Here is a 54,944-nt window from a genome sequence, read left to right on the forward strand (position 1 = left end):
CGGGTGGCGCTGTGCAAGCTGCTGCTCGAGGCGCCCGACCTGCTGCTGCTCGACGAGCCCACCAACCACCTCGACGCCGAGAGCGTGCAGTGGCTGGAGTCGCACCTGGAGAAGTACGCGGGCACCGTGCTGGCCGTCACCCACGACCGCTACTTCCTCGACAACGTCGCCACCTGGATCCTCGAGCTCGACCGGGGCCGGTGCTACCCCTACGAGGGCAACTACTCCACCTACCTCGACATGAAGGCTCAGCGGCTCAAGGTCGAGGGCCAGAAGGACGCCAAGCGCAAGAAGCGCCTGGAGGATGAGCTGGAGTGGGTCCGATCCAACCCGAAGGCCCGCCAGACCAAGAGCAAGGCCCGTCTCCAGCGCTACGAGGAGATGGCCGCCGAGGCCGACAAGTACCGCAAGCTCGACTTCGAAGAGATCCAGATCCCGCCGGGGCCGCGTCTGGGCACCACGGTGATCAAGGCGGAAAAGCTCACCAAGGGTTTCGGCGAGCGGCTGCTCATGGAGGGGCTGACGTTCGACCTGCCGCGTAACGGCATCGTGGGCGTCATCGGTCCCAACGGTGTCGGTAAGACGACGCTGTTCCGCATGATCACCGGTGGCGAGACGCCCGACGAGGGTTCGATCATCATCGGCGACACGGTCAAGATCTCGTACGCCGACCAGAGCCGGGGCGGCATCGACCCGAGCAAGAACGTCTGGGAGGTCGTCTCCGACGGGCTCGACCACATCAAGGTCGGCAACGTGGAGATGCCGTCGCGGGCCTACATCGCGGCGTTCGGGTTCAAGGGCCCTGACCAGCAGAAGAAGGCCGGCGTGCTGTCGGGTGGCGAGCGTAACCGGCTCAACCTGGCGCTCACCCTCAAGCAGGGCGGCAACGTGCTGCTGCTCGACGAGCCCACCAACGACCTCGACACCGAGACCCTGTCGTCGCTGGAGAACGCGCTGCTCGACTTCCCGGGCTGTGCCGTGATCACCTCCCACGACCGGTGGTTCCTCGACCGCATCGCGACCCACATCCTGGCTTGGGAGGAAGGGTCGAACTGGTTCTGGTTCGAGGGCAACTACGCCGACTACGAGAAGAACAAGATCGAGCGGCTGGGCGCCGACGCGGCCCGCCCGCACCGGGTGACCTACCGCAAGCTCCACCGCGACTGATTCACGCAGCCACGGGTTTCGCGAGGCAAGCACTCACACACACGCCGCCACCACCGTCAGGCGCTTCTCGGCAGTACGCCTGATGGCGGTGGTTTCGGCGTTTAGGGCGTCGGTGGTGCAGGTGGGGCTGGGCGGGGCGGCACCCTGACTTCTTGAACGATGCGGTGCGTTTTCCTGGTTCCGGTACGACGGGCATGAGCTTCACGGTGACAGTGGCTTGGCGTAGCAGCGGCTGAGCGGGTCGTGCTGGTAGGGCGGATAGGCCGGAATGGGCGAGTAGCCGGCGCGCGTGTACAAGGCGATGGCTTCAGGCTGGTGGATGCCGGTCTCCAGGCGGATCCGGCGGTGGCCGAGGGCGGTGGCGAGGTCTTCGGCTTCGGCCAGCAGTCGCCTGGCGACGCCGCGGCCGCGTGCCTGCGGAGTCACATACATGCGCTTGAGTTCGGCGCCGCCGGGAGCGGGCTGGATGGCGCAGCAGCCGACTGGGTGGCCGTCGTGCTCAGCGAGCAGGAAGCGAGCGGCCGGGTCGAGCCGGGCGGCGGTGATGGTGGGGTCGTCAGGGTCGTCGGGGTAGCTGGCGGCGAGGTCGGCATCGAGGGCGCGGGCCAGCCGCTGGATTCTGGGGTCGTGGTCGGCGGTGATGGTGACCGTGAGATCGGCGGTGGTCACGGGGTTGTGGTTCCTTTCGGGGTGGCGAGGATCAGGCTGAGGTGGGTCGTCAGGACGTGGCGCTGGAGTTCGGGTGGATAGGCGCCAGGGTCGGTGACGGCGTTGAGAGCCAGGCCGTCCAGGCAGGCGACCAGGCCGTGGACCCGCTCGTACAAGTCGGAGGGCTCAGGGAAGGGAAGGGCGTCGCGGACGAGTCCGGTGAGGCGGCGTATCCAGGAGGCATGCGCCGCCGCGTGTTGCTCGAGCAGTTCGGGATCGCTGCGGGCCGCAAGCTGGAAGTGGGCCCATACGACGATTTCCAGGCGGCGTTCGTCGTCGAGAGGAAGGGCCTGCTCGCATACCGAACGCAGCCTCTCCTGGGCGGCGCCCCGGGAGGCGAGTACGTCGACACGGTCTGCCATGCGCTGGTGCATGAGAGATCTGGCATGGGCCAGCAGGGCCTTCTTGTCCCGGAAGTAGTAGGTCAGCATGCCTGTGGTGCAGCCTGCGGCGGTGGCGACCGCCCGCAGTGTCAGCCCGTCCATGCCCTGCTCCGCGACGACCCGCCACACGGCCTCGGACATCGCCTGGCGTCGCTCGGTCTGGTCGACCTGTCTGGGCATCGATCCTCCGCGGAGCACAAGACTTTGCGTAACAGTTGTTATGTTACGCGGTGCGACAGTGCGAGGCCGCCTGCGGCGCTGAGTCGCAGGTTCTGTTCGTCGGTTCGACAAGGGCACCGGGTGCCTGCTGTCCGTTGGCAGGCCTGTCGGCAAGCAGGGCCGGGGGCTGCGGGCGCGTCCATGGGCGGCGCCCGAGGCCGGTGCTGGCCCGAGATGGAAGAATCACCAGATGCCTATCGATGCCCATCTGCTTGCCGTGTTCACGGTCACCACTATCGTCGCTTTGATCACTCCAGGACCCGACATGCTGTTCGTGCTCGGATGCGGGGTGCGCGGCGGCGTCCGCGCTGGGCTGCTGGCCACAGCCGGGATCATCACCGGAGACGCGCTGTACATCGTCGCGGCCGCTGCGGGGCTTGCCGTGCTGCTGACGGCGTTCCCCGTCGTTTTCACGGTGCTACGTTTCGCCGGCGCGGCGTATCTGATCTACCTTGGCGTCCAGATGATCCGCAATCGGAAGAAGGCTCCGGCCGATGAGCCGGCCGTCAGCGGGATGTCGGGCCGGCGGGCCTTTCTCAACGGCGTGGTCTCCTCCATGGCCAACCCGCAGACATTCACGTTCATGATCGCCTTTCTTCCGCAGTTCATCGACCCGGCGGCGGGGCCCGTCTGGCTGCAGTTCGCCATCCTCGGAGCCATCCTGATCGCCCTGGAGTTCGTGGCCGACGCGACAGTCGGCGTGCTGGCCGGAAAGATCGGCGGCTGGCTGCACCGCCGTCAGGCAGTGCGCCGCCGGATCGATGCGGCAACCGGGAGCGTATTCATCGGCCTGGGCGTCACTCTCGCGGTCGAACGCTGACCAGGTGAAACGGTCAATGCCGTAGCCAGGGCGTCGATCGCGGATATCACGCCGGTCACAGCCCAGTCGTCCAGGCGTTCGCCCTTGGCGGCTGTGGCCGTAGGGGCGGCTCTTCCATGTCTCGGCCGGGGCTGTGGGGGGTTCGGCGCGGCGCTGGCGCGACGCCGGGAGGTTCGGATGGTCGGTCATCCTGCGGCGGCCCAAGTCATGACTCGCACTGCCGGGTGAGGTTCTGCATCGCCGTTGTCGCGGTCGAACGGGGCGGCGCCGATGTGGCGTTCCCTGCGCGCGCCCTTTCAGCGATTAGTCGCAGGTTATCGCACGTTACCGGACTTGAGATTGTTCCTGGGACTCCAGGACGCCAGGCTTATGGGTGTCCGAAACGCTCGGATAAGCGCTGGATCCACCTGTTCTGTAACAGGACGTGGGCCGCAGAGACGATCATGGAGGAGACAGGTGATGAGCGACAGGAACGAACTGGTGGAACGCTATCTGGCGGCGTGGAACGAGATCCGCCCGGACGCGCGGCAGGCTCTCGTCGCGGATGTGTTCGCCGAGGACGCCACGTACACCGACCCGGTGGTGGCGGTTCGGGGCCGCGACGGCCTGGACGCCACCATCGCGGCGGTGCAGGAGCAGTTCGAGGGTTTGCGGTTCAGCCTGGGCGGGCCCGTCGACGCGCACCACGACCTCGCCCGCTTCACGTGGCATCTCGGTGCCGCGGGGGCCGATCCGCTCGTCATCGGCTTCGACGTCGTCGTGATCGGCGACGACGGCCGCATCAGCCAGGTGCTCGGGTTTCTCGACCGGGTGCCGGCCGGCGCCTGAGCCCACGCGGGCGGGTTCGACCGAGTGCCCTGCCCTGGGCTGCCGGGACGCCGTCCGGCGTCATGTCCGGCCGTACCCGGGGATCAGCTCGCCTGGCGCACCCGTCCCCAGAAGGAGGAATGATGACCGCTTACATGCTCGCGCATCTTCGCAAGTCCGCCGAGGTCCACCCCGAGGTGCTGGAGTACCTGGAGAGGGTCCAGTCGGCGTTGGACCCCTTCTCCGGCCGGTTCCTCGTGCACGGAGGCGCGATGGAGGTCCGGGAGGGACAGTGGCCCGGAGACGTCGTGCTGGTGGAGTTCCCGTCGATGGCACACGCGCGCGACTTCTACGACTCGGCCGCCTACCAGGAGATCAAGCCGCTCCGCACCGCCCATCTCGAAGGTGATCTGATCATCGTGGACGGCGTCGACCCCGACCACGACTCGGCCGAGATGGCCGCCGCACTGCGCTCCGCCTGACGGCGGCAAGGCGATCGGCTACCCGCCATCTACCGGGTGGTCCTCGACGCATCCGGCGACGTGGTGCAGGGACGGCGCTACTACGACCGCTACTCCTGGTTCGCGCCCGTCGCCACCGGCGAGCTGAAGCTGGACAACCTGTTCGGCGGGATCACCGACCGCACGGCCGACGCCGCGCCGGCGGCCGAGGCGCCGGCGGCCCGGCTGCGCCAGGGCCTGCTCGGCCGCGCTGCCGCCTGGGACGCCAGGAACGCCCGCGCCCTGGTCGCCGTCTCGGGCCGGGCGCCCCTGACCGGTCCGGGGCTCGATGGCCGCAAGTTGTACACGACGGCCGCCAAGCTGGCCTACCTCGACAGGCTGCTGGGCCGGTTCGACGACGACGAGCAGGGCCGCAACCCCACGAACCTGCGCCCCGGCCAGGCGATCCACACCCGCGAGGCCACCTACCAGGAGTGGTACGGCACCGTACGCAGCCAGGGCCGCGAGATCACCTACGGCATCATCGAACGCTTCGGCCACCGCAACGGCAAGGTCACCGACTGGAGTCTGACGTTCGACACCCTGCCCCTCATCGCCGACGCCGGCAAGATCACCAACCTGTACGGCCTGCTGCGCCCCGCCCCCTGAGCCGGCATCACCGTACCGACAGCCAAGGAAGACCATGACACTGGACGGACTCCGCCCCGACGAGCGGATCGCGCCCGCACGAGACCTGCGCGCGCACCTCGACCACTGGTCCCGCGTGACCGGGATCGCGGTGGAGGTGTGGGCACTCCCACGCGAACCCCTGGCTCTCCCGCTCGCGGAGCTCGTCCAGGCCACGGTCCTCGACATCCTGAACGGCTTCGAGGCCGACGGCACGGTGCGGCACGTGGGCTTCGCGCTGACCGCGGGCGCCGGCGACCTGCGCCTGACCGTCAGCGGCGACGGCATCGGGCTGCCGCCGGGCCGGCTCGCCGAACGCCTCCAGGTGGCCCAGGCGCGGTTCGCGGCATGGGGCGGCCGGTTGTCGGTGAACGCCGTCCTCGGCGGCGGGATCACCGTCAGCGCCACGCTGAAGCCCGGCGGTGCCGAGAGACGGCCAAAGCGTCACAGATGATGCCGTCGTGGAAGGACGTCGCGCCGACCGCACCGCGCACCTACCGCTGGGCCAACTGGGGCGACAACGGCGGCGACCTCGAGACCGTCTTCAGCAAGGACGACCACCTGGTCACCCTCACCGCCCAGGACACGGCGGCCACTTCACCCCGTGGGAGATCCCTCATGAGTGGGTATGACCTGCGGCGGACCTTTCAGGGGACGCCGATGAGACCCGCTTGCGACGACCAGCTCAAGGACGACGGAGGTCGTCGATGAGCGCGGTGTCGCTGACGGGCGGCCCGGCGGCCGCCACCGCGTCGTCGGTTCCGGGGGCGGCAGGCGTCCCGGCGGCAGGTGGCAGGCGGTAGGTCCGGAGGGGGGCGTTGGCCGCGGACACGACGGCGATCGCCAGAACGGCAGACAGCCCGCCGAAGACCAGGGAGAAGGAGGCGGAGGTGGCCGACGCCAGCAGGCCGCCGCGGAAGTTGCCGAGCTCGGGGCCGGCGACGCCGATGACGTGTTCCACCGAGGAGACCCGGCCCCGGTAGGCGTCCGGAGTCTCCCGTTGGACCAGGGCGCTGCGGGTGACGACGGAAACGGTGTCGGCGGCGCCCGCCACGGCCAGGCAGCCGAGCGCCAGCCACAACGGCCCGGCCAGGCCGAAACAGGCCAGCGCCAGGCCCCAGACACCCGCTGCGGACAGCTGCAGCAGGCCGGCGCGGCGCCGGCTCGTCACCGTGCCGGAGAGCAGACCGGCCGTGATCCCCCCGACCGCGACAGCCGACAGGAACAGGCCGAGAGTCTGCGGGTCTCCCCCGAAGCGGAGGTCGTTGACCAGCGGGAAGAGGGCAACGGGCATGGCGAGCAGCGTCGCGGACAGGTCGGTGGCCATCGAGCCCCACAGCGTGGGACGGCGCAGAACGATCCGCCAGCCTCCTCGCTTCGGCCGGCGCCTGCCGCCCACCGCGCCGGTGCCTTCTGGCCGCATGACGGGTAGACGGATCGCCGCGAGCATCGACCCCACCAGGGCCACGGTCTGGACCCCGTAGGCGGCAGGGAGATCCCAGCGGGCGATGATCAGCCCGGCCAGTGCGGGACCGGCCAGCATCGCCACCTGGAACGACACATTGGTCAGCGCAAGACCGGCCGCGACCTGGTCACCCGGCAACAGCCGCACCGGGAAGGCGCGCCGGGCAGGAACTCCGAGAGCGCTGCAACTGCTCGCCAAGGCGACCAGGGCGAGCAGCGACAACACGTTCCGGTTGTCCGCCAGAGCTTGGGCACACAGCCCCGCGGCAGCCAGCAAGTGGCCCGCGGTAGTGGCCCGTACCACTGCACGGCGATCGACGCTATCGGCCAGCGTGCCGCCGAGCAGCCCGAACAGCACTGCCGGCAGGCCGGTGGCGAGCCCGATGGCGCCGGTGGCCACGGGACTGCCGGTCAGGTCCCAGACCTGGGCCAGCACCGCCACGTTGGCGACTTGTCCGCCGAGTTGAGAGACCGAGGTGCCGATCCACAGGTGGCGAAACGGCTGGCTGCAACGCAGCGGGCGGGTGTCGATGAACCGGACCCGAACCCGCCTCATCGTGGTGGCTCGGCAAGGTGGTGCAGGATTCGCCGCCGCATCGACCGGCGTTCCAGCGCCCGCCGCACGTCCTCGACCACGGCGGTCATCGCATACGGCAGCTCGCTGTCCAGCTCGGCGACCGTGTCGTGGGTGGCGCGCCACTCGGCCTCCAGGAACGGCACCAGCGACCGGCCGCGCTCGGTCAGGCTGATCCGCCGGGTGCGGGCATCAGGTCCCGGCTCCGAGGTGACCAGATCCTCCTTGCGCATCGCGGCGATGGTCTGGCTGATCGCAGAGTGCGAGCGGTTCAAGGACTTGGCGAGCTCGCGGATGGTGAGCGGTCCGGTGTGGGCGAGCCGGATCAGCGGATAGGCGAACCGGGGCCGCACCCCCTTGAGGCCACGCTCGAGGTAGACCTGCTCGATCTCGGCGTCCATGGCCGCCAGGAGCTCGTGCAGGGCGTGCCAGGGATCGGGTACCAGGGTGGGATCCAGAAATGTCACAGCGCTAATATAACAGTGCTACGATATTTGGAGATCAGCATCTGGAGAACTCGCCCTCACCAAGGGAACGCGATCCCCGCCAGCGCGAAGAGGGCGCCATGGAGGGCCGCGCCTTGAAGCCGCCACCTCTTGAGAGGAGCCCCCGTTGTATCCCCCGATCGAACCGTACGAACACGGCATGCTCGACGTCGGTGACGGTAACCACATCTACTGGGAGGTCTGTGGCAACCCGGACGGCAAGGCCGCTGTGGTCGTGCACGGCGGGCCAGGGTCGGGCTGCTCGACCGGCTCGCGCCGCAGGTTCGATCCGGAGCGGTTCCGCATCGTCCTGTTCGACCAGCGCAACTGCGGGCGCAGCCGGCCGCACGCGAGCGACCCGGCCACCGACCTGAGCCGCAACACCACCCAGCACCTGATCGCCGACATGGAGCGGCTGCGCGAGCATCTCGGCATCGATCGGTGGCTGCTCTACGGCGGCTCGTGGGGCTCGACGCTGATCCTGGCCTACGCCGAGACCCACCCCCAGCGGGTCTCGGAGATCGTCATCCCCGCCGTCACCATGACCCGCCGCAGCGAGATCGCCTGGCTCTACCGGGGTGTCGGCAGGTTCTTCCCCGAGGCGCAGGAGCGGTTCGTGCGCGGGGTGCCCGAGGCCGACCGTGACGGGGACGTGTTCCAGCTGCTGGCCGCCTACGCGCGGCTGCTGTCCCACCCGGACAAGCGGATACGCCAGAAGGCCGCCCAGGACTGGATCGCCTGGGAGGACGCGGTGATCTCCCAGGAGGCCAACGGCGACCCCAACGCCTACAGCCACCAGCCGGACGACGCCGTCATGGCCATGACTCGCATCTGCGCGCACTACTTCTCCCACGGCGCCTGGCTGGAGGAGGGCCTGCTGCTGCGCGAGGCGGGACGGCTGGCCGGCATCCCCGGCGCGCTGATCCACGGCCGCCTCGACCTGGGCAGCCCGCTGCGGACGGCGTGGGAGCTGGCCAATGCCTGGCCGGACGCCCGGCTGCACGTGGTGGAGGACGCGGGGCACACGGGCAGCGAGATGCTCAGGAAGGTGCTGCACGAGGCCATCGAGGGCTTCTCTCCGGCCAGGCAGGGGTGAACGTGCCGTCCGCGGTCTTCTCAGGGCCTCGAAGGACGCCCCTGACGGCCATCTCCTCGCCGCCGGACGACCCCGCCGGACGACCCCGCCGGACGACCCCGCCGGACGACCCCGCCGGACGACCCCGCCGGACGACCCCGCCGGACGACCCCGCCGGACGTACCGCCGCCGAGACCGACCTCATCCGCGCGCTCGCACAGACCGCCAAGGAGACGACCTGCAACATTCGATGCTAAACGGTCTCCTCCCCGACGGCGACCGGCGTGGGCGCGGGCTGCGAGGGCCGCCGCCAGGGCCCGTTGAACAGCAGGATGGCGGGGATGAACAGGACGAGGCAGCCGAGCGCCACGAACAGCCACGTCTGCCAGTTGGTGGCCTCGACGACGTGCGGGATGACGAGCAGGCCGACCACCGCGATGCCCTTGCTGAGGAAGCCGAACAGCCCCCACGCGGTGCCCTGCAGGCGCGGGTCGGCGTCCTCGGCGTCCTCGGAGTAGTTGGCCATCCAGGGGGCGTAGGCGACGCCGAGCGAGCCGCCGAGCAGCGCGCCGACCACCATCAGCAGGCCGGTGGAGACGCCTTCCTGGCCGAGCGAGACGGCGAGGTAGGCGGTGACGAGGACGGCGGCGATGGTGCCGCCGAGCGAGAACGGCTTGCGCAGCTGCGTACGGTCGGACAGGCGGCCGGTGATGATGAGCGTGATGAGGTTGAGGCTCCAGAAGGCGGCCATGATCGTGGACGCCTCCGCACTGCTGATGCCGAGCGCGCCGACCAGCATGGTCTGCCCGAACAGCGAGAGCGTGATGTAGAGGACGAGCCACAGGGAGATGCCGACGACGTGGGCCCAGATGTTGCGCCGGCGGAACAGCGAGCGCAGGGCCGGCGGCTTGGAGAGGTCCACGACCTGACTGGCGGCGCGTTCCGTGTGCTGGATCCTGGCCCGCAGTTCGGGGGAGAGGTCGGCGATGTTCAGCGCGATGACGATCGAGACGACCAGCGAGAAGCAGCCCATGATGACGAACTGGGAGCGCCAGGAGTCGTTGAAGATGGGCAGCGTCCAGCCGGCGACGGCGGCGGCGAGGAAGTTGGCGCCGACCGGGCCCCACGTCCAGAAGCCGAACGCCTGGGCGCGTCCGAGGCGCGGGGAGAAGTCGCGGATCAGTGGCGCGGTGCTGGCCATGGCGACGCCGTCCACGAACGCCAGTACGATCCGGGCGATCAACAGGTCGCGCGGTGTGTGCACGAGGGTCATGGTGAAGCAGAGGACGGCCGTGAGCGCCATGAGCGGGACGAGCAGCCTGACCCGGCCCAGGCGGTCGGTGAGCCGGCCGCCGATGATGGAGGCGATGGCCCCGGTCACGGCGGCGCCGCCGGACACCGCGCCGTACGTGGCCAGCGACATGTCGAGGTCTTTGAGAAGCAGGGGCACGACGGGGGCGATCTGGCCTTCGTACGAGCCGATGAGGATGGCCAGCACGGCCATCGTGAGGATCTTCATGCGCCGGGCGCCGGTCGGGTACTCGTCGAGCTCACGGACGTAGGACAGCCTCATGGCCAACCTTTCTGGTCGAGCTTTACCCCCCGTGTAGTTCTAGAAGACAGCTCTAGAATCTATTTCTGCGATGCTGCCTCTCACCATTGGCTCCGTCAAGGGTGTGAGGCCGGGTCCGTGGCTAGAATGAAATTCTAGGATTGCCGAGAGCGAGGAGCCCCCCGCGTGAACCTGGAACTGGACGGCCTCGACGTACACTTCGACCACACCGCCGTGGCGGCGCCCCGGATCAGGGACTTGCTGCCGATCTACCGCGACCTGCTGGGCGGCCGGCATCTCGGCGGCGGCGGTGACAACCTGCGGGCCGGCTACCGCACGCTGCAGCTCACGTACGGCAACGGCGGCAAGGTCGAGCTGATGGAGCCGCTGGCCGGATCGACGTTCTTCGACAGCTTCTTCGAGCTCACCAGGGGCAGGGGCGGCGTCCACCACCTCAACTTCCACGTCGATGACCTCGGCGCGGCGGTGGCCAGGCTGACCGGGCGCGGCTACCGGCTGCACGGGCTCAACCGGTCGGATCCGCGCTGGCAGGAGGTGTTCCTGCACCCCAAGGAGGCGCACGGGGTGCTCATCCAGCTCGCCCAGCCGGGGCCGCGCGAGCCCGCCGAGGAGCGTCCGACCTTGGAGGACGTGCTGGCCGGCCGCGGCAGGAACGGCAACGGCATCCCCAGCCCCTGAGCGTCAGGGCCCTTGAGGTGTGGCAGAACTTAGATCTAGAGTGGAATTCTAGAACTAGGATTGGGGAGGCTGATGAAGCCGGCACCTAAGCCCACACCGGAGACCCAGCCCTTCTGGGACGGGACGGCCGCGGGCGAGCTGCGGATCCAGCGCTGCACCACCTGCGAGCGCCCCTACTTCTACCCCCGCCCCACCTGCCCCCGGTGCGGCGGCGACCAGGTCGAATGGGTCCGCGCCAGCGGGCGGGCGACCCTCTACTCGTACGTCATCAACCACCGTCCGGCGCCGGGCTTCGAGGAGGAGGCCCCGTACGCGATCGCCGTCGTGGAGCTGGAGGAGGGCGTGCGGATGATGACTAACATCGTGGGCGTGCCGAACGTCCCCGAGAACCTGCCCCTGGACATGGAGCTGCAGGTGGTGTTCGAGCGGCGGGGCGAGGTCACCGTGCCGCTGTTCGAGCCGGCCGGAGGTGCCCGATGACCGTGGTGATCGCCGGCGCCGCCGAGACCGACGAGGTGGGCCGCCTGCCCGGCCACTCCACGCTGCAGCTCCACCTGGAGGCCGCCAGGAACGCCCTCGCCGACGCGGGCATGACCATCCACGACGTCGACGGCATCGCCACGGTCGGCGCGCCGGGCCCGATCCAGATCGCCCATGCCCTCGGCGTCACGCCCGCCTGGCTGGACGGCACGGGCGTGGGCGGTTCGTCGTTCCTCTTCCACGTCCGGCACGCGGCCGCCGCGATCAGGGCGGGGATGTGCCACACCGTGCTCATCACGCACGGCGAGTCAGGGCGCTCGCGGGTCGGGGCCGGTCGCCACGGTATGGGGCCCGACTCGCTGCTCGGCCAGTTCGAGCTGCCGTACGGGGTGGTCGGCCCGCCCACGTCGTTCACCATCACCGCGCTGCGCTACATGAAGGAGACCGGGCTCACCCACGAGCAGCTCGCCGAGGTCGCGGTGGCGCAGCGGCGCTGGTCGCACCTCAACCCCAGGGCCATGTACCGCGACCTCATCACGGTCGAGGACGTGCTCGCCTCGCGCCTGGTCGCCTACCCCTTCCACCTGCTGGAGTGCTGCCTGGTCACCGACGGCGGCGGCGCGCTGATCGTCACCACGCCCGAGCGGGCCCGGCGCTCCCCGGTCTACCTGCTGGGCTCGGGGGAGGCGGCCGAGTCGCCGATCATCTCCCAGATGGAGGACTTCACCACCTCCAAGGGCTTCCGCCTCTCAGGCGAGGCGGCCTTCGCCGAGGCGAAGATCACCCATGCGGACGTCGACCATCTCATGGTGTACGACGCCTTCGCCCACGTGCCGCTCTACGGCCTGGAGGACCTGGGCTTCGTCGGGCGCGGCGAGGCGGGGGCGTTCATCGCCGAGGGCCACACCTCGCCGGGCGGCCGGCTGCCGCTCAACACCAACGGAGGCGGCCTGTCCTACACGCACACCGGCATGTACGGCATGTTCGCCATCCAGGAGTCGGTGCGCCAGCTGCGCGGCGAGGCGGCGGCACAGGTGCCCGGCGTGGAGGTGAGCGTGGTCCTGGGCAACGGCGGCATGTTCGCCTCGGCCGCCACCCTCGTCCTGTCCGACCGCCTGCCCTGAGCAGGGGAGGGGCGCCTGAGAGGGCGTCCCTCCCCGAACCGGGGGACCGAGGGGCCGAGGGGCCCACGAACCACGGGCGGGGTCAGCGCCAGGTGATCAGTGCGTCGAGCGCTTCGACGCGGGAGCCGGTGACGAGCAGCGGGTTGATCTCCAGGGACTCCAGCCCGTCGCCCAGCGACTCGGCGAACGAAGCGACGCGGGCCACGACGTCCGCCACCGCCTCCAGGTCCGCGGCGGGGCCGCCGCGCACGCCGTCCAGCAGGGCCGCGCCGCGCAGCTCCGCCAGCGCCGTGCGCACCTCGTCCGCGTCCACCGGCAGCACCCGCAGCGCGGTGTCGCGCAGCACCTCGACCCAGACCCCGCCGAGCCCCACGGCCAGCGTGAGCCCCCAGGCGGGGTCGCGGACGACGCCGACCAGCAGCTCGATCCCGCCGCTGCGCTGCGGCTGGACGAGCACGCCGTCGAGCGACGGCACCGCGGCCACCACCTCCCGGTACGCCCGCCGCACGTCCTCCTCGGCGGAGAGCCCGAGCCTGACCCCGCCGACGTCGCTCTTGTGCCCCAGCCCTTCTGCGGCGGCCTTGAGCACCACGGGATGACCGAACCGGCCGGCGGCGGCGACCGCCTCCTCCTCCGAGCGGGCCAGGTCCGACGGCACGACCGGCAGCCCGGAGGAGGCCAGCAGCGCGGCGGCGCGGTGCTCGGCCCACACCCCGTGCGCGCCGGGCGGGCGCAGCGTCCCCTCGGCGCGAAGGATGGGCTCGGGCCGGGACAGCACCCTGGCCCGCGTCCGCGACCACCGTACGGCGGCCCCGATGGCGTGCATGCCGTGCTCGATCCCGCCCGCCACGTACGGGAACCCGGTCTCCTGCTGCACCTGCCGCCCGAACGCGGTCACGTCGGTCAGCACGTTGCTCACCACCACGACCGGCACCCGCGAGGCCGCGATGCGCTCGGCGCTGGCGGTGTACTGGGCCAGGACGGGGGCCGGGTCGGGCGGCGCGATCTTGGGCGGCTCGGACAGCAGCATGACGAGGTCGATGTTCGGGTCGGCGGTGACCACGTCGAGCGCGCGGCCGAGCAGGGTGCGGTCGATGAGCACGTACCCGGTGACGTCGAGCGGGTTCTGCACGGTGCCGAAGGCCGGCACGATCTCCCTGAGCCGCTCGACCGTCTCCGGTGCGAACGCCGGCAGCTCCAGCCCTTCGTCCTCGGCCCGGTCGGCGATGATCTCCGACGCGCCGCCCGACGGCGTCACGACGCCCACGCGCGGCCCCGGCAGCGGCCCGCTGGAGGCCAGCAGCCCGGAGGTGATGATGAGATCTTCCAGCGAGCTCACCCGGATCACCCCGAGCCGGCGCAGCGCCACGTCGATCACGTCGTCGTCGCCCACCAGCGCGCCGGTGTGGGCCTGGGCGGTGTGCGAGGCGAGCGTGCTGCGGCCGATCTTGAGCGCCACGATCGGCTTGCCCGCCTCCAGCGCCCGCCGCGCCACCCGGGAGAACTCGGCCGGGTTCCTGATCGTCTCCAGGAACAGCGCGATGACCCGGGTGGCCGGGTCGTCCACGAGGTAGTCGATGACGTCGGTGACGCTCACGACGGCCTCGTTGCCCATGGAGGTGAGCAGGCTGATGCCGACGTTGCGGGCCTGCGCGAAGGAGAGCACCGAGCTGGCCAGCGCGCCGCTCTGCAGCACCACGCCGACCTCGCCGCGCAGCAGCGGCGGCGGGATCGGCAGCCCGTACGGGGTCACGCCCGCGGCGGCGTTGATGTAGCCGTTGCCGTTGGGCCCGAGGATGGTCAGCCCTTGCTCCACGGCGAACCCCGCGATCTCGGCCTCCAGCCGGGCCCCCTCCTCGCCCGCCTCGCCGAACCCGGCCGTGAGGATCACGTAGCAGCCGATGCCCAGCTTGGCGCCCTCACGCAGCACGCCCAGCACGGCGGTGGTGGGCACCATCACGTACGCGAGATCCACGGGTTCGGCGATCTCGGTGAGGCTCTTGTGCGCCGGCATCCCGTGCACCACGCCACCCCGGGGGTTGACCAGGTGCACGGGCCCGGGAAACCCGTGCGCGCGCAGGTTGTTCAGCGTGCTGATGGACCAGCCGGACTTGTCCGTCGCGCCGACCAGGGCGATCGAGCGCGGGTTGAACAGTTCGCGGACGGACATGCCCTTCACTCTCCGATGAGGCCGAGCCGAGCGTGCCCCTTGATCAGGTTGCGGGCGATCGTGCGCCGCTGGATCTCGTCGGTGCCCTCGAAGATGCGCAGCAGGCGCAGCTCGCGATACCACCGCTCGATCGGCAGCTCCTTGGTGTATCCCATGCCGCCGTGGATCTGCAGCACCCGGTCCACGACCTGGTTCGCCATGACGGCGCCGTTGAGCTTGGCGATGGAGGAGGCGTGCCGGGCGTCCATGCCCTGGCTCACCTGCCAGGCGGCGTACAGCGTGAGCCACTTGGCGGCCTCGATCTCCACCTGGGAGTCGGCGATCATCCACTGGATGGCCTGGTAGTTCGAGATGGTCTGGCCCATCGACTTGCGGATCTTGGCGTAGTCGACGGCCATCTGCAGCATGCGCTCGGCCGAGCCGATGGCGCGCGCGGGAATCATGTAGCGGCCCTGGCCGATCCACTGCATGGCCAGCTCGAAGCCCTTGCCCAGCTCCCCGAGGATGTTCTCCTCCGGCACCCGGACGTCCTGGAACACCAGCGAGGCGGGGCCCCACTGGCCCATGGTCGGGATCGGCTCGGACGTCCAGCCCATGTCCCTGTCCACCAGGAAGCAGGTGACGCCGTGCTCCTCGGCCAGGGCGAAGACCATGACGAAGTCGGCCTCGTTGCCGCCGGTGATGAACGTCTTCTCGCCGTTGATCACCCACTCGGCGCCGTCGCGGGTGGCGCGGGTGCGGATGTTGCGGGCGTCGGAGCCGGCGCCGGGCTCGGTGATGGCGAAACAGGAGCGGCGCTCGCCCTCGATGGTGGGGATCAGGTAGCGCTGCTTCTGCTCGTCGGTGCCGGCGTACAGGATGTTGTCGGCGCTGCCGCCGAACGAGAACGGCACGAACGTCCTGCCGATCTCCATGGCGATGATCGCGGACATGATGGGGCCGAGGGCGGCGCCGCCGTACTCCTCGGGAGTGTTGATGCCCCAGAAGCCCGACTTCCTGGCCTTGGCGCGCAGGTCGCGCAGCACGTCGGCGTCCAGGCCGGGGCGGCCCTCGCGCTCGTTGCGCAGGACCTCCGGCTCCAGCGGCATGACCTCCTTCTCGATGAAGGACCGGACGGTGTCACGGATCTGCCGTTCCTCGGGGGTGAGCGAGAAGTCCACAGCCGCCTCCCAGGGCATTTCTAGAATCGTTCTCTAGGAAGAGGTTCTAGCCTATGTCGTCCAGTGTCAAGAATCGGATTCTAGAATTCGCCGCGCTACGATAGGCGCATGGCACGCAAGTCCTCGTGGGAGTGGAGCCGTACGGCCCAGACCCGCAAGAGCATGCTGCAGGCCGCCCGTGAGGTCTTCAGCGAGCACGGCTTCGCCGACTCCAACGTCTCCGACGTCGTCGCCCGCGCCGGGTCCAGCGTGGGCAGCCTCTACCACCACTTCGGTGGCAAGACGGAGCTCTTCCTCGCCCTCTATGAGGACCACCAGGCCGCCCACGAGCAGGCGTCGGCCGCCAGCGTGGCCAAAGCCAGGAAAGAGGGGGTCACCGACCCGGTCGAGCTGCTGATCGCGGGCGCGCGGGCCTATCTCGCGGGCGCGTGGGAGCGCCGCGACCTGGTCAGGCTCTTCATCGACGGCGACGGCCCTCCTGGTTTCGAGCTGATCCGCCGCACCCGCGGGCGCGAGTGGGTACGCCAGAACGCGGTGCTGCTCGGCGCCGGCGGCGACCCGCTCGACCGGTTCACGGTGGCCGTGCTGACCAGCATCATCGGCGAGGCCGCCCGCGAGGTCGCCACCTCCGACAACGAGGAGGAGGCGCAGGAGGTGATCGAGGCGGCGGTGACGCTCATCCACCGCCTCGACCCCCTCAGAGAGCTGCGCGAGGGCTAGCCGATCGTCGCGCGGCCCCGGTCGATCACCACGGTGCCGTCGTCCTTCGCGGTCCTGAACAGCACCTCCGTGCCGTCCGCCCAGATTGAGACGGTCAGCGACTCACCGGGGAAGACCGGGCTGGAGAAGCGCCCCGACATCGCCTTGAAGCGCGCCGGGTCGGAGCCCGCCACCGCGTGCAGCAGCGCCCTGCCGGTCACCCCGTACGTGCACAGCCCGTGCAGGATCGGCCGGTCGAACCCGGCCCTGGCGGCGAACTCCGGGTCGCTGTGCAGCGGGTTGTAGTCGCCCGACAGCCGGTAGATGAGCGCCTGCTCCGGATACGTCGGGTACGTCACCTTGTGGTCGGGCGCCCGGTCCGGCGCCGCCCAGGCGTCGCGCGGCCCCCGGTCGCCCCCGAACCCGCCCTCGCCCCTGATGAACACCGAGCTGTAGGACGAGATGACCAGGTCGCCGGTGTCGAGATCGACGGCCCTGGCCTCGGAGGTGACCAGCGCGCCCGAGCCCTTGTCGTAGATGCCGGTCACCTTCGAGGTGGTCCGCACGCCACCCGCCGCGGGCAGCTCCCGGTGCAGCTCGAAGCCCTGCTCGGCGTGGACCAGCATGGCCGGGTCGAAGCCGCCGAGCCGTCGTCCGGGCGCCTGCGCGGCCAGCACCGCGAACGTCGGCAGCACCCGCTGCCCCTTCTCCGTGGTGAACTCCAGCTCGGCGGTGCCGGCGCCGACGCCGAGCGCGTACAGCATGGTGTCCTTGGCCGTCCACCTGCGCTCGTGTGGCGGGCTCTCGACGCCGATCACGCTGTGATCGAGGGCCATGTCAGTCCTCCCGCCCGGGGATGCGGCCGTTGGTCAGCGCGTTGGGCGCGGCCTTCTCGACCAGCGCGGGGATGACCGAGCCCAGCTCGGCCGGGTCCCAGCGACCGCCCTTGTCCACGCCGGGCCCCGCGTGCCAGCCCTCGGCCACGCTGATCACCCCGCCGCGCACGTTGAAGACCCGCCCGGTGATGCTCCTGGCCTCCGCGCTGGACAGCCACACGACCAGCGGCGCGATGTCGTCGGGGTCGGCGCCGGTGGCGCCCTTCGGCAGCAGGTTCTCGGTCATGCGGGTGAGCGCGGCGGGCGCGATCGCGTTGACCGTCACGCCGTAGCGCTCCAGCTCCCTGGCGGCGATGACGGTCAGACCCGCTATGCCGGCCTTCGCGGCGCCGTAGTTACCCTGTCCGGGGTTGCCGTAGATGCCCGAGGACGAGGTCGTGTTGATGATGCGGGCGTCCACCTGCTCGCCCGCCTTGGCCTTCGAGCGCCAGTAGGCGGCGGCGTGGCGCAGGGGCGCGAACGTGCCGCGCAGGTGCACCCTGATGACCGCGTCCCACTCCTCGGCGGTCATGTTCACCAGCATCCGGTCGCGCAGGATGCCCGCGTTGTTGACCAGCACGTCGAGCGTGCCGAAATGGTCGATGGCGGCGCGGACCAGCCGCTCGGCGCCGTCGAAGTCGGAGACGTCCTCGCCGTTGACGATCGCCTGGCCGCCCATGGCCTCGATCTCCGCCACCACCTCGGCCGCCGCTCCCGACGAGCCGGTGCCGTCCACCTCCGCTCCGAGGTCGTTGACCACCACCTTCGCGCCCTGCCTGGCGAACTCCAGGGCGTGTCCCCGTCCGATGCCCCTGGCCGCGCCCGTGACGATCACCACGCGGCCCTCGACTATCCCGCTCATCCGACACCTCGAATCCTTGACCGGCGAACGATGCGAATAGGATTCTAGTATTCAAATCTAGAAAGGATAAGGGCTTGTGGCGGCGACCACCCCGACCCTCGGCTACGCCTGGCGAACCCTGTCGGTCGTGAGCCTGGCCAGCGTCCTGACCGGGCTCGGTGGCAGCGCGATCAACGTCGCGCTCCCCGAGATCGCGCGGAACACCGGCGCCGACGCCACCGCGGCGAGCTGGATACTCCTCGGCTACCAGTTGACCACGACCGTCCTCATGGTGGTATTCGGCAGGCTGGCCGACTTGTTCGGCAGGCGCAGGATGTACCTGCTGGGGCTGGCCACGTACACGGGGGCCGCGCTGCTCGCCGGGCTCGCCCCCAACGCCTGGCTGGTCGTCGCCATGCGGGTGGTGCAGGCGGCGGGCGCCGCCATGCTGCTCACCAACAGCGCGGCCCTGGTCAGCGACGCCTTCCCGCGCGAGCGGCTGGGCGAGGGCATGGGCGTGTACGTCGCCTCGTTCTCCATCGCCGGGCTGATCGGCCCCACGCTGGGCGGCGTGCTGGCCGAGAGCCTGGGCTGGCGATGGGTGTTCTGGTTCAACGTGCCGATCGGGCTGCTCTGCCTGCTGTGGGGCTCGATCACGCTGCGCAGGACGGCGCCCGCCCGGCGCGACGGCGGGCTCGACGGGCCGGGCAGCCTGCTCGTGCTGCTGACGCTGGGCGGGCTGCTGCTGGCACTGTCGGAGTTCACCAGGCTCGGCTGGCAGCATCCGCTGGTGCTCGGCGGCGCGGTGGCCTTCGTCGTGGGGCTGCCGCTGTTCGTGCTCAGGGAGCGCAGGGCCGCCCACCCCGTGGTGGACATGAGCCTCTTCCGCGAGCCGTCCTTCGCCTTCGGGACGCTCGCCTCGTTCCTCAACGCCGTCGCGCGCATGGGCATGGTCTTCCTCGTCGCGCTCTACTTCCAGGCCGTCCGCGGTGACGATCCCGTACAGGCAGGGCTCAAGGTGCTGCCGCTGGCCGTGGCCGCCCTGTGCGCCTCGGTCGTCTCCGGCTTCCTGCAGCGCCGCTTCAGCGCCCGCACCCTCGCCGTGGCCGGGGCCGCGACCACCACCTGCGGCCTCGCGGTCATGATGGCGGTGATGTCCACGACGATGCCCTATCCGGCCGTCGCCACCGGGCTCGTGCTCATCGGCCTCGGCTCCGGGATCTTCCTGCCGTCCAACAACACCGCCATCCTCGACGGCCTGCCGTCGAACCGGCTCGGCATCGTCAACGCCATGCGGCTCATGCTGCAGAACACCGGCAACGTCGTCGGCACCGGCATGGTGCTGTCGATCCTCGTCGCGCCGCTGCCCGCCGCGCTGCACCAGCAGGTCTTCGCCGGCACGCTCGGCCTGCTCTCCGGCGAGGCGGTCGGGCAGCTCGTCACCGGCTACCGGTGGGCGCTCGGCACGATGGCCGCGGTGTCGGTGCTGACCGTGCTGACCTGCCTGGCCCGGCGCAAGGCCACCTGACGTGGCCCGGTACGGTGGCGGACGTGGACGAACCTTCCCCGGCCCGACGGCACATCTATCCCCGCGTGGTGAGATTCGGTGACGTCGACTCTCAAGGTCATGTGAACAACGTGCGCTTCCTCGACTACCTCGAGGACGCGCGGTTCGGCATGTTGAGCATCGACCCGTACAACGAGGGTGCGGAGCCCTTCAAGGGGCTGGTCGTGACGCGTCACGAGATCGACTACCGGCGCCCGCTCGGCTTCCGCGCGGCGCCCGTACGCGTCGAGACCTGGGTGACGGAGATCCGGGCGGTACGGTTCGCGCTGCGTTACGAGATCCGCGACGACGAGGACCTCTACGTGACCGCGACGTCGGTGCTCGCGGCTTACGACGTCGAGCGGGCCGCGCCCCGCCGCCTGACCGAGAGCGAGCTGGCCTACCTCAAGCGTTACGCCGAATGACGCGCCCCCGCCGATGACAAGGGGCGCATGAAGCGGTGGTGGATGCTGGCGCTGGGCGTCAACGCGCACGCCAGCGTCACTCTGGGGCTGTTCGGACTGCCCCTGGTCATGCCCGAAATCTTGCGACATTTCGATGTCTCGCTGCCGGTGGGTGGCCTGATAGGGAACGCCCCGGCGATCGGCATCCTCTGTGCCCTCGTCGCCACCCCGCTCGCGGGCCTGCTCATCGAGGGCGCCGGCTACTGGGCGGGCTTCGCCGCCGGCCTCGGCTGCGCGTTGGTCTCGCTGCCGGTCATCCCGCTGCGCGCCGACCGCTCATGAGGCGCGGCGCAGCCACACCGCCGTGTCCTGCGGCAGTAGGCCGCGCTTGAGCGGGCCGCTCGTCAGCAGCACCTCGGTGTGCTCGGGCAGGTGCACCGGGCCCGTGCCGCAGTTGAGTGCGCAGATCAGCGGACCCCTGGTGAAGAAAAGCACTCCCTCGGGAGAGTCGAGCCACTCCAAGGTGTAAGGAATCTCTCCCGCCAGCTCGCGGCGCAGCGCCAGGGCCCGCCGGTAGAACTCCAGCGTCGAGTCCGCCACCCCTTCCTGCTTCTCCACGCTCAGCTCCGCGAACGACTCCGGCTGGGGCAGCCACGGCTCCACCCCGCCCGGCGAGAACCCGTGGGACGGCGGATCGACCGTCCACGGGATCGGCACCCGGCACCCGTCGCGCCCCGGCAGCTCGCCCTTCGACCGGAAGAAGATGGGGTCCTGCCTGGCGACGTCCGGCAGGTCGGTCACCTCCGGCAGCCCCAGCTCCTCACCCTGGTAGAGGTAGGCGGAGCCGGGCAGCGCCAGCATCGTCAGCAGCGCCGCCCTGGCCCGTGCCAGGCCCGCGCCCGGATCGTCCGTCCCGTAGCGGGTGCGGTGGCGTACGACGTCGTGGTTGGACAGCACCCACGTCGCGTACGGCACCGCCGCCAGCGTGTCGTCGATCACCTTGCGGAACGCGGTGGCCGACCACGGCGCCTCCAGCCAGGCGAAGTTGAAGCTCTGGTGCAGCTCGTCGGGGCGTACGTAGCGGGCGAGGTCCTCGGCGTCGTCGGTCCACACCTCGCCCACCGCCATCCGCTCCCCCGGGTAGGAATCGAGCAGCCGCCGCCACTCGCGGTAGACGCCGTGCACCTCCGGCTGCCCCCACACCGGCGAGACCGAGGCGAACGACTGGTCGTCCACGTCGGGCAGCCCTTCCGCCTTGTAGAGCCCCATCGCCACGTCGATGCGGAACCCGTCCACGCCGCGCTCCAGCCAGAAGCGCAGCACGTCCAGGAACTCCTCGTGCACCTCGCGGTTGCGCCAGTTGAAGTCGGGCTGCTCGGGCGCGAACAGATGCAGGTAGTACTGCCCGTCGGGCGTCTGCGTCCAGGCGGATCCGCTGAAGGTGGACTTCCAGTTGTTGGTGTGGTCGCGGAAGATGTAGCGGTCGCGGCCCACCCCGCGCAGCGCCTCCTGGAACCAGGGATGCGCCGACGAGCTGTGGTTGGGCACGACGTCCACGAGCACCCGCAGCCCCAGCTCGTGCGCCAGCGTCACCAGTGCGTCGAAGTCGTCCAGCGAGCCGAACATCGGATCGACGCCGCGGTAGTCGGCCACGTCGTAGCCGCCGTCGGCCATGGGGGAGGGGTAGAACGGGGTCAGCCAGACGGCGTCCACGCCCAGCCGCCGCAGATAGGGCAGGCGCTCGCGGATGCCGGCGAGATCGCCGACGCCGTCTCCCGAGGCGTCGGCGAAGCTGCGGACATAGATCTCGTAGACGACTGCGTCACGCCACCAGGGGATATCCATGTGGCGTGTCATGCCCCGTTATGTGGGGGAATTCACCAAGCTGTGGGCCGCGTAGACCAGATAGTCCCAGAGCCGCTTGTCCTGCTCCTCCGGCAGGTCGAGCGAGTCGACCGCGTCACGCATGTGCCGCAGCCAGGCATTGCGCTCGGGCTCGCCGATGACGAACGGCATGTGCCGCATGCGCAGCCGGGGGTGGCCGCGCTGCTCGCTGTAGGTCTTGGGACCGCCCCAGTATTGGACCAGGAATCCGCGCAGCCGCTCTTCCGCGCCCGTGAGATCGGGCTCCGGATAGAGCGGCCGCAGCAGCGGGTCTTCCGCGACCCCCTCGTAGAAGCGATGTACGAGGCGCCGGAACGTCTCCTCGCCCCCGACGGCGTCGTAAAAGGAGGTCTCTGTCACGATCCCTAGCTTAGGCGCTGCCCACCATCTGAACGCCCGCGGTGTCGAGCGCCGACTTGACCCGCAGCCGCATCTCGCGCGCCACCTCGGGCTGCGCCGACGGCAGCGTCTTGGTGGTGATGCGGAACACCAGCGAGCTGTCGGACAGCTGCTCGACGCCGTAGACCTGCGGCTCCTCGACGATCTTGCTCTCGCGCAGCTCGGAGTCGGCCCACATCTCCTCGGCCACCTGCTCAAGCAGCACCTTGACGCCCACCACGTCGGCGTCGTACGCCACGGGAACGTCCATGTACGCCCGCGACCACCCCTGCGACTCGTTGCCGACCCGGGTGATCGTGCCGTTGCGGATGTACCACACGCGGCCGTCGGCGTCGCGCAGCCGGGTGATGCGCAGCGTGACCGCCTCGACGGTGCCCACGGCGGCGCCCGTGTCGATCACGTCGCCGACGCCGTACTGGTCCTCCAGCAGCATGAACATGCCGGCGATGAAGTCCTTCACCAGCTCCTGCGCGCCGAAGCCGACCGCGACGCCGAGGATGCCGACGCTGGTCAGCAGGGGCGCGATCGGGATGGTCAGCCGGTCGAGCACGGTCAGCGCCGCGGTGCCGAGCACCACGATCGAGGCGACGTGCTTGAGCACCGACCCCATGGTCTCTGCCCGCTGCTTGCGCCGCTCGTGCAGCAGCGCGTCGATGCCGTCGGGAGCCGCTCCCTTGCGGAACCGGCTCGTGATCGACCCACCCGTGGCCGCTCGGTTGACCACCCTCGTGATGATCCGGTGCGCGACGTTCCGCAGAACGAAGGCGAGCACGAGGATCAGGACGATGGTTATCGCGCTGGACACCAGGGGTGCCCAGGGCTCGTTGCCGAACACCCTGACCAGGGTAGAGCAAAGGACCGTGTCACTTTGGCAGACAGCGGACATTTGCGTGGTCATCTGATCCACGTCCGGCAGAAGTGACGGAGACGCGGATGGTGGTGCCGGCGTCACCAGCAGTAACACTATGGTGGATCCCCCTCCGGAAGCGGTTCGGTCGCCCATTGGACCGTTTCGATCCAAAAATACCGCTGACCGAACCGCCCGCCGTCACATCACGCCGGGGAAGACGGGGTCGCCGGCTCTCTGGGCCGCGGAGGGAGAGAGACGGCGCTCCGATGACGGACGGCTCGGAACGGGACACGCACCCGGAAGCGTGTCCCGAGCCGGTTCCGGGAGGGATCCCCCGAACACCCGCCCGGTGATGCGGGCGGGGGCTTGAGAGCCCGTACGGCGGGCGGCGCCGTAGGGACGGCCTCGCGACGATGACGAGGCATGTGACGTGCGGCCGGCCGGAACCGGCGGGGTGACCAAGGGCCCGGGCACGCCGGAGCCCCTCCGCACCGGTCACCCCGCCGGCTCCCAGAAGCCGCCGCGGGTCGTGGTGAGCCGCGGTGGCTGCGCTCCACCCGGATCACCACGCCGTTCACTCACCCGCGACGGCGAGCACGCGGGCGACCTTGTTCGCCGCACCGGCCGGGTCGTCGGCCGTGTGCATCCGGTCGCCCCAGGACCAGCAGTACCACCAGGCCGAGACCTCCGAGACGGCGGCCGGGCGGCACGTGACGTTCTCGGAAAGGCTCGTGGCGTCCGGGTTGATCACCCGGACGAAGGTGCGCCCGCTCTGGGTCCGGACCACTCGTGCGAGCAGCCCGCGCGCGCCGAGTTCGGTCACCAGACGCTCAAGGTGCTCGAAGTTGTCGTCCCCCACCGTTCGTCCCTCCCTTGGGAATCGTTGCCGGTGCGCCAAAGATGGCCCAAGTCAAGGGTTCGCGCAACGGGGCTGTTTGCTCACGGGGAGTCGCTTCTCACTCGTGGGTTGTAAGAAACAGTCCTCGGGAGGACGATCCTTAACCGTAGGCTCCCTATCGGCGTTTCCCATCCCGTCGTCATTGCTTCATAGTCATGGGTAGGCGTACAGCGACTTGAGGACTACGCTGAGTCACCAGTTGCGGACCGGTCGAGACTTGCGCGAGAGGGGCCGGGATGTCCGGCAGACAGCACCGAGAGACGGAGATCGCCCGGCGGATCAGGGCCAGGGGCCTCGCCGCCGGCCGCACGTCGGCTCAGATAGCTGATGAGATCCACGAGGCGTGCACGGCGCAGTTCAGCACGACCCGCATCAAGGCGCATCGACTGGCCTACGGAATCGCGCTGGCCGACGTCATCGAACAGGTGAGAGCCCTGTTCGAGCGCGACTCCAAGCCGATGCCCGGCATCGGAGAGACCCTGTTGTCGGCGTACGAGAGCGGGCTGAAACGCCCGGGCCCGGAATACCTGCATTATCTGTGCACGGTCTACCGGGTCGAGCCGATCGCCCTGGGCTATGACGCGCCCTGCATCTGCGGCCACGGCCACCGCATGCCGGGCGTCGTGGGCGGTGACTCCAAGGACCGCTGCCAGCAGCAGGATCGCGAGCTGGTGGTCAAGCCGATGGAGCCCGAGCCCGACGCCGAGGAGGACGAGAACATCCTCCGGCGCACCCTCTTAAACCTCCTCAACACCGACGCCAAGGGCACGAAGCTGGACGGGCCGGTGCTGGGGGCGTGCGAGGGCATCCGGCGCCGGATGGACGAGACGCTGGTCTCGGCCACGGTGTCCGCCGCGATGCTCGACCAGTGGGAGGAGGCGACGGTCAGCTTCGGCCGCCAGTACACGACGACGGCGCCGCTGCGGCTGCTGTGCGACGTGCTGCTGGAGCTGAGCGCCGTACGCACGGCGATGTCCCGCCGCCAGCCGATCGACCTGCAGGAGCGGTTGTGCAGGATGGCCGCCCAGCTGTCCGGCCTGAGCGGGATGATCCTCATCAACCTGGGCGATCACCGGCTGGCCCGCTCGTTCTTCCGTACGGGGCGCACCGCCGCCGACGAGACCGGCGACCGGGCGCTGCGCGCGTGGATCTGCGCGCGCGAGTCGCTCGTGCCGCTCTACTTCGGCGACGCCCGCGAGGCGCTCAACCTCGCCAAGAAGAGCCGCGACATGGCCGGCTCCACGCCCTGCCCGGCGCAGGCCATGGCCCCGGTCGTCGAGGCCAGGGCGCTGGCCGCGCTGGCCGGCAACGACAACAAGAAGGAGATCGTCGACCAGGCCAAGCGCGCTCTCGCGCGGGCCAGGAACGCCTTCTCCCACATGAAGGCCGAAGACCGCGAAGACGTCGCCTTCGGCTACACCGAGAAGCAGCTCTACTTCTACCAGGGCGACGTGCTCACCAAGCTGGGCCAGACGATAGAGGCGGAGGTCGTGCTCGACCAGGCGCTCGGCAAATACGAAGACCACATCCTCGACCAGACGCTCATCCGGCTCGACCAGGCTCAGTGCAAGCTGCTCGACGGTGACGTCGGGGAGGCGGTGGCCATCGCGACCAAGGCGCTCAGCCTGGTCCCCGTGGACTACCTCACCGACCTCATCGTGCGTCCCGCGATCCTGCTCGGCGATCGGCTCAAGGCGGCGAACGCTCCGAACCTCGATGAGTATCTGGCGCAGCTCAGACGGCCCAGACAGCACCAGATGCAAGGGGGCGATGCATGAAGCTGGAGATCAGGCGCTATCGCTGGTCGGATCTCGACACCCTGCTCGCGCTCCACCGGATCTGCCTCGCCGAGGTGGGCCTGGTCCCGGGTGACGGCGTCTACTACGACGACGACTTCCCGCGGATCCAGGAGATCTACCTCGCCTGCGGCGGCGACTTCCTGGTGGGCGAGGTGGGCTCACGCATCGTGGCGATGGGCGGGCTGAAACCCGTCGACACCGCCACGGCCGAGGTCTGCAGGCTGCGGGTGCATCCGGAGTTCCAGCGGCGCGGGTTCGGGGCGGCCATGCTGGCCGCGATCGAGCGGCGCGCGGTGGAGCTCGGCTTCCAGCGCGTACGTGGCGACACCACGCTCAACCAGGAGGCCGCTCTGGCGCTCTATCAGCGCCGCGGATGGCGTGAGCTCTCCCGCCAGCGGGTCGGCGACCTCACCGTGATCTACGGCGAGAAACGGCTGGTCCCGCGAGCCGTAATGGAACGCTAGCCGGCACCACCCCCGACGGCCCCATCCACCCCCTCCTGGGGCCGCTGCCTTCGACTTTCCCGGTGAAGCCACCCGGGAACACCGGCGTGCCATGCCCGCCGGCTCTCTTTCCGGACATTCCACGGCCTCGGCATTCCGGGCCGCATCTCAAGCAGGAAATGTCCGATCATGCCGTATCGGCCCCTGCGGATAAGGTTGTACGAACCTGCGGGTGAGGCTCTTACCACTGAGGTGTAAGCAACCCTCACCGGCTGCTCCCTGTACATCTGACGTCGCGAATAGTAGTGCCATGCTTTCTCCATGGCAGGTGTGCCCGCTTCCCGCCCCCTACTGGGAGCCGTGCTTCTGTTGTTCGTCAGCGCCGCATGGGGGTCGGCGTTCCCGCTGATGAAAGACCTCATTCTCCGTTTACCGGTGGAGGATCTGCTCGCCGAGCGCTATCTCGTCGCGGGGCTCACGCTGCTCGTCATCAGGCCACGGGGGCTGCGGGGGATGTCGTGGAGTTCCTGGCTGCACGGCGTGCTGCTGGGGGTGCTGTTCGGGGTCGGGCAGGCGGCTCAGGCGGTGGCGCTGGACAGCCTGCCGTCGGCGGTGTCGGGGTTCGCGGTGGGGTGCAGCGTGATCATCACGCCGATCCTGACGCTGGTGCTGTACCGCCAGCGGGTGGCGCGGCGGATCTGGGCGGGGGTGGTGCTCGCGCTGGCCGGCATGGGGGTGTTCGCGTTCGTCCGCGGCATGGACACCGACGACATGTCGCTGCCGGCCCTGGGGGTCACGCTCCTCGCCGCCGCGCTGTACTCGGGCCACACCCTCTTTCTGGCCCACCTCTCCAAGCGGCCGTCGGGCTTTCCCGCGTACGGCCTGACCACCGTGCAGCTGCTCACCATCGGGGTGCTGACCGGCTGCTTCGCCGTACGCGACGGGATCACCCTGCCGGCCGGCCTGCCCGACTGGACGATCCTCGCCCACCTGTCCGTGGTGTCGTGCGCGCTGGGCTTCCTGGCCCGCTCGTACGGGCAGAAGTACCTGTCGGCGATGCCGAGCCAGATCCTCATGTCGACCCAGCCCGTGTGGGTGGCGGCGATCGCGGTGATCTGGTTCGACGAGCCGATGGGCTGGGGCATGATCGTGGGCGGCGCGCTGATGGGCGGGGCGACGTTGTTCGCGCTACCGTCACGCTCCGTGACGAGAGACGACGACGGTGGCCGCCGTCACCTGCTGACGATCGCCCGCAGGGCCGCGCAGGCGCTGGCCGAGCAGCGGGTCAAGCGGGAGGACCGGCTGCGGTTGCGGAGCGGGCCCGTGCCCTATGTCGCCGCCAGCGCCTGTACGGACGCCGCGTCCTGCCCCTGGCAGGCCCATTCGCTCAAGGGCGGCGCGGAGCCGAGCCTCGAACGGCTGCTCAACCGGGCCACCCGCATCGTGCGGGCCAAGAACGGGCCGGGGTGCTGCCAGTCGGTCACGCTGCTCGGACGGTGCCTGTGCGATCTCATGGAGGATTCCGAGCAGCAGGCTCATACCACAAGATTGCAGCGCTGGTTTCGCTCCGAATAGGTTAGACATACCATTCGAAAGGCAAGTGCATTTTATCCATTAGCCTCCCACTTATTCGGAATAAACCTTGCTATTCGGTGAGGTGCCCTAATAATGGGTGATTACCCCCGAGTGGAGAGGCACGTCATGAAGCGCATCGTCGTCCGCAAGCCTGGTACCGCGAGGCTCGCAGGGACCTCCAGCGTCATTCACAAGGGGTGACTGAGGAGAGGTCCCACCTCAAGGTCCTGGGCGATCCACCCGCTCTAACCGAGGCCGCGCGGCCGGAGATGCCGATGATCGACGCGCATCGACGGCCGCGCGGCCCTTACGCCTTCGCCTCCGCCCTGCTGAGCCATCTGGTGCCGGCGGCCCTGCGGGACTTCCCCGATCTGGTGGCCGCACACGACATCGAGATCCTGGCGGCGGCGCCCGAGCTGGCCGGCCTGGTGAGGGCGCGGGGCAAGGCGCCGAGGGGCACGATCGACGCCGGGCTCTCCGACGAGGAGCGCATCCTCGTGCCCGCGCCCCGCCGTACGCTGCGGCTGGCCAACGGGATCGCCGAGTTCGTCCGCGACGCCGTGCCGCCGGGTTCGTCCGTCATGGTGTGCAACGCCGCCGCCGCCGACCCCACCGACACCGAGTTGATCGACGTGCTGATGCGGCGGGTGCCGCCGGCCATCCTGGCGATCACCGTCTACTCCGGCGGCCCTGAACCGCCGCAGGACCACCGCGACCCGGCCGAGCTGTGGGAGCTCGTGGACCGGTGCATGCGCGAGGGGTTCCTGCACGCCGTGGCCGAGCTGGGCGAGCTCGGCATGGCGGCCACGGAGCCGGGCGGCGAGCTGTGGTGGCGCTTCGCGCAGCGCACCGCCACCGCGCTCGGCGGCCTCGGGCGCACCGCGCAGGCCCGCGCCCTCTGGGACCGCGTACGCCTGGCCAGCCAGGACCCGGCCATGCACGCCGCCGCCGCGTACGGCACCGCCATGCTCGACGCCCGCCACCCCGACCCCGCCCGGCGCGACCTGACCCGCGCCCGCGCCTGGCTCAACCTCGCCATCGCCGTCTCCCGCCTGCTGCCCGACCCCGCAGAACGTGCCTTCAAGCTCGGCTTCGACCGCAACGGGCTGGCGCTCGTCGAGCTGCGCGAAGGCCGGGCGGACGCCGCGCTGGCCCTCGTCGAGTCCGCCATCGAGCTGGCCGGGGAGCTCGGCGCGCGGCACCCGGTGCACCGGATGGTGCTGCTGGCCAACAGGGCCCAGCTGCTGGCCGGGCGCGGGCAGGTCAAGGAGGCGCTGGAGGACTACGCCGCCGCCATCGCCCTCGACCCGGGCTTCCCCGACTATCACCTGGAACGCGGCAACCTGCTCTTCCGGCTCGGCCGCCACGACGAGGCCCTGGCCGACTTCGAGCGCGCGATCGACGCCGGGCCGCCGCTGCCCGAGGGGTACTACAACAGGGCGGAGCTGCGTACGGTGCGGGGCGACACCGACGGCGCACTGGCCGACCTGGGGCACGTGATCGAGCTCGACCCCTCCTACCTCGACGCCTACATCAACCGCGCGGGCCTGCTGGCCGCGCTCGACCGGGACGAGGCCGCCAGGGCGGACGTCGAGGCGGGGCTGGCGCTCGCGCCCGGCAACCCGCACCTGCTCACCGTGCTCGGCCAGCTGGAGACGGCCGCCGGCCGCCTGGCCGAGGCCGCCGACGCGCTCGACCGCGCCGTCGAGGGCGCCCCCGACCTCGCCGCCGCCTGGGGCAACCGGGGTATCCTGCGCTACGCGACCGGCGATCTGGAAGGCGCTCTCGCCGACCTCACCCGGGCCATCGCCCTGCAGCCCCAGCCCGACCTGTACGCCAACCGCGCCTTCGTCCTGCGCACCCTCAACCGGCACGCGGAGGCCGATGCCGACGACCACCGGGCCGCCCAGCCCTGACTCCGCCGGCCGGGGTGGCAGCATGAGGGGCATGACGGGGCGAATCGGGCGGGCCGCGGCGGTGTGCGGGGTGCTCGGCGTGTGGTGGTGGGCCAGCGTCCGGCTGGCCTGGACGGGCGTCGGGTGCGCGGACCGGGGATGCCTGGTGCCGTCGATCGCCGTGCTCGCGGTGATCAGCCTGGCCGGGCTGGCGGGGGCGGCGTACGCGCTGGACCGGGTGGACGTGCGGCCGGGGCGGCGGGTGGCGCTGGTCGCAATGGGGACGTTCGTGGTGATCAGGATCGCGGCGGAGGCCGTGCCGTCGTGGACGTCCACGCTCGCGCACGTGCTGGCGACCGGCGCGGCTTTCGGGGCGGCGGGGGCGCTGGCGGCCCTGATGACGGAGCCGAGGGCGGCGCGCGGGGCGCGGATCGCCGCGCTCACCGTGGTGGCCGCCCTGATACCCGCCGCGCTGGCCGCCGCACTCACCCTGTACGACCTGTGACCCCCTTGACAGCAGCCCCCTGATGACGGACGTTCCGTATACGGAACTCCTTCCTTCACGGAGGTGCTGCCATGCGCCCCAACTCCCGTTTCGCGCACGTCCAGCCGTTCGACATCGACCGGGTGGCGGCCGAGGCCGGCGCCGATCCCGACGTCCTGCGCCTGGAGAACCTCGACACCGACGTCCCGCCGCCGCCCGCCGCCGTCGCGGCCACCCGGAGGTCGCTGGAGGAGGGCACGGGCAACAGCTGGCTGCCCTTCACCGGCCTGCCCGAGCTGCGCGAGGCCGTCGCGGACGACCTGCGGCGGCGCACCGGGCTCGGTTACGACCCGCTGCGCCAGATCACGATCACCTCGGGCGGCACGTCGGCGGTCATGCCGGTGCTGCTCGCCACCACCGAGCCTGGCGACCCGGTGGTGCTCACCGACCCGACGTACGCAGGTCTGCTCCAGCGCGTCCGCCTGTCCGGCGCGAACCCCCATCTCGTGCCGCTGCGCGTGCATGACGGCCACTGGCGGCTCGACCGCGAGGCGTTGTCGCAGGTGCGGACGGCGGCGGCGCTGCTGCTGATGAGCCCGTCGATGCCGTCCGGTGTGGTGCTCGACCATGACGACTGGGCGGCGGTGGCGGAGGTGTGCGAGCGCACCGGCGCGTACCTGATCTATGACGCGGCCATGGAGCGCATCGTCTTCGACGGCCACCCGCTGATCAACCCGTGCCGGGTGGACGGCCTGGGCGAGCGGACGATCATCATCGGCTCGATGTCGAAGGAGTACCGCATGATCGGCTGGCGCATCGGCTGGGTGGCCGGCCCGGCCGACATCATGTCCCGGATCATGGTCGCGGGCATCTACAACACGACCGTGGCCAGCGGCTTCCACCAGTTCGGCGCCGCCGCTGCGCTCAGGGAGCCGTCGGGGGTCGCCGAGGCGGTGGCCGAGTACCGGGCGCGCCACGAGACGGTGGCCGCGCAGCTCGCCGACCTGCCGCTGGTACGGGCCGGCGGCGGCTGGTCCTGCCTGGTGGACGCCGAGGCCATGGGCCTGTCCGCGCCCGAGCTGTCGGCCCGCCTCCTCGAACGCGGCAGGATCGCCGCCACCCCCATGACGGCGTGGGGCGAGCACGTGGCGCCCCGCTACGTCCGCCTGGTCTTCAGCAACGAGCCCGTCAAGCGCCTGTCCGAGCTGCGCTCCCGCTTCGCCGCCGCCCTGGAGTGAGGCCCTGGAATGAGGCCCTGGAGTGAGGCCCTGGAGTGAGCGCGTGGCATGGCGGGAGGGGGCCGCCGGTGGGTCTACGGTTGGCGGGTGAGTTTTTACGAGCTGCTCGACGCCCTCGATCACGGCGCCGGCGCGCAGGCCGCGGGCATCAGGCGCGGCTACGGCGGGCCGCCGCCCCGCACGGTCGCGGTCGGCTCAGGGCCGACCAGGCTGCGCTGCGCCTCCCTGCTCAAGCCGCTCTACGCCTGGGTGGCGGCCGGCCGCATCGCCGACGCCGAGCGGTGGCGCGGGCACGCCGAGCCCGCGGTCGTCGTCTCCTCCAACACCGACACGCTCGGCCTGTGGCTGTCGGTCGGGCCCCGCGTCATCCTCGACGACCTGTGCGAGCGCACCGGCGTGCGCTGGGAGCCGCCCAACGGCGACCCGTCGCGGTTCGGCTCGGTGGAGGTCGCGGCGGGCGAGGTGGCCGCCGCGTACGCGGTGCTCGCCCAGGCCGCCGCGACCGGCGACCCGGTGGCGGCTGCGGTGCTCGGCTGGATGGCGGAGGTGCCCGACTCGCAGACGTTCGGGGCGCGTGAGGCCGTGGGCCGGCCCGGCGCCGCGGTCAAGTGCGGCTGGTACGGCGGGCCCGACGAGACGTGCCTGCGTACGCACGCGGTGGCCGTCCTGCCCCACGGGGGCAGCAGGGTCAGCGTCGTCGTCGCGATGACCGCGCTGCCTTATACCGACGCGCACGAGCGTGAGGTCTACCGCGAGCGCGTCACCACCGGCCTGTCGGTGGAGGACCGCCACGACAAGGTGGCGGGCGAGCTGCTGCGCGGCCTCATGACGCGGACGATGGCCGAGCTGGGCCACGGCTGACCGCGCTCGGACCTGAGCTCGCCGGAGGTCGCGGGAGAGTCGCTGGGCCTCAGGCTCGCCGGGGGTCGCGGGAGAGTCGCTGGGCCTCAGGCTCGCCCGGGTCGCGGGTGAGCAGTGCGACGATCTCGGCGAGCTGCGGCGGGTCGACGGTCTCGGGCAGTTCCTCGGCCCACACGTGACCGAGGAGGCCGGCCTGCTCCTCGTCGGTCAGCGCGTCGGGCACCACCTCGGGACGGGCCTCGTCGAAGCGGGCCAGGTAGAACGGCTCGCGCCGGACGTAACGGACACCGAGCCAGGTGAAGTCGCGCTCGACCTCGACCATCCGCTCCGACACCGCCGCGCCGGGCAGCCCGGTCTCCTCGGTCAGCTCGCGCCTGGCGGCGTCGAGCGGCGTCTCGCCGGGTTCCAGCCGGCCGCCGGGAGGCTCCCAGAGGTCGGCGCCGGCGACCCGGTCGTACCAGTGCATGAGCAGCACTCGGCCGTCACGGTCGAGGCAGACGACCCGCGCGGCGGGAGTGTCCTGGACGTCGCTCACGACCCCTCCTCGCCGACGACCAGCGCCAGCAGCCCGGGGAACCGCTCGTCGAACTCGGCCCGGCGCAGCCGGTTGAGCCGCCGCGCCCCCTCGTCGCGCTGCTCCAGCAGCCCGACGCCGCGCAGCACGGCGAAGTGGTGGCTGAGCGTGGACTTGGCGACCGGCAGGTGGTTGAACGTGCCGCAGGGCCGCTCCCAGTCGGGCACCCCGGCCAGCTCACGCACGATGCGCCGGCGGATCGGGTCGGCGAGCGCGTCGAGGGCGGCCTGGAGCGTGACCTCGGCGGGCGCGGTGTGCGTGAGGCCGCGGCTCCTGCTCCGGACAGGTTGGTCCATAACAGTCGAACATCCTACCTGGTCACCGTTTCATGGCGCCGTCGGCGATCGCGTCCGCCGCCTCGCCGATGGCCACGCCCACGATCTCCAGCCGGCGCACCAGCTCGCGCTGCTTCATGGCCTCGGCGGTCAGCTCGCCGGAGAAGATGCGGGAGATCTCGTACTGGTACATCCGCCTGATCGCCCCGCCCGCCTTCTTCGCCTCAAGCGCGTCCTGGGCGACCACGGACGGCCGGGAGGCGAGGTCGCGCACCGCGTTCTCCAGCGCGTCGATGCCCACGATGACCTGGTCGAGAAGGGGAGTGAAGCGGATCTGGTCGGGCACCCGGTAGAGGTGCGACTCGCGGACGAAGTCGCGCAGCGAGTCGAGCACGTCGTCGATCGAGCGCGAGAGCCGGAACAGGTCCTCCCTGTCGATGGGGGTGACGAGGGCGGTCTTGAGCTCGTCGATGAGGCGGGCCCGCTCCTCGTCGCCGAGGTGCTCGATCGAGCGCATCTGCTCGTGCGCGCCCGTCCTGCCGACCTCACCGCCGATCATCGCCATGGCCAGCCACGCGCCTTCCTTCGTGGCCTCGAGCTGGCCCAGCAACGCCTCGGTGAGCGCACTGTCCATGCGCCCGGTCATGAGGTCCTTGATCCGCCTCAGTCGCTTCACGGCACCCCCTACTAAGAAGACCGTCACGTCCACCTCACGCCCGCGAATCCCTTCATCAGGAGAGCGAGTCCCCAGCCGAGGAGCCCGCTGGCCGGCAGCGTCAGCAGCCAGGCCGCCACGATCTTGCCCGCGGCGTACCAGCGCACCCGCCCGCCGCCCTGTGCCACGCCCGCGCCGATGAGCGCGCCCGCGATGGCCTGGGTCATGCTCACCGGCATGCCGGCCGCCGCCGACGCGATCACCGCCGTGCCCGCCGACAGCTCGGCGGCCACGCCGTGCGCGGGCCGGGAGACGATGATCTCCCTGCTCAGCGTGCGGCCGCCCCTTGGCAGCCCGTACATCGTGCCGATGCCGAACAGCGCGGCGACGAGCACCGTGTACGTGACCGGCGCCCCGGTGAATCCGGCCGCGACCATGAACACGGCCAGCATCTTCTGGGCGTCGTTGGAGGCGTACGCCAGCGTCTGCAGCAGGAACCCGGCCCAGTGCCAGCGCCACAGCCCGCGGGCCGTGGTGGCGGCGACCAGCACCCGGATCAGCACCCACGCCAGGAGCCCGCCGACGATGGGCGCCGCCACACCGAACGCCAGCACCAGCGCGACCGAGCCGCCGGAGACCGGCAGCCCCCAGCCGAGGCCGGCTCCGGTGAGCCCGCCGACGACGGCCAGGGTGAGGCTGGTCGGGCGGCCCTTCGCGCTGAGCGTGGTCACCACGATCAGCGCCGCGATGACCGCGATCGTCATCGCGACGCGGGCGCCCGGCTCGTCGAAGGAGGCCAGCCGGTTGACGAACGTCAGCGCCACCTGGTGGGTGAGCAGCGGCACGGTGGCCACGGCCACGACGAGGACGAGCACCCCGGTCACCGGTCGCACGGTCGGCAGCTTGAGCCCTGTCGCGACGAGCGCGCCTCCGTCATTGATCCCCGACACGACGGCGAAGAGACCGGCCACCACGAACAGTACGACGGCTTCCAAAGGCACATGCTCCATCTCCGCCCCGCCTGCCTGCGGCGGGACACCCTAGAGGTCACCTACGGTATCGGGCCGGGTTGCAACCGACTAACTACCCTGAAACGCAAGTAACAGCATCACTGCTCGAAGACTTCCCAGGTACCCTCGACGTGACCGCCCACAGCCCGAGAGTGAAGCGATGACCAGCCCCGCCGAATACATCCTGACGCTGTCCTGTCCCGACCGGCCCGGTGTGGTGGCCGCCGTCTCCGGCCTGCTCGCCGGACGCGGTTGCAACATCATCGAGAGCCAGCAGTTCGGCGACAGGGTGGGGCAGCGCTTCTTCATGCGCGTGCAGTTCTCGTCACCGCTCGGCGAGGACGACCTCAACGCCGCGTTCGCCGCGCTGGCGCCCGACTTCGCGATGGAGTTCAGGCTGCGCGACGTCGCGCGCAAGCCGCGCGTGCTCATCATGGTGAGCAGGTTCGACCACTGCCTCAACGACCTGCTCTACCGCGTACGGTCGGGCGCGCTCGACATCGAGATCGCCGCCGTCGTCTCCAACCACCCCGACCTGCGCCCGCTCACGCAGTCCAACGGCATCGACTACCACCACCTGCCGGTCACCCCCGAGACCAAGCCGCGCCAGGAGGCCGAGGTGATGGCGCTGGTCGAGCACTATCAGGTCGATCTGGTGGTGCTGGCCCGCTACATGCAGGTGCTGTCGGAGGAGCTCTGCGCGAAGCTGGCGGGCCGGGCCATCAACATCCACCACTCGTTCCTGCCGTCGTTCAAGGGCGCCAAGCCCTACCACCAGGCCCACAACCGCGGCGTCAAGCTCATCGGCGCGACCGCCCACTACGTGACGGCCGACCTCGACGAGGGCCCGATCATCGAGCAGGAGGTGGTCAGGGTCAACCACAGCCACTCGCCCGAGGACCTGGTGGCGATGGGGCGCGACGTCGAGTGCGTGACGCTGGCCAGGGCGGTCAAGTGGCACGCCGAGCAGCGGGTGCTGCTCGACGGCCACAAGACGATCATCTTCCCGCGCTAGGGCCGATACGCCCCAGCTCGCTCATGCTTCGAGGCTATAGCCCGGTGTGCTTGGCGAGGAAGGTCAGCGTGTCGGCCCACAGGTCCGCCGACCTGCTGACCGCGCGGGCCCCGTGGCCCACCTCGGCCTCGTTGCGCAGCAGCACCGGCCGGTCGGACGTCGAGGCGTGCTGCAGCGCCGCGCACGTCTTCCAGGCGTGCAGCGGGTGCACCCGGGTGTCGGACTGGAAGACCGTGAACAGCGTCGCCGGGTAGGCCACCTGCTCCTTGACGTGGTGGTAGGGCGAGTAGCCGTGCAGCCAGCCGAACTGCTCGGGGTCGTCGGCCGAGCCGTACTCGACGTTCCAGGTGGCGCCGAGGCCGAACTTCTCGTACCTGATCATGTCGAGCAGCGGGGCCGAGCAGACCACGGCCGCGTACAGGTCGGGGCGCTGCGTCAGCGCGGCGCCCACCAGCAGGCCGCCGTTGGAGCCGCCGGAGATGCCGAGCTGCTCGCGCGTGGTGACGCCGGTGGCGATGAGGTGCTCGGCGGCGGCGTGGAAGTCGTCGAACACGTTCTGCTTGTGGGCCAGCATGCCCGCGCGGTGCCAGTCCTCGCCCTCCTCGCCGCCGCCGCGCAGGTTGGCGATGGCGTAGACGCCGCCGGCCTCCACCCAGGCGAGGACCGTGGCGGAGTAGCCGGGCGTCATGGACAGGCCGAAGCCGCCGTAGCCGTAGAGGATGGTGGGCCGCGGGCCGGACGCCTCGCCCTCGGGCGAGATGATCAGCATGCGGACGTCGGTGCCGTCCTGTGAGCGGTAGACCACCTGCTCCGTACGGACCGGCGGCACCTCCACCACGCCCGGCGAGGCCGCCCACAGCGTGGTCTCGCCCGTCCGCGCGTCGTAGCGCTGCACGGTGGGCGGCGTGGTGTTGTCGGTGTAGCCGAACCACGCCTCGTGGCCGCCCTCAGGACGCTCGACGATGCCGCCGATCGAGCCCAGCCCCGGCGTCGGCACCTCGCCGACACGCTCGCCCGTCGCGAGGTCGTGCACGGTGATCTCGCTGATGGCGTGGCGGGTCCAGCCGACCAGCATGACCGGGCGGTCGAGGTCGTCGAGGATCGCGAAGTCGCTCAGCACCGCCTCGGGGTCCTCGGGGATGAGGTCGCGCCAGCTCTCGTAGCCGGGCTCGGCGGGGTCGGTGACGCAGACCCTGCCGCGCGGCGCGTCGCGGTCGGTGTGCACGTAGAGCCGGCCGTCGCGGCCGAAGACCAGCCCCGTCTGCGCGTCCACGCCCTCCTGCACGACCCGCAGCTCGGGCCGGTCGATCGGCGACTCGGTCAGGTCGGCCACCCACAGGTCGTTGCGCGGCGCGGTGCCCTCGGACGCCGACACCTGCAGCCAGCGGCCGTCGCGGGAGACCGAGACGCCGTAGTAGTTGGTCATCTTCATGCCCTGCCCGAAGATCATCACGTCGTCCTCGGTGGAGGTGCCGATGCGGTGCAGGTAGACGCGGCGGTGGAACTGCCGTTCGTCCTCGGGCACCTCGATGCCGGGCAGCCGGCGCACGTAGTAGAACGCCTCACCGCCCGGCAGCCACGCCACGGGGGAGTAGCGGCAGCGGTCGATCGGTCCCTCGACGCGAGCACCCGTCGCGACGTCGATCACGTAGAGCACCGACTCCTCGTCGCCGCCCACCGAGATCTGGTACGCCAGCAGCCGCCCCTCTTTGTCGGGCTGCACCGCGTCGAGCGTGGTCAGCCCCGACGGGTCAAGCTCCATGGGGTCGACCAGCGCGCGCTCGGTGCCGTCGGGATCGACCACGTAGTAGACCGCGTGCTCCTGGTCGGGCGTGCGGCGGGAGAAGAAGTGACGCTCGCCACGCCAGGCAGGCGCCCCCACGGAGCCCGACCTGAGCAGCTCGGCGATGCGGCTCTTGAACCGCTGCGGCCCCCGCTCCCTGGCATAGAGCTCGGCCTGCGCGTCCAGCCACCCCTTGGTCTCGGGGCTGTCCGGGTCCTCGAGCCAGCGGTAGGGGTCGGGGACAGGGGTTCCGTGCAGGATGTCGACGGTGTCTTCGCGGCGTGCGCTCGGGTACGGCTCTCGCGTCATGGACCGAACCCTACTGCCAACGGGCATGCGTAAAGTGCTGGTCGAGCGGGCATAAAACGTACCGTGCGTCCCTCTGGTCATTCCGGGCAGAGATTTTTGGGGTGGCGGGGACCGCGGTGCAAACGCCAGACTTGGTGACAGGACGGTGCCGTGGTGACCACCCGTCGGACCGTCCGGCGGAGGTCCACGTGACGGAAGCACGAGTGCCCCAGGAGGGGCCGACAGTCGGGACATGCCGCGGCATGTCCCCTTTGATACGCGCGCAGCAGGGAGAGGCCCGATGATGCGCCAGGTCCTGCTGCTGAATGCCACCTACGAGCCGTTGACCACCCTGTCGCTGCATCGGGCGATCGTCCTGGTGCTGCGTGACAAGGCCGAGGTCGTCCACCGCGACGGCAGGGGCGCGGTGCTGCGCTCCGCGAGCCGCACGCTCGACGTGCCCTCGGTCATCAGGCTCCGGAGATACGTCCGCATCCCTTACCGTTCCCGCATTCCGCTGACCAGGGCCGCCCTCATGCGGCGCGACGACTACCGCTGCGCCTACTGCGGGCAGAAGGCCGAGACGATCGACCACGTCATCCCCCGGTCGCGGGGCGGCGCCCACACCTGGGAGAACTGCGTCGCCTCGTGCACCACGTGCAACCACAGGAAGGCCGACAAGTACCTGGAGGAGCTGGGGTGGACGCTGCGCGTGCACCCCGCGGTGCCACGGGGCGCCCACTGGCGGCTCATCGGCGCCTCGCTCGTCGGCGACCCGCAATGGGCGCCCTACCTCGAAGCGGCCGCATGAGCCGGGGTGTGAAACGGCGTTGATGGTGGAGGCCACCGCCTGACAGCATGGACAGGCATGTGGACCTTCACCTCCGACGTCGAGGCGTACGCCGCGGTCGCCGAGCCGTTCCTGCTCGGCGACCCGGTGCGCAACACCGTCCCGCTGACGGTGCTGGCCGGTCTGCGAGCCGGCATGCCGGCCAAGGATCCACTCTTCGGCTGGTGGTCGGCCGGCGGCGAGGTGCGCGGGGCGGTCTTCCGTACGCCGCCGCATCCCGTCGGGCTCTTCTCGGTGCCCGTGGAGGCGGTCGCCCCGCTGGTGGACGCGCTCGGCGGCGACCTGCCGGTGCTGGTCGGGCCGCTCGACGTGGTCGACGCGGCCGTCCGGCTGCTCGGTGAGCCCGCGCGGGTGGTGTCGGAGCGGCTCTACCGCCTCGGCACGCTCACCGTCCCCAATGTTTCCGGCCAGGGCCGTCCCTGCGTGCCCGGCGACTTCCCGCTGCTGGTGAGCTGGTACCACGCCTTCGGCGAAGAGACCGGCATGCCGGAGGGCGACGTCGTCGAGCGGGTGGCCAGGCGGCTGGCGGGCAGGGAGCTGTTCGTGTGGGAGGACGAAGGCGCGCCCGTCTCGCTGGCCGGGCTCTCGCCGTCGTGCGGCGGGGTGTGCCGCATCGGTCCCGTCTACACGCCGCCCTCACGCCGCCGCCGCGGCTACGGGGCCGCCGTCACGGCGTACGCCAGCCGTACGGGGACCGACGAGCGCCAGGCGCAGATCGTGCTCTTCACCGACCTTGACAACCCCACCAGCAACGCCATCTACCAGGCCATCGGCTACGAACCGGTCGGCGACTACGCCCATGTCGCCTACGCCTGACGCGGTTACCATGGCTGCATGCCGCGTTACGACTTCCGGTGCCGCGCCTGCGGCTCCACCTTCGAGGTGTCCCGTCCCATGTCGGCCTCCGACGCCCCGGCCGCCTGCCCCGAGGGGCACGACGACACGGTGAAGCTGCTGTCCACCGTCTCGATGACGGGCAGCGCCGCCGCGCCCAAGGGTGGCGGTGGGGGTGGCTGCTGCGGCGGCGGCTGCTGCGCCTCCTAGCCCCGCCCCACCCGCCGGCTCCGGCGTCGACAGCCTTGGCGCCGTCGGCCTTGGCGCCGTCGGCCTTGGCGCCGTCGGCCCTGGCGCCGACGGCTCGCCCGCCGTCGGCGGCTGCGGTGCCGCCGGTTCTCCCGCCGTCGGCCCCGTCGCCGTCGGCTGTTCCGTGATGGTGGTGACGGCGAGTCTCGACAGTCGTTCGACCGTCGTGACGCCCGCCTCCATAGTGGGGCTGCGCTCCGACAGCACGGCGATGAGCAGGTCGTGGCCGGCGACGATGACCCGGCCGACACTGTTGACCGTCCACAGCCCGTCGTGCCGCGCGGCGGGCAGCCAGCCGTTCTTCAGCGCCACCTCGCCGCCGGCCGCCGCCGCGCTGACGCCCCATGCCTGCGCCGGCTCCACCGACGACATCAGCTCCAGCGCGTAGCGGCGCTCGCGGTCGGGCAGCGGCCCGCCGGGCACGACCAGCCGCTCCAGCACCTCCACCTGGTCGGAGGGCCGGCTGCGGGTGTAGCCCCACGACGTGTCCGCGCCGGGCGTGGTGTGCCGCACGCCCAGCCGGCGCAGCGTCCGCGCCAGGCCGGGCGCGCCGCCGATCGCCGCGTACAGCTCGCGGGCGCAGTCGTTGTCGCTCTGCCGGATCATCCGCGAGGTCAGCCGCCGCTCGTGCGCGCTGAGCCGCCGGCCGTGCCCGTCCAGCAGGAACGCCAGCAGGATATCCACCTTGGCCACGCTGGCCAGCAGGAACGAGGCGCGCTCGCGGAAGGCGTACCTGACGCCCGTCGTACGGTCGTGGACGGCCAGCGCGGCCCGTCCCGGCCGCCCGCTGAGGTAGCGCTCCAGCTTGAGGTCGAGGGCTCGCCACACGTCGGTGGGCGGCGAACCCTCGCCCGGCTCGGGGGCGTACCGGACAGGAAGGCTCGAGGGCGGGTCAGGCGGCCCGGCACCGCCTGGGAGGGTGACCAGCAGGGCGGCGAACAGCGACAACTCCCGTACGCGCATGTGCGGGAGCCTGCCAGCCGCCACCCCAACGGCCGGGGCGAGCAGGGTCAAACCCCGGCCAGTTCTCCCGCGTCAGGCACCCTGGATCATGCGGCTGTGGAGGCGCGCCGCTTGCGGCGCTGGAACGGCAGGAACCGGTCGGCCAGGTGCGGCCTGGACGGCGTGAGCGTCGGCTCGACCGCGATGATCCGGTCGAACCTGAACGCCCTGATCGCCCGGCGCATCCTGCACACGCCGACGAGGTACCAGTATTCGCGGTGCACCAGGCACGTCACCGGCTCCACGTCACGCGCGGTGACGCGGCCGGAGGCGTCGCGGTAGTGCAGGCGGACGTTGAGCCGGCTGGTGATGGCGTCGGCCATGAGCCTGGCGCGCGCGGCGACGTCGGCCGGCAGCGGCTCGGTGAGGGTCGTGAGCGTGGTGGCGATGACGTCGTCGTCGAGGTCGAGGTGCTCGAATGCGTGCTGCAGGCCACGCCGTGCGGTGACGGCCTGGGGCCCCGCTCCGAGGTGGGCGAGGGAGAGTGCGAGTGCGGCGATCTCGGCGGTCGTCAGCGGGCGAGTATCGTGCTTCACGACTGTCGTCATACCCCAACAATAGAGATGACGACCGACATTTTTCGAAAACCTGTCCGGAAGGACACCCCATCGCGTCAGGGGTAGTGGCGGTATCCGGCGGCTCGGGCCTCCTCCTTCGTGCAGAAGAACCTGTCCTGCAGCGGCGTCGCGTAGAACTCGTCGCCGGGGACGTTGTAGGTCATGGCGGCCATGAAGCCGGAGGCGACGACCGGCAGGCCACCGCACCTGACCACGTGGTACGGGTACCGCGTCATCTCGGCGATGACCGGCGTGAAGGACGCCAGCGCGTACACGACCGCGGCCGCCGCCAGCGCCCGCAGCCAGGCCGGCCGGAAGCGCAGCAGTGCGAGCGGGATCAGCCCCACGAGGAAGGCCAGGCCGAACAGCCCCAGATAGGGCACCGCGAACGCCACCCACGGCCGTCCCCATAACGCGACGACCACCGCGACCAGCCACAGCGCGGGCACGCCTGCGACGTACGCGGCCAGCCACGCGCTCGCCCGCAGATATGACCTCATGTGGGATGAGATGCCGGACTGCGTAGATCGGTTCCCTGGGAGACGAGAGGACCCCCGCCGCGGCGCGACGGGGGTCCTTCGTGTCGGTTCGTCAGCGGGAGAGCTGCGTCAGGTCGCGGGAGGCGCCCGTGGAGGCGGACGTCGTCATCGCCGCGTACGCCTGCAGCGCCACGCTCACCGGCCGGTTGCGGTCGCGCGGCCGGTAACCGCCCAGGTCGGCCAGCAGCCGCTCGCGGCGCTGGGCCAGCTCCTCCTCCGGCACCCGCAGCTCGAGGCCCCGGTTGGGGATGTCGATGTCGATGATGTCGCCGTCCTCGATCAGCGCCATCGCCCCGCCCTCGGCGGCCTCGGGGGAGGCGTGGCCGATGGACAGGCCGGAGGTGCCGCCGGAGAAGCGCCCGTCGGTGACGAGCGCGCACGCCTTGCCCAGGCCCTTGCCCTTGAGGAAGGACGTCGGGTAGAGCATCTCCTGCATGCCGGGGCCGCCCTTGGGGCCTTCGTACCGGATGACGACCACGTCGCCGGCCTTGACCCGCCCGCCGAGGATGCCCTCGACGGCCTGCTCCTGCGACTCGAACACCACGGCCGGCCCGCTGAACTTCCAGATCGACTCGTCCACGCCGGCCGTCTTCACGACCGCGCCGTCACGCGCGATGTTGCCGTAGAGCACGGCCAGGCCGCCGTCGGCGGTGTAGGCGTGCTCGCGGTCGCGGATGCAGCCGGCCTCGCGGTCGAGGTCGAGGGTGTCCCAGCGGTTGTCCTGGGAGTAGGCCTTGATCGTGCGGACGTTGCCGGGCGCCGCGTGCCACAGCTCGACGGCCTCGGGCTTGACCGACGGCGAGCGCACGTCCCAGGCCGCCAGCACGTCGCCCAGCGTGCCGCCGGTGACCGTGGGCACGTCGCGGTGCAGCAGCCCGGCGCGGTCGAGCTCGCCCAGGATGGCGGGGATGCCGCCGGCCCGGTGGACGTCCTCGACGTGGTACTTGTCGGTGGCCGGGGCCACCTTGCACAGGCACGGCACCCGCAGCGAGATCTCGTTGATCTCCTTGAGCCCGAAGTCGACCTGAGCCTCGCGGGCGGCGGCCAGCAGGTGCAGGATCGTGTTGGTGGAGCCGCCCATGGCGACGTCGAGGGCCATCGCGTTCTCGAACGAGGCGCGGGTGGCGATCGAGCGCGGCAGCACAGACTCGTCGCCGTCCTCGTAGTAGCGGCGGGTGATCTCGACGAGCTGCCGGCCGGCGTCCTCGAAGAGCTGCTTGCGGGCCTTGTGGGTGGCCAGCACAGTGCCGTTGCCGGGCAGCGCCAGGCCGATGGCCTCGGTCAGGCAGTTCATGGAGTTGGCGGTGAACATGCCGGAGCACGAGCCGCAGGTCGGGCAGGCGTTCTCCTCCATCTCCAGCAGCTCGGCGTCGGAGACGGAGTCGTCGGCGGAGGCGATCATCGGGTCGATCAGGTCGAGCTTCTTGCCGGGCGTCTTGCCGGCCTCCATGGGGCCGCCCGAGACGAAGATCGTCGGGATGTTCAGCCGGAACGCGGCGAGCAGCATGCCCGGCGTGATCTTGTCGCAGTTGGAGACGCAGATCAGCGCGTCGGCGCAGTGGGCTTCGACCATGTACTCGACGGCGTCGGCGATCAGCTCGCGCGACGGCAGCGAGTAGAGCATGCCGCCGTGGCCCATGGCGATGCCGTCGTCGACCGCGATCGTGTTGAACTCGCGGGGGATCGCCCCCGCCTCCCTGATCGCCGCGGACACCACGTCGCCCACCTCGCGCAGATGCACGTGACCAGGGACGAACTGGGTGAAGCTGTTGGCCACCGCGATGATGGGTTTACCGAAGTCGCTCCCGGCTACGCCGGTCGCCCGGAGCAGGGCCCGGGCACCGGCCATGTTCCTGCCGTGGGTGACTGTACGTGACCTGAGGGCGGGCATTGGCGCTTCTCCCATCGCTTAGTGAGTCTTCACATGGTACGGCCACCGCCCGGTACATGAGACGACTGTCCAGACGCCGGACACCCCGGCGCGAAGAAGACCGGCCGCCCGTCTCGGCGATCGAGACGGGCGGCCGGTCGACGTCTGGTCGGTTAGCCCTCGCCGTAGCGCGGCGGCAGCACCTGCGCGGCGATGTCGTAGATGCGGTCGATCTCGGCGGCGGTCAGCGCCCGCTCGCGCTTGGTGATCCACTTACGGGCGCGATCGCCCTGGTAGACGTCCACGTCGCGGATGGTCATGATCTTCCACGGGACCGGCGGGCCGTAGATGGCCAGCGACGGCACGACCGAGATCTCCCGGCCGAACAACTCGCTGATCAGCTTGCTCGCCTCCGACGCCTCCCACTTGGCCTCGGTGAGGCGGGGCTTCATGTCGAAGGGGCCGTGGAAGAGCTTTTTGCCCATCTGCACGCGTACGGGCAGCCGGCGATCCCACTTCTCGGAGTCGACCGCGTACACGCCGGTCGGGCCCACCACGAGATGGTCGATCTGCGCCTCGCTGCCGGGGATCGCACGGGCGTGCAAAGTGCGGTAGCCGCTGCGTTCGAGCTTCTTCAACTGCGCCTCGGTGCGGCGCTCCGCGACGGACGAGCGCCGCCACGCCGGCACGGACGAGTGGGATCGCGAACGGTAGACCGCCTCCAGGATGGCCGCGATCACGCCCGCGGTCACCCCTATCCGCCAGTCGTGCACAAGGAAGCCCACCGCGAGGCCGACGGCCACCGCCACCAGAGCGCGGTTGCGCAGGCGGCGGACCCGTGGTTGTTGCAGCAGGCTGCGCACGGACGCGCGCTCGACCGGCGCGTACGTGGAGGTGGGCGCCGAAGGCCTCGCAGCGGCGGTCTGCTCGCTTTCTGGCCGGTCGCTCACCCAGATGGGTGAGGCGTTGTGACCGTCTTCACGCTGGTTGTCGGAGTCCACGCAACTCACCGTAGCCCGGGGTTTCGATCGATTCCTAGTGTTGTCGTGTCCATAGTTTTATGGCCTGGCTCATCGTGTTCCACGCATGTTTTCGGGGTATGTCTTTCGTTCTTCTCTAGAGATGCCCAAAGGGTTCCGAACGTGCCTGAACTCCACGAGCTGTCCGCGCTCGACCAAGCCCGCTCCATCCGTTCGCGCGACATCTCGCCCGTCGAGCTCACGCGGCACTACCTCGACCGGATCGAACGCATCGATCCGGACATCGGCGCCTACGTGACCGTGACCGGCGAGCAGGCACTCGACCAGGCACGCAGCCTGGAACGCGAGCTGCCCGACGGGCCGCTCGCCGGAGTGCCGATCCCGGTCAAAGATCTTAACCTGGTGAAGGACGTGCCGATCGGTTTCGGCTCGGCCACCTACCGTGACTTCGTCGCGCCCGTCGACGACACCGTCGTCACCCGCCTGCGCGCAGCCGGCACGATCATGCTCGGCAAGACCGCCACCCCCGAGTTCGGCCTGCCCTGCTACACCGAGACCTCCGTCGGGCCGCCCGCCCGCTCACCGTGGGATCCGCGCACGTCGGCGGGCGGCTCCAGCGGGGGAGCAGCCGCCGCCGTGGCCGCCGGGCTGGCCCCCGCCGCCCACGGCAGCGACGGCGCGGGCTCGATCCGCATCCCCGCCTCGGTCTGCGGCCTGTACGGCATCAAGCCCACGCGCGGGCGCATCAGCTTCGCGCCGATCATCCCCGACCTCGCAGGTCTGTCCACGAACGGCCCCATCGCCCGTACCGTCGCCGACGCCGCGGCCCTGCTCGACGTCATGGCCCACAACGCGCCCGGTGACCTCTACCTGGCGCCGCCGCACGAGGGCACGTTCCTCTCCTGCGCCTTCCGCGAACCCGGCCTGCTGCGCATCGCCCGCTACGCCGAGCCCGTCGTGCCGGAGGCGGAGGTCGACGCCGAGGTGCTGGTCGCGTACGAGGAGGCCGCCAAGACCCTCGCCGACCTCGGCCACGACGTCGTCGAGATCCCCCGCCCCTTCGGGCCCGACGTGGTGCCCACGTTCGTCACCCTCTGGTACGCCTTCGCCTGCATGCACCCCGTACCCGAGGAGAACGAGCACCTGCTGCGGCCACTCACCCGCTGGCTGCGCAGGCGCGGCCACGCCACCTCGGCGCCCGGCTTCCTCCAGGCCCAGGCGCAGCTCCAGCTCGCCACGCGCGCCGCGCTGGAGATCACGAACGCCTACGACGCCGTCCTCACCCCGACCGTCACCCAGCCGCCCCGGCCCGTCGGCTGGTTCGAGGACGTGGACGACCCGGAGGAGACGTTCGAGCGGATGAAACGCTTCGCCGCCTTCCCCGCCATCTACAACGTCAGCGGCCAGCCCGCCGTGAACCTGCCCCTTCACTGGACCGCCGGCGGGCTGCCCATCGGCGTCATGCTGGCCGGGCGGATCGGCGAGGAGGGCCTGCTGATCTCCCTGTCGGCGCAGGTGGAGGCGGCCAGGGGCGGCTTCTGGGGCTCCCGGCGGCCCCCGGTCTGGTAAGACGCCCACAGCGGGTCTGGCCGGACCCGGCGGCGAGGATTACGGTCGTGTTGTGAACAGCGCGGCAGAGATCCTGCTCTTCCTCATCGGGGTGTCCATGGGGCTGTTCGTCCTGATCACCCTGCTCGTCCTGCTGCCCGGCCGCGGCCCCGCCCGGCCCCGCTCGGGCCCCGTCTGGCTCGGCGGCCCCTCCAGGAGCGAGCGCGGGGTGAGCACCTCCGGCCTGGCGCTGGCCGACCGCGTACCGGACTGGGCCGACGTCCCAGAACACGACTGGGTGACCGCCGCGGAAACCGCCGAACCCAGCGCCCGCACAGGCGGCGCCTCCGCCGGCTGGTGACCCCCATGCCCCACCTCCCCGGCCCCGCCAAGGCCCCCATGCAACCTCTGACGCCGGCCCACTCCCGTCGCGGAGCCCCGCCCACCGCCCGCTTCACCACCGGCCGAGGGCTGACCGCAGCCCGTCCCACCACCTGGCGAGGTGCGTCATGCGAGGACTGACCGCCGCACAGGCCGACGACATCCGGCAGGCATTGCACACCGCCGAGCGGCGCAGCGGCCTGCGCTTCGGCCTCTTCATCGGCGAACCCGTCGGCGGCCGGCGCCGCTTCGCCGAACGCCTGCACGCCGCACTCGGCCCGGGAGCCCCCGACGCCGTGGTCATCTTCGTCGACCTGACCGGACGCGGCCTGGAGATCGTCACCGGCGAGAACGCGAGGCGCCGCCTCAGCGACGGCGCCTGCCGACTGGTCGGGATGTCGATGGCCACCGCATTCAGCGTCGGCGACCTGGCGGGCGGCCTCCTGTACGGCATCGCCGCCCTCGGCGAACACGCCACCGCCCGCCGCTGACCCACCCACCCCGCTACGCCGAAGCCGGCCGCAGTGGGGTCACCCACGTCGCCGAGACGTCCCCGCTCTGGTCGCCCCGCTCCGCCGGAGTGGTCATCCACACCCGAAAGCGGGGCCAGAGAAGGCAGCGCAGTTACAGGCGTTCGAGCAGGGTGACGATGTGGCGGCTGACGCCCTCCAGCAGCGTCGCGGGCTCGATGGGCGCCTCGGCGACCGCCGAGAACAGCGACGGCAGGCCGGGCAGCGGGAACCCGTCGTCCTTGAGCGCCGCCGCGCCCACCGCGTTCTTGTCGAGCGAGGCCCGGCTGCGCTCCCAGGCATCCAGCACCTCCTCAGGGGACGGCACCCCGAACCCGTGCCCGACCGGCGCCGCGTGCCGCAGCCGTACGAGCGGGGTCTCGGCGAAGGCCAGCGCCGTACGGGCCCGCGTCTCCAGGTCGGCGCGCGGCTCGGGATCGATCCAGTCCATGGCCGTGCAGGGGTTGCGGCAGGTGGCCGCGCACACGGCCAGCGCCCCGGCGACCTGGCTGTGCTGCCGGTCGAAGTACGCCCGCCACCCCTCGGCCGGCTCCACGGAAACGCGCAACGTCCGGTTGGTGGCGGACTGCTCGGACTTGGTGTGATCGCAGTCCCGATCCCCGATCACCCCGAACCGGCTGCCCACCGCGCTCAGCCCCTCAGGCCACCGCGCCGGATCACCTGCGTGCCCGAGCTGTGGCTCGAAGGCCAGCAACGGCAGGTACTCGCTGGCGATGTGCACGGTTGCGATCATCGGGCTGAGCTCGCGCCGGTGCCACCGGGCCGCGATGACCTCGAGCAGCAGCCCGTACGCGGGCCGCAGCGACTCCAGGGCACCGCGCGGCTGCTCGCGCGGGGTCTGCGGCATGTGGCAGGCACGGGCACGCCGCCGCAGGTCGGCGGGCACCACCCGCGCCTCGGCCGCGAAGTCCTCGGCGTCCAGCGAGAGCAACCGATGCCCGAACTCGCACACCTCCTCGATCTCCCCGGCGGGCGCGAGCGCACCGAGGTCGGCGAAGGCGTAACGACGGGCAAGGGCGATGAACAGGTCACGAGTCGAGTCCACGCGACGACTTTCTCACGATCAGCGCCCGATGACGGACATGCGCCCCTCGTTCCCCCAGCCCCGCAATCCACCGCGAAGCGCAGGAGCAGGGCGAGGAAAGGGGCGGGGAGCAGTCCGGAGCCGGCGGCAGGCCGGGCGGCCCGGTCAAGGGCAGGGGGCGCGGATGCACTGGACGTCGCCCGTCGGTTTGCTGACCGTGGGCTCCGACGTCGGCTCCTCCGGGCCCGGCGGGGTCGTCGGCTCCGCCGTCGGCGTCGGCTCGGAAGACGTCGTGGGCGGGGAGCTGGGGGTGCGGGTCGGGGTGGTGGGGGTGGAGGTCGGGTGGGAGACGCTGGGCGCGGGGGTGCTGGATGCCGACGGCTTCGACGCGGGGGAGCGCCGCACGGGGTGGGCCGTGGGGCGCTTGGGGGTGGCCGTCGGGGTGGGAGGCACGATGTCGACCGGGGTGCCGAGGAAGGTGGGCGGCGAGACGTTGGCGCCGCCGCTCGTCGGCTCGGCGGGGCGCCACCACACGGTCCCGGCCACGACGGCGGTGACGATGACGGCGATGAGCATGGTGAGCCCCGCCCGCAGTGTCTTGTTGCGGCGCCGCGGCGCGGGCAGCTCGCGGGGAGCGCTCAGCGCCTTGCGCGCCGCCTCGGCCATCTGCGGCGCGGACTGCCAGCGCGCGTCGGGCGACTTCTCCAGCGCCCTGGTGACGACCTGCCGTGGCCCGGGCGGCACACTGTCGGGCAACCGGGGCACGGGGGAGTTGAGGTGCTTGAAGATGATCTGTACGGGAGTGTCGCCCTGGAACGGCAGCTCCCCGCTCAGGCACTCGTACGCCACCACCCCCAGCGCGTAGACGTCGACCGCGGGCGTCACGTCGCTGGCGGTGGCCATCTCGGGAGCGCAGTAGCCGGCCGAGCAGAGCATGGTGCCGGTGGCCGTGAGCTGCCCCGCCGAGGCGGAGTGGGCGATGCCGAAGTCGGTGAGCACCACGCCGCCATGGGCCCTGACCATGAGGTTGGCCGGCTTGACGTCGCGATGCACGATGCCCTGGGCGTGGGCGGCGGTGAGCGCGTCGGCGACCTCGGCGACCAGCCGCATGGTGGTCTCGACGCCGAGCGGCCCGCGCCGCAGCACGCGGTCGAGCGACTCGCCCTCGACGTAGGCCATCACCAGGAAGCTGACCCGGCGCCCCTCGACCTCGCAGACGCCGTAGTCGTAGACGTCGACGACGCCGGGGTGGCGCAGCGTGGCCATGGCCCTGGCTTCGTTCTGGAAGCGCTGGATGAAGGTCGGGTCTTCGCTGAGCGCGGGCATCAGCACCTTGACCGCGACCGTGCGCCCGAGCACGGTGTCGTCGGCACGCCACACCTCGCCCATGCCGCCGCCGCCGAGACGGTCGCCGAGCACGTAGCGGTCGTTGAGGGTGGTCCCCGCGCCTAGCACCGTTCGAGGCTAACACCGCACCCGGGGTGCCATCGTCAACTCGATGTAGCCGGTAGGCCACGGAGACCTACCGGCTGTGACCGATCAACCTGCCGCCGCGGCGTCCTTCTCCCGGTTGCGCAGCGCGCGGCCGACGCCGTCGGCGCCCTCGAGGATGAGCCTGCGCAGCGCCTGCGGCGGCTGCGCCTCGGTGAGGAAGCGCTGGGCGGCCTCGACCGTGGCGGGCTCGATGAGGAACGAGGGGAAGCAGCCGACGGCGAACGTCGAGGCCTGGTCGAACGTCCACTCCTTGTAGATGCGGCCGACCTCGGCGAAGTACTTCTCCCTGTACGGAGCCAGCAGGTCGATGTGGTGCGGGTCCTGGAAGCCGCCGATGGTAGCCCTGGCGATGTGGTTGGCCAGCTCGCCGCCCACGATGCGCTCCCACGCCGCCGCCTTGGCCTCGGCCGTCGGGATGGCCGCCCGGCACGTGGCGGCCGAGCGCTCACCGGTGGCCGTGGGGTCGCGCCGCAGCTCGGCCTCGATGTCGCCCTCGCCGCACCGGCCACCGGACACGAGCGCCTGCAGCAGCGTCCAGCGCAGGTCGGTGTCGACGGCCAGCCCGTCGGGCACCGAGGTGCCGTCGAGGATGCCCTGGATCAGGTCGAGGTCGCCGCCCGAGGTGGCGACCCCCGCGAACGCCTGCACGAAGGCGAGCTGGTGGTCGGAGCCCGGCGCGGCGGAGCCGAGCAGCGAGCGCAGCTCGGTGGCCAGCAGCGCGAGGCCCTCGGGCTGCCAGGCCGGGTCGGCGTACTGCTGCGCGGCCTGGCGGGCCTGGCGCAGCACGGCCTGCAGGACCGTGATGTCGGTGACGGTGGCCGCGCCGGAGACGACGAGCTTGACGTAGTCGCGGGCGGGCATCTCGCCGTCGCGGGTCATGTCCCAGGCCGCCGACCAGCACAGGGCGCGCGGCAGCGACTCGGTGATCTTCGCGATGCCGCCGTCGACGAGCGTGCGCAAGGAGGCGTCGTCGAGGCGGATCTTGGCGTAGGTGAGGTCGTCGTCGTTGAGCAGCACCAGGTCGGGCTGCTCCTCGCCGACGAGCTGGGCCACCTCGGTACGGGCGCCGACGACGTCCAGTTCGACCCGCTTGGTCCGGGTGAGGGTGCCGCCGGAGAGCGAGTACAGGCCGATCGCGATGCGGTGCGACCGCAGCGTCGGGTAGTCGGCCGGAGCCTCCTGCAGCACCTCGAACTTGGTGAAGCGGCCCCCGGACACCTCGAACTCCGGCCGCAGCGTGTTGACCCAGGAGGTCTCCAGCCACTCCTTCGACCAGGCCGACAGGTCGCGCCCGGAGGTGCGCTCCAGAGCGTCGAGCAGGTCCTTCAGCTCGGTGTTGCCCCAGGCGTGCTCGGCGAAGTAGTCGCGGACGCCGGCCAGGAAGTTGTCCAGCCCCACGTACGCGACGAGCTGCTTGAGCACGGAGGCGCCCTTGGCGTAGGTGATGCCGTCGAAGTTGACCTCGACCGCCTGCATGTCGGGGATGTCGGCGGAGATGGGGTGGGTGGAGGGCAGCTGGTCCTGGCGGTAGGCCCAGGCCTTCTCCACGTTCGCGAACGTCGTCCACGCGCCGCCGCCCCACCGGGTGGCCTCGGCCTGGGCGAGCACCGACATGTAGGTGGCGAACGACTCGTTCAGCCACAGGTCGTCCCACCAGCGCATGGTGACGAGGTCGCCGAACCACATGTGGGCCATCTCGTGCAGGATCGTCTCGGCGCGCCGCTCGACGACGGCGTCGGTGACGCGGGAGCGGAAGACGTAGTCCTCCAGGAACGTCACGCAGCCCGCGTTCTCCATGGCGCCGGCGTTGAACTCGGGCACGAAGAGCTGGTCGTACTTGCCGAAGGGGTAGCGCACGCCGAACACGCGGTGGAAGAAGTCGAAGCCCTGCCGGGTGACCTCGAGGATGTTGTCGGCGTCGAGGTGCTCGGCGAGCGAGGCGCGGCAGTAGATGCCGAGCGGGATGCCGTCGTGCTCGGAAGTCACCTTGTGGTACGGCCCGGCGACGAGCGCGGTGATGTAGGTGGACATGACCGGCGTGGGCGGGAACTCCCACCGCTTGGCGGTCTGCCCGGGCACGTCGCTCACCGTCTCCGCGGCGGCGTTGGAGACGACCTCCCAGTCGCCCGGCGCCAGCACGGTGAGCTTGAAGGCGGCCTTGAGGTCGGGCTGGTCGAAGCAGGCGTACATGCGGTGGGCGTCGGCCGTCTCGAACTGGCTGTGCAGGTAGACCTTCTGGTCGACCGGGTCGACGAAGCGGTGCAGGCCCTCGCCGGTGCGCATGTAGCTGCAGCGGGAGTCGACGACGAGCTCGTTGGCGGCGGCCAGGGACGGCAGCGGGAAGCGCCCCCGCTCGGCGTCGTAGGCGGAGACGTCGAGGTCCTCGCCGTTGAGCGTGACCCGCCTGACCTCGGCGCCGTGCAGGTCGATGAAGGTGGACGACCCCGGGGCCGTGCTGGTGAAGCGGACCTTCGTGACGCTCTCGAAGCGCTCGTCTCCCTCGGTCAGGTCGAGTGCCACGTCGTACGACTCGACCGTCAACAGCCGGGCGCGCTCACGAGCCTCGTCCCGGGTCAGGTTGCCTGCCAACTTGCGCTCCTTTTCACCACTTCGTCGGGGTTGTCCGTATCCTGCCACGCCGGGAATAGGACCCGAACCACCTCAGGTTACGGGCTGACATGACAGAGAAGATTCCCGTGGATCTCTGGTTCGATCCTGCCTGTCCGTTCGCCTGGATCACCTCACGATGGCTGCTCGAAGTCGAGAAGGTCAGGCCGATCGAGCCGCGGTGGCGGCAGATGTCCCTCTACTTCCTCAATGAGGACAAGGACGTCCCCGCCGACTACCTCGAGCGGGCCGCCAAGGGCATGGGCTCCGTACGCGTCGTCGCCGCGGCCGCCGCCAAGCACGGCGAGCAGGTCATCGGCCCGCTCTACACCGCGCTCGGCACCCGCCTGCACGACGAGGGCCTCGGCAAGGAGCCCGAGCGGTTGCGCGAGGTCATCGAGGGCGCGCTCGACGAGGTCGGCCTCGACCGCTCGCTCGCCGACGAGATGCGCTCCGAGGAGTGGGACCCGGCCATCCGCACCTCCCACGAGGAGGGCATCGGCCTGGTCGGCGAGGAGGTCGGCACCCCGATCATCCGCGTCGGCCAGAACGCCTTCTTCGGCCCGGTCATCACCAAGATCATTCGTGGCGAGGACGCGGGCAAGCTCTGGGACGGCGTCCTCATGGTCACCCAGTACGAGGACTTCTTCGAACTCAAGCGCACCAGGACCAGGCGCCCGCAGTTCGACTGACACTCCGGGAAGAAGAAAAGCCGGTCGCGGTGTAAAGGGCTTATCCCCGAGTGCGGATGAGCCCTCGCGTCCCGGGCCGGGTCGCTGTCAGGATGGGTCCATGCGTCAGCTGTACATCGGCGGCTCCTGGACCGCGTCGGCATCCGACGAACCCATCGAGGTCGTGAACCCGGCCACAGAAGACGTCATCGATCATGTGCCCGCCGGCACGCCCGACGACGTCGAGGCGGCGGTGGCCGCAGCCGGGCGAGCCTTCCCCGAGTGGTCGCGCACGCCCGCCGCCGAGCGCGGCAGACTGCTCGCCGAGGCCGCCGAGCTGCTGAGACAGCGCTCGCACGACATGGCCAAGACCATCGCGACCGACATGGGCGCGCCGCTGGGGTTCGCGCTCAAGGTGCAGACGCTCACGCCCGCCGCCGTCCTCGCCTCCTACGCCGAGCTGGCCGGGAGCCACCCGCGCGAGTCGCGGGTCGGCAACTCGCTGGTCGTGAAGGAGCCGGTGGGGGTCGTCGCCGCCATCACGCCGTGGAACTACCCGCTGCACCAGGTCGTGTGCAAGGTCGCGCCCGCGCTGGCCGCCGGCTGCACCGTGGTGCTCAAGCCGAGCGAGGTGGCGCCGCTCGCCGCGTACGCACTGGCCGAGATCTTCGACGAGGTGGGCCTGCCGCCGGGAGTGTTCAACCTGGTCAGCGGCCGCGGGCCGGTCGTCGGCGAGGCCATGGCCGCCCACCCGGGCGTCGACATGGTCTCCTTCACCGGCTCCACCGCCGCGGGCCGCCGGGTGGCCGCGCTCGCCGCCGAGACCGTCAAGCGGGTGGCGCTGGAGCTGGGCGGCAAGTCCGCCAACCTCATCCTGCCCGACGCCGACCTGCCGCTCGCGGTCAAGGTCGGCGTGGCCAACTGCTTCGTGAACGCGGGCCAGACCTGCTCGGCGTGGACCCGCATGCTCGTCCAGCGCGACCAGTACGACGAGGCCGTCGGGCTGGCCGTCGAACTGGCCCGCGGCTACCGCGTCGGCGACCCCTTCGACGAGTCCACCAAGGTCGGGCCGCTGGTGTCGGCCGCCCAGCGCGACCGGGTGACCCGCTACGTCAACCGGGGCCAGGAGGAGGGTGCCAGGCTGGTGGCGGGCGGCACCGAGCGGCCGCACGAGCGCGGCTACTACGTCGAGCCCACGGTCTTCGCGGCCGTCGAGCCGGGCATGACGATCGAGCAGGAGGAGATCTTCGGCCCGGTGCTGTCGCTCATCCCGTACTTCGACGAGGACGACGCCGTCAAGATCGCCAACGGCACCCCCTACGGCCTGGCCGGCGCGGTCTGGGCGGGCACCGACGAGCGCGCGCTCGACGTCGCCCGCCGCCTGCGCACCGGCCAGGTGGCCGTCAACGGCGGCCGCTTCAATCCGATGGCCCCCTTCGGCGGCTACAAGCAGTCGGGCCTGGGCCGCGAGCTGGGCGAGCACGGCCTGGAGGAGTTCTTGGA

56 protein-coding genes and 1 pseudogene (2 of these 57 running past the window's edge) are annotated in these 54,944 nt (G+C 70.9%); 31 read left to right on the forward strand and 26 right to left on the reverse strand.

What is annotated here, in order from left to right; all coding sequences use genetic code 11:
* On the forward strand, positions 1-1,167 hold the 3' portion of the coding sequence (gene ettA / locus ABZW11_RS22390) for an energy-dependent translational throttle protein EttA (protein WP_355420033.1). It extends 498 nt beyond the left edge of the window; 1,167 of the gene's 1,665 nt are visible here — the last part of the coding sequence; its start codon lies off the left edge, out of view; it ends in the stop codon at positions 1,165-1,167.
* 201 nt (positions 1,168-1,368) lie between these two features.
* Here the strand turns inward: ettA and ABZW11_RS22395 are convergent, their stop codons facing one another.
* Positions 1,369-1,836: a GNAT family N-acetyltransferase gene (locus tag ABZW11_RS22395; RefSeq protein WP_355420036.1), complete on the reverse strand. Its 468-nt coding sequence runs from the start codon at positions 1,834-1,836 to the stop codon at positions 1,369-1,371.
* Positions 1,833-2,438 (reverse strand): TetR family transcriptional regulator C-terminal domain-containing protein, encoded by a 606-nt coding sequence (locus tag ABZW11_RS22400; protein ID WP_355420039.1) that lies wholly within the window; start codon positions 2,436-2,438, stop codon positions 1,833-1,835. Before ABZW11_RS22400 ends, ABZW11_RS22395 begins: the two co-directional genes overlap by 4 nt.
* A gap of 229 nt (positions 2,439-2,667) precedes the next feature.
* Here ABZW11_RS22400 and ABZW11_RS22405 point away from each other — a divergent pair, with 229 nt between their 5' ends.
* The 6 genes from ABZW11_RS22405 to ABZW11_RS22430 all read left to right on the forward strand — a co-directional run bounded on the left by ABZW11_RS22405 (position 2,668) and on the right by ABZW11_RS22430 (position 5,942).
* Entirely contained in the window at positions 2,668-3,297 is a 630-nt protein-coding gene (locus ABZW11_RS22405; protein WP_355420041.1) for a LysE family translocator, read from the forward strand.
* A 459-nt stretch (positions 3,298-3,756) separates the two neighbouring features.
* Positions 3,757-4,125, forward strand: coding sequence for a nuclear transport factor 2 family protein (locus ABZW11_RS22410; protein WP_355420044.1), 369 nt, complete (start codon positions 3,757-3,759; stop codon positions 4,123-4,125).
* Between the two features lie 122 nt (positions 4,126-4,247).
* Complete coding sequence (locus tag ABZW11_RS22415; protein ID WP_355420047.1) at positions 4,248-4,586, forward strand: DUF1330 domain-containing protein; 339 nt, start codon at positions 4,248-4,250, stop codon at positions 4,584-4,586.
* A gap of 36 nt (positions 4,587-4,622) precedes the next feature.
* Complete coding sequence (locus ABZW11_RS22420) at positions 4,623-5,213, forward strand: hypothetical protein (protein ID WP_355420050.1); 591 nt, start codon at positions 4,623-4,625, stop codon at positions 5,211-5,213.
* A 34-nt stretch (positions 5,214-5,247) separates the two neighbouring features.
* Positions 5,248-5,685: a hypothetical protein gene (locus ABZW11_RS22425; protein ID WP_355420053.1), complete on the forward strand. Its 438-nt coding sequence runs from the start codon at positions 5,248-5,250 to the stop codon at positions 5,683-5,685.
* Entirely contained in the window at positions 5,682-5,942 is a 261-nt protein-coding gene (locus ABZW11_RS22430; RefSeq protein WP_355420056.1) for a hypothetical protein, read from the forward strand. Before ABZW11_RS22425 ends, ABZW11_RS22430 begins: the two co-directional genes overlap by 4 nt.
* Here ABZW11_RS22430 and ABZW11_RS22435 read toward each other — a convergent pair.
* Both ABZW11_RS22435 and ABZW11_RS22440 read right to left on the reverse strand, forming a co-directional pair.
* A complete protein-coding gene (locus ABZW11_RS22435; RefSeq protein ID WP_355420059.1) occupies positions 5,917-7,251 on the reverse strand; it encodes an MFS transporter in 1,335 nt (444 codons plus the stop codon). The genes ABZW11_RS22430 and ABZW11_RS22435 overlap by 26 nt on opposite strands.
* On the reverse strand, positions 7,248-7,736 hold the full coding sequence (locus ABZW11_RS22440; RefSeq protein WP_355420062.1) for a MarR family transcriptional regulator: 489 nt from the start codon (positions 7,734-7,736) through the stop codon (positions 7,248-7,250). Before ABZW11_RS22440 ends, ABZW11_RS22435 begins: the two co-directional genes overlap by 4 nt.
* A 145-nt stretch (positions 7,737-7,881) precedes the next feature.
* Between ABZW11_RS22440 and pip the strand changes: the two genes are divergently transcribed.
* The gene (gene pip, locus ABZW11_RS22445) at positions 7,882-8,850 is read left to right on the forward strand and encodes a prolyl aminopeptidase (RefSeq protein ID WP_355420065.1); all 969 of its coding nucleotides are present in this window, start codon (positions 7,882-7,884) and stop codon (positions 8,848-8,850) included.
* 232 nt (positions 8,851-9,082) lie between these two features.
* Here the strand turns inward: pip and ABZW11_RS22450 are convergent, their stop codons facing one another.
* Positions 9,083-10,402: an MFS transporter gene (locus tag ABZW11_RS22450; RefSeq protein WP_355420068.1), complete on the reverse strand. Its 1,320-nt coding sequence runs from the start codon at positions 10,400-10,402 to the stop codon at positions 9,083-9,085.
* Positions 10,403-10,567: 165 nt separating this feature from the next.
* Between ABZW11_RS22450 and ABZW11_RS22455 the strand changes: the two genes are divergently transcribed.
* From ABZW11_RS22455 to ABZW11_RS22465, 3 genes are all read left to right on the forward strand, one after another.
* Entirely contained in the window at positions 10,568-11,080 is a 513-nt protein-coding gene (locus ABZW11_RS22455) for a VOC family protein (RefSeq protein ID WP_355420071.1), read from the forward strand.
* Positions 11,081-11,152: 72 nt separating this feature from the next.
* Positions 11,153-11,560 carry a Zn-ribbon domain-containing OB-fold protein gene (locus ABZW11_RS22460; protein WP_355420074.1) on the forward strand — a complete coding sequence of 136 codons (408 nt, stop codon included), beginning with the start codon at positions 11,153-11,155 and terminating at the stop codon, positions 11,558-11,560.
* The gene (locus ABZW11_RS22465; protein ID WP_355420077.1) at positions 11,557-12,684 is read left to right on the forward strand and encodes a thiolase; all 1,128 of its coding nucleotides are present in this window, start codon (positions 11,557-11,559) and stop codon (positions 12,682-12,684) included. Before ABZW11_RS22460 ends, ABZW11_RS22465 begins: the two co-directional genes overlap by 4 nt.
* Positions 12,685-12,766: 82 nt before the next feature.
* On the opposite strand, the gene ABZW11_RS22470 is transcribed toward ABZW11_RS22465, so the two are convergent.
* Together ABZW11_RS22470 and ABZW11_RS22475 are read right to left on the reverse strand one after the other, a co-directional pair.
* Positions 12,767-14,854: an acetate--CoA ligase family protein gene (locus ABZW11_RS22470; protein WP_355420080.1), complete on the reverse strand. Its 2,088-nt coding sequence runs from the start codon at positions 14,852-14,854 to the stop codon at positions 12,767-12,769.
* Positions 14,855-14,859: 5 nt separating this feature from the next.
* Positions 14,860-16,032: an acyl-CoA dehydrogenase family protein gene (locus tag ABZW11_RS22475; RefSeq protein ID WP_355420083.1), complete on the reverse strand. Its 1,173-nt coding sequence runs from the start codon at positions 16,030-16,032 to the stop codon at positions 14,860-14,862.
* Between the two features lie 90 nt (positions 16,033-16,122).
* Between ABZW11_RS22475 and ABZW11_RS22480 the strand changes: the two genes are divergently transcribed.
* A complete protein-coding gene (locus ABZW11_RS22480) occupies positions 16,123-16,734 on the forward strand; it encodes a TetR/AcrR family transcriptional regulator (protein ID WP_355420086.1) in 612 nt (203 codons plus the stop codon).
* On the opposite strand, the gene ABZW11_RS22485 is transcribed toward ABZW11_RS22480, so the two are convergent.
* Both ABZW11_RS22485 and ABZW11_RS22490 read right to left on the reverse strand, forming a co-directional pair.
* Positions 16,731-17,549: a MaoC/PaaZ C-terminal domain-containing protein gene (locus ABZW11_RS22485; protein ID WP_355420089.1), complete on the reverse strand. Its 819-nt coding sequence runs from the start codon at positions 17,547-17,549 to the stop codon at positions 16,731-16,733. The two genes, ABZW11_RS22480 and ABZW11_RS22485, sit on opposite strands and share 4 nt — an antisense overlap.
* Position 17,550: 1 nt before the next feature.
* Positions 17,551-18,450: an SDR family oxidoreductase gene (locus tag ABZW11_RS22490; RefSeq protein ID WP_355420092.1), complete on the reverse strand. Its 900-nt coding sequence runs from the start codon at positions 18,448-18,450 to the stop codon at positions 17,551-17,553.
* Between the two features lie 76 nt (positions 18,451-18,526).
* Here ABZW11_RS22490 and ABZW11_RS22495 point away from each other — a divergent pair, with 76 nt between their 5' ends.
* The 3 genes from ABZW11_RS22495 to ABZW11_RS22505 are packed head-to-tail and all read left to right on the forward strand — an operon-like array spanning position 18,527 to position 20,721.
* Entirely contained in the window at positions 18,527-19,957 is a 1,431-nt protein-coding gene (locus tag ABZW11_RS22495) for an MFS transporter (RefSeq protein ID WP_355420095.1), read from the forward strand.
* A 23-nt stretch (positions 19,958-19,980) separates the two neighbouring features.
* The gene (locus ABZW11_RS22500) at positions 19,981-20,400 is read left to right on the forward strand and encodes a thioesterase family protein (protein WP_355420098.1); all 420 of its coding nucleotides are present in this window, start codon (positions 19,981-19,983) and stop codon (positions 20,398-20,400) included.
* 27 nt (positions 20,401-20,427) lie between these two features.
* A complete protein-coding gene (locus ABZW11_RS22505; protein WP_355420101.1) occupies positions 20,428-20,721 on the forward strand; it encodes a hypothetical protein in 294 nt (97 codons plus the stop codon).
* Here the strand turns inward: ABZW11_RS22505 and ABZW11_RS22510 are convergent.
* The 4 genes from ABZW11_RS22510 to ABZW11_RS22525 form a co-directional block, all read right to left on the reverse strand.
* Positions 20,716-22,224: an alpha-amylase family glycosyl hydrolase gene (locus ABZW11_RS22510; RefSeq protein WP_355420104.1), complete on the reverse strand. Its 1,509-nt coding sequence runs from the start codon at positions 22,222-22,224 to the stop codon at positions 20,716-20,718. The genes ABZW11_RS22505 and ABZW11_RS22510 overlap by 6 nt on opposite strands.
* An 18-nt stretch (positions 22,225-22,242) precedes the next feature.
* A complete protein-coding gene (locus ABZW11_RS22515; protein WP_355420107.1) occupies positions 22,243-22,623 on the reverse strand; it encodes a globin in 381 nt (126 codons plus the stop codon).
* Between the two features lie 10 nt (positions 22,624-22,633).
* Entirely contained in the window at positions 22,634-23,497 is an 864-nt protein-coding gene (locus ABZW11_RS22520) for a mechanosensitive ion channel family protein (RefSeq protein WP_355420110.1), read from the reverse strand.
* Between the two features lie 589 nt (positions 23,498-24,086).
* Positions 24,087-24,371 (reverse strand): hypothetical protein, encoded by a 285-nt coding sequence (locus tag ABZW11_RS22525; protein ID WP_355420113.1) that lies wholly within the window; start codon positions 24,369-24,371, stop codon positions 24,087-24,089.
* 275 nt (positions 24,372-24,646) lie between these two features.
* On the opposite strand from ABZW11_RS22525, the gene ABZW11_RS22530 reads away from it, so the two are divergent.
* From ABZW11_RS22530 to ABZW11_RS22560, 7 genes are all read left to right on the forward strand, one after another.
* The gene (locus ABZW11_RS22530; protein ID WP_355420116.1) at positions 24,647-26,188 is read left to right on the forward strand and encodes an XRE family transcriptional regulator; all 1,542 of its coding nucleotides are present in this window, start codon (positions 24,647-24,649) and stop codon (positions 26,186-26,188) included.
* Entirely contained in the window at positions 26,185-26,673 is a 489-nt protein-coding gene (locus tag ABZW11_RS22535) for a GNAT family N-acetyltransferase (protein WP_355420119.1), read from the forward strand. The genes ABZW11_RS22530 and ABZW11_RS22535 overlap by 4 nt, the downstream gene beginning before the upstream one ends.
* Before the next feature lie 300 nt (positions 26,674-26,973).
* Positions 26,974-28,227, forward strand: coding sequence for a DMT family transporter (locus tag ABZW11_RS22540; RefSeq protein ID WP_355420122.1), 1,254 nt, complete (start codon positions 26,974-26,976; stop codon positions 28,225-28,227).
* A gap of 197 nt (positions 28,228-28,424) precedes the next feature.
* The gene (locus tag ABZW11_RS22545) at positions 28,425-30,143 is read left to right on the forward strand and encodes a tetratricopeptide repeat protein (RefSeq protein WP_355420125.1); all 1,719 of its coding nucleotides are present in this window, start codon (positions 28,425-28,427) and stop codon (positions 30,141-30,143) included.
* 31 nt (positions 30,144-30,174) lie between these two features.
* Positions 30,175-30,627: a hypothetical protein gene (locus ABZW11_RS22550; protein ID WP_355420128.1), complete on the forward strand. Its 453-nt coding sequence runs from the start codon at positions 30,175-30,177 to the stop codon at positions 30,625-30,627.
* Positions 30,628-30,698: 71 nt separating this feature from the next.
* The gene (locus tag ABZW11_RS22555) at positions 30,699-31,844 is read left to right on the forward strand and encodes a pyridoxal phosphate-dependent aminotransferase (RefSeq protein WP_355420131.1); all 1,146 of its coding nucleotides are present in this window, start codon (positions 30,699-30,701) and stop codon (positions 31,842-31,844) included.
* A gap of 87 nt (positions 31,845-31,931) precedes the next feature.
* On the forward strand, positions 31,932-32,705 hold the full coding sequence (locus ABZW11_RS22560) for a hypothetical protein (RefSeq protein WP_355420134.1): 774 nt from the start codon (positions 31,932-31,934) through the stop codon (positions 32,703-32,705).
* Positions 32,706-32,754: 49 nt separating this feature from the next.
* Here ABZW11_RS22560 and ABZW11_RS22565 read toward each other — a convergent pair whose 3' ends face one another.
* Genes ABZW11_RS22565 through ABZW11_RS22580 form a run of 4 tightly spaced genes read right to left on the reverse strand, consistent with a single transcriptional unit; the run spans position 32,755 to position 35,204 of the window.
* Positions 32,755-33,240, reverse strand: coding sequence for an NUDIX domain-containing protein (locus tag ABZW11_RS22565; RefSeq protein WP_355420137.1), 486 nt, complete (start codon positions 33,238-33,240; stop codon positions 32,755-32,757).
* Positions 33,237-33,575 carry a helix-turn-helix domain-containing protein gene (locus ABZW11_RS22570; RefSeq protein ID WP_355420140.1) on the reverse strand — a complete coding sequence of 113 codons (339 nt, stop codon included), beginning with the start codon at positions 33,573-33,575 and terminating at the stop codon, positions 33,237-33,239. Before ABZW11_RS22570 ends, ABZW11_RS22565 begins: the two co-directional genes overlap by 4 nt.
* A gap of 22 nt (positions 33,576-33,597) precedes the next feature.
* A complete protein-coding gene (locus tag ABZW11_RS22575; protein ID WP_355420143.1) occupies positions 33,598-34,230 on the reverse strand; it encodes a DUF47 family protein in 633 nt (210 codons plus the stop codon).
* A gap of 23 nt (positions 34,231-34,253) precedes the next feature.
* Positions 34,254-35,204 (reverse strand): inorganic phosphate transporter, encoded by a 951-nt coding sequence (locus ABZW11_RS22580; RefSeq protein WP_355420146.1) that lies wholly within the window; start codon positions 35,202-35,204, stop codon positions 34,254-34,256.
* Between the two features lie 175 nt (positions 35,205-35,379).
* Here ABZW11_RS22580 and purU point away from each other — a divergent pair, with 175 nt between their 5' ends.
* Positions 35,380-36,234, forward strand: a complete 855-nt coding sequence (gene purU / locus ABZW11_RS22585) for a formyltetrahydrofolate deformylase (RefSeq protein WP_355420149.1) — start codon at positions 35,380-35,382, stop codon at positions 36,232-36,234.
* A 34-nt stretch (positions 36,235-36,268) separates the two neighbouring features.
* Here purU and ABZW11_RS22590 read toward each other — a convergent pair whose 3' ends face one another.
* Complete coding sequence (locus ABZW11_RS22590; protein WP_355420152.1) at positions 36,269-38,326, reverse strand: prolyl oligopeptidase family serine peptidase; 2,058 nt, start codon at positions 38,324-38,326, stop codon at positions 36,269-36,271.
* A 283-nt stretch (positions 38,327-38,609) separates the two neighbouring features.
* On the opposite strand from ABZW11_RS22590, the gene ABZW11_RS22595 reads away from it, so the two are divergent.
* Genes ABZW11_RS22595 through ABZW11_RS22605 form a run of 3 tightly spaced genes read left to right on the forward strand, consistent with a single transcriptional unit; the run spans position 38,610 to position 40,199 of the window.
* The gene (locus ABZW11_RS22595) at positions 38,610-39,116 is read left to right on the forward strand and encodes an HNH endonuclease (protein WP_345409331.1); all 507 of its coding nucleotides are present in this window, start codon (positions 38,610-38,612) and stop codon (positions 39,114-39,116) included.
* A 57-nt stretch (positions 39,117-39,173) separates the two neighbouring features.
* Entirely contained in the window at positions 39,174-39,971 is a 798-nt protein-coding gene (locus tag ABZW11_RS22600) for a GNAT family N-acetyltransferase (protein WP_355420155.1), read from the forward strand.
* 18 nt (positions 39,972-39,989) lie between these two features.
* A complete protein-coding gene (locus ABZW11_RS22605; protein WP_345409330.1) occupies positions 39,990-40,199 on the forward strand; it encodes a zinc ribbon domain-containing protein in 210 nt (69 codons plus the stop codon).
* Positions 40,200-40,517: 318 nt separating this feature from the next.
* Here the strand turns inward: ABZW11_RS22605 and ABZW11_RS22610 are convergent.
* From ABZW11_RS22610 to ABZW11_RS22630, 5 genes and pseudogenes are all read right to left on the reverse strand, one after another.
* Positions 40,518-41,201 (reverse strand): annotated as a pseudogene (locus ABZW11_RS22610) (serine hydrolase); the annotation flags it as partial.
* An 86-nt stretch (positions 41,202-41,287) separates the two neighbouring features.
* Positions 41,288-41,788, reverse strand: coding sequence for a WYL domain-containing protein (locus ABZW11_RS22615; RefSeq protein ID WP_355420158.1), 501 nt, complete (start codon positions 41,786-41,788; stop codon positions 41,288-41,290).
* 65 nt (positions 41,789-41,853) lie between these two features.
* Positions 41,854-42,297 carry a hypothetical protein gene (locus tag ABZW11_RS22620; RefSeq protein WP_355420161.1) on the reverse strand — a complete coding sequence of 148 codons (444 nt, stop codon included), beginning with the start codon at positions 42,295-42,297 and terminating at the stop codon, positions 41,854-41,856.
* Positions 42,298-42,388: 91 nt separating this feature from the next.
* Positions 42,389-44,227, reverse strand: coding sequence for a dihydroxy-acid dehydratase (ilvD, locus tag ABZW11_RS22625; protein WP_355420164.1), 1,839 nt, complete (start codon positions 44,225-44,227; stop codon positions 42,389-42,391).
* A 152-nt stretch (positions 44,228-44,379) separates the two neighbouring features.
* The gene (locus ABZW11_RS22630; RefSeq protein ID WP_355420167.1) at positions 44,380-45,207 is read right to left on the reverse strand and encodes a nuclease-related domain-containing protein; all 828 of its coding nucleotides are present in this window, start codon (positions 45,205-45,207) and stop codon (positions 44,380-44,382) included.
* 141 nt (positions 45,208-45,348) lie between these two features.
* Between ABZW11_RS22630 and ABZW11_RS22635 the strand changes: the two genes are divergently transcribed.
* The 3 genes from ABZW11_RS22635 (at position 45,349) to ABZW11_RS22645 (ending at position 47,606) form a co-directional block, all read left to right on the forward strand.
* On the forward strand, positions 45,349-46,755 hold the full coding sequence (locus tag ABZW11_RS22635) for an amidase (RefSeq protein ID WP_355420169.1): 1,407 nt from the start codon (positions 45,349-45,351) through the stop codon (positions 46,753-46,755).
* A 52-nt stretch (positions 46,756-46,807) separates the two neighbouring features.
* Positions 46,808-47,095, forward strand: a complete 288-nt coding sequence (locus ABZW11_RS22640; RefSeq protein WP_355420172.1) for a hypothetical protein — start codon at positions 46,808-46,810, stop codon at positions 47,093-47,095.
* 148 nt (positions 47,096-47,243) lie between these two features.
* On the forward strand, positions 47,244-47,606 hold the full coding sequence (locus tag ABZW11_RS22645; RefSeq protein WP_355420174.1) for a TPM domain-containing protein: 363 nt from the start codon (positions 47,244-47,246) through the stop codon (positions 47,604-47,606).
* A 133-nt stretch (positions 47,607-47,739) separates the two neighbouring features.
* Here the strand turns inward: ABZW11_RS22645 and ABZW11_RS22650 are convergent, their stop codons facing one another.
* The 3 genes from ABZW11_RS22650 to pepN all read right to left on the reverse strand — a co-directional run bounded on the left by ABZW11_RS22650 (position 47,740) and on the right by pepN (position 52,752).
* Complete coding sequence (locus ABZW11_RS22650; RefSeq protein ID WP_355420177.1) at positions 47,740-48,690, reverse strand: hypothetical protein; 951 nt, start codon at positions 48,688-48,690, stop codon at positions 47,740-47,742.
* Between the two features lie 144 nt (positions 48,691-48,834).
* On the reverse strand, positions 48,835-50,124 hold the full coding sequence (locus tag ABZW11_RS22655; RefSeq protein ID WP_355420179.1) for a serine/threonine-protein kinase: 1,290 nt from the start codon (positions 50,122-50,124) through the stop codon (positions 48,835-48,837).
* 84 nt (positions 50,125-50,208) lie between these two features.
* Positions 50,209-52,752 (reverse strand): aminopeptidase N, encoded by a 2,544-nt coding sequence (pepN, locus tag ABZW11_RS22660; protein WP_355420182.1) that lies wholly within the window; start codon positions 52,750-52,752, stop codon positions 50,209-50,211.
* An 89-nt stretch (positions 52,753-52,841) separates the two neighbouring features.
* On the opposite strand from pepN, the gene ABZW11_RS22665 reads away from it, so the two are divergent.
* On the forward strand, positions 52,842-53,462 hold the full coding sequence (locus ABZW11_RS22665; RefSeq protein ID WP_355420185.1) for a disulfide bond formation protein DsbA: 621 nt from the start codon (positions 52,842-52,844) through the stop codon (positions 53,460-53,462).
* 100 nt (positions 53,463-53,562) lie between these two features.
* Positions 53,563-54,944 carry the 5' portion of an aldehyde dehydrogenase family protein gene (locus tag ABZW11_RS22670; RefSeq protein ID WP_355420188.1) on the forward strand. It continues 22 nt past the right edge of the window, so 1,382 of the gene's 1,404 nt are visible here — the first part of the coding sequence; the start codon lies at positions 53,563-53,565; the stop codon falls past the right edge of the window.

The organism is Nonomuraea sp. NPDC004580 (assembly GCF_040609855.1).
Lineage (GTDB): Bacteria > Actinomycetota > Actinomycetes > Streptosporangiales > Streptosporangiaceae > Nonomuraea > Nonomuraea salmonea.

What these genes read in the sequence shown, in the direction of transcription:
- ABZW11_RS22550 (WP_355420128.1), top strand. Translation starts at nt 30,175, where the DNA reads ATGACGGGGCGAATCGGGCGGGCCGCGGCGGTGTGCGGGGTGCTCGGC.
- ABZW11_RS22430 (WP_355420056.1), top strand. Translation starts at nt 5,682, where the DNA reads ATGATGCCGTCGTGGAAGGACGTCGCGCCGACCGCACCGCGCACCTAC.
- ABZW11_RS22475 (WP_355420083.1), bottom strand. Translation starts at nt 16,032, where the DNA reads ATGCCCTGGGAGGCGGCTGTGGACTTCTCGCTCACCCCCGAGGAACGG.
- ABZW11_RS22435 (WP_355420059.1), bottom strand. Translation starts at nt 7,251, where the DNA reads ATGAGGCGGGTTCGGGTCCGGTTCATCGACACCCGCCCGCTGCGTTGC.
- ABZW11_RS22505 (WP_355420101.1), top strand. Translation starts at nt 20,428, where the DNA reads ATGAAGCGGTGGTGGATGCTGGCGCTGGGCGTCAACGCGCACGCCAGC.
- ABZW11_RS22600 (WP_355420155.1), top strand. Translation starts at nt 39,174, where the DNA reads ATGTGGACCTTCACCTCCGACGTCGAGGCGTACGCCGCGGTCGCCGAG.
- ABZW11_RS22615 (WP_355420158.1), bottom strand. Translation starts at nt 41,788, where the DNA reads ATGACGACAGTCGTGAAGCACGATACTCGCCCGCTGACGACCGCCGAG.
- purU (WP_355420149.1), top strand. Translation starts at nt 35,380, where the DNA reads ATGACCAGCCCCGCCGAATACATCCTGACGCTGTCCTGTCCCGACCGG.
- ABZW11_RS22595 (WP_345409331.1), top strand. Translation starts at nt 38,610, where the DNA reads ATGCGCCAGGTCCTGCTGCTGAATGCCACCTACGAGCCGTTGACCACC.
- ilvD (WP_355420164.1), bottom strand. Translation starts at nt 44,227, where the DNA reads ATGCCCGCCCTCAGGTCACGTACAGTCACCCACGGCAGGAACATGGCC.
- ABZW11_RS22460 (WP_355420074.1), top strand. Translation starts at nt 11,153, where the DNA reads ATGAAGCCGGCACCTAAGCCCACACCGGAGACCCAGCCCTTCTGGGAC.
- ABZW11_RS22555 (WP_355420131.1), top strand. Translation starts at nt 30,699, where the DNA reads ATGCGCCCCAACTCCCGTTTCGCGCACGTCCAGCCGTTCGACATCGAC.
- ABZW11_RS22405 (WP_355420041.1), top strand. Translation starts at nt 2,668, where the DNA reads ATGCCTATCGATGCCCATCTGCTTGCCGTGTTCACGGTCACCACTATC.
- ABZW11_RS22665 (WP_355420185.1), top strand. Translation starts at nt 52,842, where the DNA reads ATGACAGAGAAGATTCCCGTGGATCTCTGGTTCGATCCTGCCTGTCCG.
- ABZW11_RS22490 (WP_355420092.1), bottom strand. Translation starts at nt 18,450, where the DNA reads ATGAGCGGGATAGTCGAGGGCCGCGTGGTGATCGTCACGGGCGCGGCC.
- ABZW11_RS22570 (WP_355420140.1), bottom strand. Translation starts at nt 33,575, where the DNA reads ATGGACCAACCTGTCCGGAGCAGGAGCCGCGGCCTCACGCACACCGCG.
- ABZW11_RS22410 (WP_355420044.1), top strand. Translation starts at nt 3,757, where the DNA reads ATGAGCGACAGGAACGAACTGGTGGAACGCTATCTGGCGGCGTGGAAC.
- ABZW11_RS22480 (WP_355420086.1), top strand. Translation starts at nt 16,123, where the DNA reads ATGGCACGCAAGTCCTCGTGGGAGTGGAGCCGTACGGCCCAGACCCGC.
- ABZW11_RS22415 (WP_355420047.1), top strand. Translation starts at nt 4,248, where the DNA reads ATGACCGCTTACATGCTCGCGCATCTTCGCAAGTCCGCCGAGGTCCAC.
- ABZW11_RS22590 (WP_355420152.1), bottom strand. Translation starts at nt 38,326, where the DNA reads ATGACGCGAGAGCCGTACCCGAGCGCACGCCGCGAAGACACCGTCGAC.
- ABZW11_RS22530 (WP_355420116.1), top strand. Translation starts at nt 24,647, where the DNA reads ATGTCCGGCAGACAGCACCGAGAGACGGAGATCGCCCGGCGGATCAGG.
- ABZW11_RS22605 (WP_345409330.1), top strand. Translation starts at nt 39,990, where the DNA reads ATGCCGCGTTACGACTTCCGGTGCCGCGCCTGCGGCTCCACCTTCGAG.
- ABZW11_RS22485 (WP_355420089.1), bottom strand. Translation starts at nt 17,549, where the DNA reads ATGGCCCTCGATCACAGCGTGATCGGCGTCGAGAGCCCGCCACACGAG.
- ABZW11_RS22465 (WP_355420077.1), top strand. Translation starts at nt 11,557, where the DNA reads ATGACCGTGGTGATCGCCGGCGCCGCCGAGACCGACGAGGTGGGCCGC.
- ABZW11_RS22450 (WP_355420068.1), bottom strand. Translation starts at nt 10,402, where the DNA reads ATGAGGCTGTCCTACGTCCGTGAGCTCGACGAGTACCCGACCGGCGCC.
- ABZW11_RS22425 (WP_355420053.1), top strand. Translation starts at nt 5,248, where the DNA reads ATGACACTGGACGGACTCCGCCCCGACGAGCGGATCGCGCCCGCACGA.
- ABZW11_RS22400 (WP_355420039.1), bottom strand. Translation starts at nt 2,438, where the DNA reads ATGCCCAGACAGGTCGACCAGACCGAGCGACGCCAGGCGATGTCCGAG.
- ABZW11_RS22535 (WP_355420119.1), top strand. Translation starts at nt 26,185, where the DNA reads ATGAAGCTGGAGATCAGGCGCTATCGCTGGTCGGATCTCGACACCCTG.
- ABZW11_RS22510 (WP_355420104.1), bottom strand. Translation starts at nt 22,224, where the DNA reads ATGGATATCCCCTGGTGGCGTGACGCAGTCGTCTACGAGATCTATGTC.
- ABZW11_RS22620 (WP_355420161.1), bottom strand. Translation starts at nt 42,297, where the DNA reads ATGAGGTCATATCTGCGGGCGAGCGCGTGGCTGGCCGCGTACGTCGCA.
- ABZW11_RS22470 (WP_355420080.1), bottom strand. Translation starts at nt 14,854, where the DNA reads ATGTCCGTCCGCGAACTGTTCAACCCGCGCTCGATCGCCCTGGTCGGC.
- ABZW11_RS22540 (WP_355420122.1), top strand. Translation starts at nt 26,974, where the DNA reads ATGGCAGGTGTGCCCGCTTCCCGCCCCCTACTGGGAGCCGTGCTTCTG.
- ABZW11_RS22645 (WP_355420174.1), top strand. Translation starts at nt 47,244, where the DNA reads ATGCGAGGACTGACCGCCGCACAGGCCGACGACATCCGGCAGGCATTG.